At 60.2% G+C, this 57054-nt stretch carries 53 protein-coding genes, 2 tRNA genes and 1 riboswitch (2 of these 56 only partly in view); of the genes, 36 read left to right on the forward strand and 19 right to left on the reverse strand.

The window, feature by feature from the left end; translation table 11 throughout:
- Positions 1-943: the end of an ATP-dependent helicase gene (locus tag DV520_RS02190; RefSeq protein WP_117141635.1), read on the forward strand. Its footprint begins 1163 nt before the window's first position; only the last 943 of its 2106 coding nucleotides appear in the window; its start codon lies beyond the left edge, outside the window; its stop codon occupies positions 941-943.
- Positions 944-977: 34 nt separating this feature from the next.
- On the opposite strand, the gene yfcE is transcribed toward DV520_RS02190, so the two are convergent.
- A complete protein-coding gene (gene yfcE / locus DV520_RS02195) occupies positions 978-1550 on the reverse strand; it encodes a phosphodiesterase (protein WP_021919576.1) in 573 nt (190 codons plus the stop codon).
- 155 nt (positions 1551-1705) lie between these two features.
- On the opposite strand from yfcE, the gene DV520_RS02200 reads away from it, so the two are divergent.
- The 3 genes from DV520_RS02200 (at position 1706) to DV520_RS02210 (ending at position 2889) form a co-directional block, all read left to right on the forward strand.
- Positions 1706-2332: a hypothetical protein gene (locus DV520_RS02200; protein ID WP_021919577.1), complete on the forward strand. Its 627-nt coding sequence runs from the start codon at positions 1706-1708 to the stop codon at positions 2330-2332.
- A 106-nt stretch (positions 2333-2438) separates the two neighbouring features.
- Positions 2439-2642 (forward strand): hypothetical protein, encoded by a 204-nt coding sequence (locus tag DV520_RS02205; RefSeq protein ID WP_021919578.1) that lies wholly within the window; start codon positions 2439-2441, stop codon positions 2640-2642.
- A gap of 170 nt (positions 2643-2812) precedes the next feature.
- Positions 2813-2889 (forward strand) — tRNA-Arg (locus tag DV520_RS02210).
- Between the two features lie 94 nt (positions 2890-2983).
- Here DV520_RS02210 and DV520_RS02215 read toward each other — a convergent pair.
- Complete coding sequence (locus DV520_RS02215; RefSeq protein ID WP_021919579.1) at positions 2984-4045, reverse strand: exonuclease domain-containing protein; 1062 nt, start codon at positions 4043-4045, stop codon at positions 2984-2986.
- 252 nt (positions 4046-4297) lie between these two features.
- Here DV520_RS02215 and DV520_RS02220 point away from each other — a divergent pair, with 252 nt between their 5' ends.
- Positions 4298-6544 carry an S-layer homology domain-containing protein gene (locus DV520_RS02220; RefSeq protein ID WP_117141636.1) on the forward strand — a complete coding sequence of 749 codons (2247 nt, stop codon included), beginning with the start codon at positions 4298-4300 and terminating at the stop codon, positions 6542-6544.
- Between the two features lie 164 nt (positions 6545-6708).
- Positions 6709-6782 (forward strand) — tRNA-Gln (locus DV520_RS02225).
- Positions 6783-6999: 217 nt separating this feature from the next.
- Here the strand turns inward: DV520_RS02225 and DV520_RS02230 are convergent.
- A complete protein-coding gene (locus DV520_RS02230; protein WP_117141637.1) occupies positions 7000-7647 on the reverse strand; it encodes a pentapeptide repeat-containing protein in 648 nt (215 codons plus the stop codon).
- Between the two features lie 56 nt (positions 7648-7703).
- Positions 7704-7847 carry a DUF6378 domain-containing protein gene (locus tag DV520_RS12745; RefSeq protein ID WP_412246334.1) on the reverse strand — a complete coding sequence of 48 codons (144 nt, stop codon included), beginning with the start codon at positions 7845-7847 and terminating at the stop codon, positions 7704-7706.
- 182 nt (positions 7848-8029) lie between these two features.
- Here DV520_RS12745 and DV520_RS02235 point away from each other — a divergent pair, with 182 nt between their 5' ends.
- Positions 8030-8215: a hypothetical protein gene (locus DV520_RS02235; RefSeq protein WP_021919582.1), complete on the forward strand. Its 186-nt coding sequence runs from the start codon at positions 8030-8032 to the stop codon at positions 8213-8215.
- Positions 8216-8361: 146 nt separating this feature from the next.
- Here DV520_RS02235 and zupT read toward each other — a convergent pair whose 3' ends face one another.
- Positions 8362-9156 carry a zinc transporter ZupT gene (gene zupT, locus DV520_RS02240; RefSeq protein WP_117141638.1) on the reverse strand — a complete coding sequence of 265 codons (795 nt, stop codon included), beginning with the start codon at positions 9154-9156 and terminating at the stop codon, positions 8362-8364.
- A gap of 134 nt (positions 9157-9290) precedes the next feature.
- Positions 9291-10643 (reverse strand): MATE family efflux transporter, encoded by a 1353-nt coding sequence (locus DV520_RS02245; RefSeq protein WP_021919584.1) that lies wholly within the window; start codon positions 10641-10643, stop codon positions 9291-9293.
- 224 nt (positions 10644-10867) lie between these two features.
- Here DV520_RS02245 and DV520_RS02250 point away from each other — a divergent pair, with 224 nt between their 5' ends.
- Entirely contained in the window at positions 10868-11185 is a 318-nt protein-coding gene (locus DV520_RS02250; RefSeq protein WP_117141640.1) for a DMT family transporter, read from the forward strand.
- A gap of 17 nt (positions 11186-11202) precedes the next feature.
- Here DV520_RS02250 and DV520_RS02255 read toward each other — a convergent pair whose 3' ends face one another.
- From DV520_RS02255 to DV520_RS12105, 4 genes are all read right to left on the reverse strand, one after another.
- Positions 11203-11538, reverse strand: coding sequence for a winged helix-turn-helix transcriptional regulator (locus tag DV520_RS02255; protein WP_021919586.1), 336 nt, complete (start codon positions 11536-11538; stop codon positions 11203-11205).
- Between the two features lie 247 nt (positions 11539-11785).
- On the reverse strand, positions 11786-13180 hold the full coding sequence (locus tag DV520_RS02260) for an alanine/glycine:cation symporter family protein (RefSeq protein WP_021919587.1): 1395 nt from the start codon (positions 13178-13180) through the stop codon (positions 11786-11788).
- A 118-nt stretch (positions 13181-13298) separates the two neighbouring features.
- Positions 13299-13394: riboswitch (glycine riboswitch) on the reverse strand.
- 246 nt (positions 13395-13640) lie between these two features.
- Positions 13641-16025 carry a phosphoketolase family protein gene (locus DV520_RS02265; protein WP_242984630.1) on the reverse strand — a complete coding sequence of 795 codons (2385 nt, stop codon included), beginning with the start codon at positions 16023-16025 and terminating at the stop codon, positions 13641-13643.
- A 235-nt stretch (positions 16026-16260) separates the two neighbouring features.
- Positions 16261-16863, reverse strand: a complete 603-nt coding sequence (locus DV520_RS12105; RefSeq protein WP_133308821.1) for a hypothetical protein — start codon at positions 16861-16863, stop codon at positions 16261-16263.
- 172 nt (positions 16864-17035) lie between these two features.
- Here DV520_RS12105 and DV520_RS12110 point away from each other — a divergent pair, with 172 nt between their 5' ends.
- The 3 genes from DV520_RS12110 to DV520_RS02275 all read left to right on the forward strand — a co-directional run bounded on the left by DV520_RS12110 (position 17036) and on the right by DV520_RS02275 (position 19283).
- Positions 17036-18205 carry a hypothetical protein gene (locus tag DV520_RS12110; protein ID WP_133308822.1) on the forward strand — a complete coding sequence of 390 codons (1170 nt, stop codon included), beginning with the start codon at positions 17036-17038 and terminating at the stop codon, positions 18203-18205.
- Positions 18206-18330: 125 nt separating this feature from the next.
- Positions 18331-18627 carry a transposase gene (locus DV520_RS02270; RefSeq protein WP_117141642.1) on the forward strand — a complete coding sequence of 99 codons (297 nt, stop codon included), beginning with the start codon at positions 18331-18333 and terminating at the stop codon, positions 18625-18627.
- Positions 18628-18647: 20 nt separating this feature from the next.
- Positions 18648-19283, forward strand: coding sequence for an IS3 family transposase (locus DV520_RS02275; RefSeq protein ID WP_205727596.1), 636 nt, complete (start codon positions 18648-18650; stop codon positions 19281-19283).
- A 13-nt stretch (positions 19284-19296) separates the two neighbouring features.
- On the opposite strand, the gene DV520_RS02280 is transcribed toward DV520_RS02275, so the two are convergent.
- The 5 genes from DV520_RS02280 to DV520_RS12225 all read right to left on the reverse strand — a co-directional run bounded on the left by DV520_RS02280 (position 19297) and on the right by DV520_RS12225 (position 26927).
- Entirely contained in the window at positions 19297-19806 is a 510-nt protein-coding gene (locus DV520_RS02280; protein ID WP_117141643.1) for a GNAT family N-acetyltransferase, read from the reverse strand.
- 97 nt (positions 19807-19903) lie between these two features.
- Positions 19904-21226, reverse strand: a complete 1323-nt coding sequence (locus DV520_RS02285; protein WP_117141644.1) for a 2-hydroxyacyl-CoA dehydratase — start codon at positions 21224-21226, stop codon at positions 19904-19906.
- A gap of 4 nt (positions 21227-21230) precedes the next feature.
- The gene (locus DV520_RS02290; protein ID WP_117141645.1) at positions 21231-24182 is read right to left on the reverse strand and encodes an acyl-CoA dehydratase activase; all 2952 of its coding nucleotides are present in this window, start codon (positions 24180-24182) and stop codon (positions 21231-21233) included.
- Between the two features lie 160 nt (positions 24183-24342).
- Positions 24343-26775, reverse strand: coding sequence for an ATP-dependent Clp protease ATP-binding subunit (locus DV520_RS12640; protein ID WP_117141646.1), 2433 nt, complete (start codon positions 26773-26775; stop codon positions 24343-24345).
- Positions 26763-26927 (reverse strand): hypothetical protein, encoded by a 165-nt coding sequence (locus DV520_RS12225; RefSeq protein WP_021919478.1) that lies wholly within the window; start codon positions 26925-26927, stop codon positions 26763-26765. The genes DV520_RS12640 and DV520_RS12225 overlap by 13 nt, the downstream gene beginning before the upstream one ends.
- A 163-nt stretch (positions 26928-27090) precedes the next feature.
- Between DV520_RS12225 and DV520_RS02300 the strand changes: the two genes are divergently transcribed.
- From DV520_RS02300 to DV520_RS02310, 3 genes are all read left to right on the forward strand, one after another.
- Positions 27091-27279 (forward strand): 4Fe-4S binding protein, encoded by a 189-nt coding sequence (locus tag DV520_RS02300; RefSeq protein WP_021919477.1) that lies wholly within the window; start codon positions 27091-27093, stop codon positions 27277-27279.
- Between the two features lie 259 nt (positions 27280-27538).
- Entirely contained in the window at positions 27539-28588 is a 1050-nt protein-coding gene (locus tag DV520_RS02305; RefSeq protein ID WP_117141647.1) for a D-alanine--D-alanine ligase family protein, read from the forward strand.
- A 29-nt stretch (positions 28589-28617) separates the two neighbouring features.
- Positions 28618-30009, forward strand: coding sequence for a UDP-N-acetylmuramoyl-tripeptide--D-alanyl-D-alanine ligase (locus DV520_RS02310; protein WP_021919475.1), 1392 nt, complete (start codon positions 28618-28620; stop codon positions 30007-30009).
- Positions 30010-30088: 79 nt separating this feature from the next.
- Here DV520_RS02310 and DV520_RS02315 read toward each other — a convergent pair whose 3' ends face one another.
- Positions 30089-31141, reverse strand: a complete 1053-nt coding sequence (locus tag DV520_RS02315; RefSeq protein ID WP_021919474.1) for a translation initiation factor eIF-2B alpha/beta/delta subunit family protein — start codon at positions 31139-31141, stop codon at positions 30089-30091.
- A gap of 154 nt (positions 31142-31295) precedes the next feature.
- Between DV520_RS02315 and DV520_RS02320 the strand changes: the two genes are divergently transcribed.
- From DV520_RS02320 to DV520_RS02385, 14 genes are all read left to right on the forward strand, one after another.
- Positions 31296-33182: an ABC-F family ATP-binding cassette domain-containing protein gene (locus tag DV520_RS02320; protein ID WP_117141688.1), complete on the forward strand. Its 1887-nt coding sequence runs from the start codon at positions 31296-31298 to the stop codon at positions 33180-33182.
- Between the two features lie 40 nt (positions 33183-33222).
- Positions 33223-33522 (forward strand): hypothetical protein, encoded by a 300-nt coding sequence (locus DV520_RS02325; RefSeq protein ID WP_021919472.1) that lies wholly within the window; start codon positions 33223-33225, stop codon positions 33520-33522.
- Positions 33522-34586, forward strand: a complete 1065-nt coding sequence (gene prfA / locus DV520_RS02330; RefSeq protein ID WP_117141648.1) for a peptide chain release factor 1 — start codon at positions 33522-33524, stop codon at positions 34584-34586. Before DV520_RS02325 ends, prfA begins: the two co-directional genes overlap by 1 nt.
- Entirely contained in the window at positions 34583-35215 is a 633-nt protein-coding gene (locus DV520_RS02335) for an L-threonylcarbamoyladenylate synthase (RefSeq protein ID WP_021919470.1), read from the forward strand. Before prfA ends, DV520_RS02335 begins: the two co-directional genes overlap by 4 nt.
- Positions 35216-35218: 3 nt before the next feature.
- Positions 35219-35821: a dephospho-CoA kinase gene (coaE, locus tag DV520_RS02340; RefSeq protein ID WP_117141649.1), complete on the forward strand. Its 603-nt coding sequence runs from the start codon at positions 35219-35221 to the stop codon at positions 35819-35821.
- Positions 35821-37233, forward strand: a complete 1413-nt coding sequence (locus DV520_RS02345) for an aminopeptidase (RefSeq protein WP_117141650.1) — start codon at positions 35821-35823, stop codon at positions 37231-37233. The genes coaE and DV520_RS02345 overlap by 1 nt, the downstream gene beginning before the upstream one ends.
- A gap of 21 nt (positions 37234-37254) precedes the next feature.
- Complete coding sequence (locus tag DV520_RS02350) at positions 37255-38097, forward strand: undecaprenyl-diphosphate phosphatase (protein WP_117141651.1); 843 nt, start codon at positions 37255-37257, stop codon at positions 38095-38097.
- Positions 38098-38124: 27 nt separating this feature from the next.
- Complete coding sequence (locus DV520_RS02355; RefSeq protein ID WP_021919466.1) at positions 38125-40782, forward strand: DNA translocase FtsK; 2658 nt, start codon at positions 38125-38127, stop codon at positions 40780-40782.
- Between the two features lie 165 nt (positions 40783-40947).
- Entirely contained in the window at positions 40948-42198 is a 1251-nt protein-coding gene (locus DV520_RS02360) for a hypothetical protein (RefSeq protein ID WP_117141652.1), read from the forward strand.
- 26 nt (positions 42199-42224) lie between these two features.
- On the forward strand, positions 42225-43331 hold the full coding sequence (locus DV520_RS02365; RefSeq protein ID WP_165850020.1) for a carboxylate--amine ligase: 1107 nt from the start codon (positions 42225-42227) through the stop codon (positions 43329-43331).
- Position 43332: 1 nt separating this feature from the next.
- Positions 43333-44061, forward strand: a complete 729-nt coding sequence (locus tag DV520_RS02370) for a PHP-associated domain-containing protein (protein ID WP_117141654.1) — start codon at positions 43333-43335, stop codon at positions 44059-44061.
- A gap of 4 nt (positions 44062-44065) precedes the next feature.
- A complete protein-coding gene (locus DV520_RS02375; RefSeq protein WP_117141655.1) occupies positions 44066-45346 on the forward strand; it encodes a polysaccharide deacetylase family protein in 1281 nt (426 codons plus the stop codon).
- Positions 45347-45399: 53 nt separating this feature from the next.
- A complete protein-coding gene (locus DV520_RS02380; RefSeq protein WP_021919814.1) occupies positions 45400-46176 on the forward strand; it encodes an enoyl-CoA hydratase-related protein in 777 nt (258 codons plus the stop codon).
- 431 nt (positions 46177-46607) lie between these two features.
- On the forward strand, positions 46608-47270 hold the full coding sequence (locus DV520_RS02385; protein ID WP_021919813.1) for a cell wall hydrolase: 663 nt from the start codon (positions 46608-46610) through the stop codon (positions 47268-47270).
- A gap of 88 nt (positions 47271-47358) precedes the next feature.
- On the opposite strand, the gene DV520_RS02390 is transcribed toward DV520_RS02385, so the two are convergent.
- Positions 47359-47721, reverse strand: a complete 363-nt coding sequence (locus tag DV520_RS02390) for a VOC family protein (protein ID WP_117141657.1) — start codon at positions 47719-47721, stop codon at positions 47359-47361.
- Positions 47722-47918: 197 nt separating this feature from the next.
- Here DV520_RS02390 and DV520_RS02395 point away from each other — a divergent pair, with 197 nt between their 5' ends.
- A complete protein-coding gene (locus tag DV520_RS02395; RefSeq protein WP_117141658.1) occupies positions 47919-49526 on the forward strand; it encodes an MBL fold metallo-hydrolase RNA specificity domain-containing protein in 1608 nt (535 codons plus the stop codon).
- A gap of 115 nt (positions 49527-49641) precedes the next feature.
- The gene (locus DV520_RS02400; protein WP_117141659.1) at positions 49642-50643 is read left to right on the forward strand and encodes an asparaginase; all 1002 of its coding nucleotides are present in this window, start codon (positions 49642-49644) and stop codon (positions 50641-50643) included.
- A gap of 52 nt (positions 50644-50695) precedes the next feature.
- On the opposite strand, the gene DV520_RS02405 is transcribed toward DV520_RS02400, so the two are convergent.
- Together DV520_RS02405 and DV520_RS02410 are read right to left on the reverse strand one after the other, a co-directional pair.
- Entirely contained in the window at positions 50696-51442 is a 747-nt protein-coding gene (locus tag DV520_RS02405) for a M23 family metallopeptidase (protein WP_165850021.1), read from the reverse strand.
- Positions 51439-51957, reverse strand: coding sequence for a GNAT family N-acetyltransferase (locus DV520_RS02410; RefSeq protein ID WP_021919808.1), 519 nt, complete (start codon positions 51955-51957; stop codon positions 51439-51441). The genes DV520_RS02405 and DV520_RS02410 overlap by 4 nt, the downstream gene beginning before the upstream one ends.
- A gap of 170 nt (positions 51958-52127) precedes the next feature.
- Here DV520_RS02410 and DV520_RS02415 point away from each other — a divergent pair, with 170 nt between their 5' ends.
- The 6 genes from DV520_RS02415 to DV520_RS02440 all read left to right on the forward strand — a co-directional run.
- Positions 52128-52823, forward strand: a complete 696-nt coding sequence (locus tag DV520_RS02415; RefSeq protein WP_117141661.1) for a flavodoxin family protein — start codon at positions 52128-52130, stop codon at positions 52821-52823.
- Between the two features lie 132 nt (positions 52824-52955).
- The gene (locus DV520_RS02420; protein WP_117141662.1) at positions 52956-53684 is read left to right on the forward strand and encodes a WecB/TagA/CpsF family glycosyltransferase; all 729 of its coding nucleotides are present in this window, start codon (positions 52956-52958) and stop codon (positions 53682-53684) included.
- Entirely contained in the window at positions 53681-54367 is a 687-nt protein-coding gene (locus tag DV520_RS02425; protein ID WP_021919805.1) for a dTMP kinase, read from the forward strand. The genes DV520_RS02420 and DV520_RS02425 overlap by 4 nt, the downstream gene beginning before the upstream one ends.
- A 3-nt stretch (positions 54368-54370) precedes the next feature.
- Positions 54371-54961 (forward strand): 5-formyltetrahydrofolate cyclo-ligase, encoded by a 591-nt coding sequence (locus DV520_RS02430; protein ID WP_117141663.1) that lies wholly within the window; start codon positions 54371-54373, stop codon positions 54959-54961.
- A 51-nt stretch (positions 54962-55012) separates the two neighbouring features.
- Positions 55013-56116 (forward strand): endolytic transglycosylase MltG, encoded by a 1104-nt coding sequence (gene mltG / locus DV520_RS02435; RefSeq protein WP_117141664.1) that lies wholly within the window; start codon positions 55013-55015, stop codon positions 56114-56116.
- A gap of 5 nt (positions 56117-56121) precedes the next feature.
- Positions 56122-57054, forward strand: the 5' portion of a protein-coding gene (locus tag DV520_RS02440) for a peptidase U32 family protein (RefSeq protein ID WP_117141690.1). The gene runs 282 nt beyond the window's last position; 933 of the gene's 1215 nt are visible here — the first part of the coding sequence; it begins with the start codon at positions 56122-56124; the stop codon falls past the right edge of the window.

Consider the following 57054-nt stretch of genomic DNA (forward strand, 5'->3'; position numbering starts at 1 on the left):
CCGGGATATGGCGGACTTTTTTACCTTTGCGGTCAACCCGGCGGATGGAGCGTGCTTTCTGCGGATGTACTACAAGCTGCGGGCGGGGATCACCAAGGGCGCCGCGCAATGGGCGGTTCAGACGGTCGTGGCGGGGGAGAGCCTGCTGGATGTGCTGTCCCAGTGTCCCGGCCTGTCCCAGTGGAGCAGGGGCCAATGCCGGGCCCTCTCCGTCCACTTTGCCCGGCTGCGGGAGGAGCGGGGGGACTGGGCCGTGGACCGGCTCCGCCACGCCATGGGGTATGGGGAGTACCTGAAGGAGCGGGGCGGCGATCTGGGTAAGCTGGATATTTTAGAGGCACTGGGACGCCATGTGCCCAATTTGGGGGCCCTTCTGGACCGCCTGGAGGAACTGCGGACGCTGGTGCGGCAGGAGAGACAGGGGCCTGCACAGGGGCTGATCCTCTCCACCATTCACGCCAGCAAGGGGTTGGAATACCAACGGGTGATCCTGATGGATGTGGCGGACGGACTACTGCCCTTGGTGGAGGCGCCGGTGGGGAGGAACCCTGACCCGGCGGCGGTGGAGGCCTATGAGGAGGAGCGCCGGCTCTTCTATGTGGGGATGACCCGAGCCAAGGAGACACTGGCGGTGTTTCGCTTTCAAAAGCCCGGCCTGGCCAGCGCCTTTTCGGAGGCCCTCTTTCCCCCAAAAGCCAAGTCCCAGCCGGTCCGGGCCCGTCCGAAGCCGGCGGAGGACAGTCGGGCGGAAGGGGCACCCGACGGAACAGGGTATTTCCCCGGCGTTTCCGTGACCCACCGGACCTTTGGCAGCGGGAAAGTGGTCAGCCGGCAGGGGGACATTGCCACCATCCTGTTTGAGGGGGGACAGGAGAAGCGCATCGCCCTCTCCGTGGCGCTCCGGCGGCGGCAGCTGTGGAGGAGCCGGGAGAAAACCGGATAACCTGAGAACAAGCCCTGCAAAAGCAGGGCTTGTTTCAATCGGATAGAATGTTTTCCTTGGAGGGTGGCGGCAGAACCTCCCAGTGAAATGTTTCTCCCTCCAAGGTCAGCCAGCGGAAGAGCCCGTCCTCATAGAGCAGGCAGCTGTGAGGGGACCCGCCCCGGGGCAGAGAGACCGAGCCGGGATTGGCGCAGAACAGATCTCCCACCCACTGCCAGGAGGGAATGTGGGTGTGCCCGGACAAAAGGACCTGGGCGGCCCCGATGGGGGGCGGATTGTGGGGGCCATACCGATGGCCATGGGTCAAAAAGACGGACAGGCCCTCCCAGGAAACGGTGGCGGAACCGGCGTACATGGGAAACGCCGGCCCCAGGGCGCCCGCGCCGCGGTCACAGTTTCCCTCTACCCACAGAATCTCCCGGGCCAGGGGGCGGAGCAGCTGGATGACCTGATGGGGGTCGTATTCATACTGGGGAGCATAGGACCCGGAATAGACCAAGTCCCCCAGCAGGATAAGCTGCTGGGCGCCTTCCTGCTGATAGCGTTCCAACAGCTGCCGGCAGAACCGGGCGGAACCATGGAGATCGGACGCGATGAGTCGCTTCATGGGGAATCACCTCGCAGCTTAGTATACCGAATTTGCCGCCAAAGAGCAAGCAGAGGAAAAAGACCGGAAATCCAAGATTTTTCTCTGTTCCCTGGCGCAGGGACATGGTATAATGAACCCGTCCGCGAAAACCAAACACCACGGAGGTGGCTTTTATGATAGAAGACGCAAAACGATCCATTGCCTTTCTTTGTCCAGTCTGCCGGCAGCCGGTGATCTTGGAGAGGACGGTGTTTCAGCTGGCGGCATCCGGCAGCCGGCTGCCCTGTCCCTGCGGGAAATCCGCCCTTACCGTCTCCCTGATGGGGGACCAGGTCCGCCTGACGGTGCCCTGCCTGTTTTGTGAGCAGGAGCATACCGTGTCCTGCTCCACAGCGGCGTTCCTCCAGGAGAAGACGCTGGCCTTTTCCTGCGCCAATTCCGGGCTGGACTGCTGCTATGTGGGGGAAGAGGCGTCGGTCTTTGCCGCCATGCGGCGGCTGGAGGAGACGGTGGATGTGCTGGAGTCAGAGGCGGGCGCCCAGGGAACCTTTCTCAACGACCTGGTGATGGAGGAAATCCTGGGAGAACTGCGGGACATTGGCCGGCGGGGCGGCATCTCCTGTACCTGCGGATGCAGGGAGTGGAAGCTGAAGATCAATTACAGTTCGGTGGAGCTGTTCTGCGCCCAGTGCGGCGGTGCGCTGAAACTCCCTGCGGCGACCATGTCGGACATTGAGGACCTATGTTGTAAGCCGACGCTTACCATTCGGGGCGGGAAACCGCCGGAAGATGCCAAGTGAGAAAATAAAAAAACGCTCCCAACCTGGGCGCACATCCAGGCACCTGCGGCATAAGATGGACTGAGATCGCAAGACGGTCTCCATCTCTGACAGGAGGTAATTGTCTATGTGTTGTAACAACGGTTGGGGTGGTAACAGCTGCCTGTGGATCATTCTGATCCTGATCATCATCTTCTGCTGCGGCTGTGGTTCGAACAGCGGCTGTGGGAATAACTGCGGGTGTGGCTGCGGCTGTGGCTGCGGCAACAACTGTGGTTGCGGGAATAATTGCGGCTGCGACTGCGGCAACAACTGCGGCTGCGGCTGCTAAGACACGTACCATAGCCTGCGCACGTTCCTGCGTCACCGGCAGAGAGCAGCCCCGGGATATTCCGGGGCTGCTCTCCCTGGCCGGGGAAGGAAAAAATTTTGAAAAAATGAAAAATAAGACTTGCATTTTGTCTCTCCGTGTGCTATTATCTAAAAGCTGTCAGTTGACATGCGGCAGTAGCTCAGTTGGATAGAGTAACTGGCTACGAACCAGTAGGTCGGGGGTTCGAGTCCCTCCTGCCGTACCAAGCGCCTTCAATTTTTGGATTGAGGGCGCTTGTTGTTTTTATACGTTAAAAAGTACGCCGTGGACAACGGCACAGAGGTCCACGGCGTTTTTTATCAGGGTTTTGTTGCGGCGGCGCGGGGTTCTGCAGGCAAAGTATGGTGCAGAGAGCCCTGTAAAAGACGAAAGAATTCTGCTTCCGTGAGAAGGCAGAGGTTGGACTTCCCCTCAGCAAGAATGGCCCTGGCCTTTTCCTCCTTGTTGCTGACGGTGGCGGTTCCTCCTGGTCCATCGTATTGCCGTCCCACCACAAGAAAATCGGTTTTTCGGGAGACTGCGGTTTTGATGACCGCCCCCACGTTGACCGCCCGCTGCATGGCCTCCCGCCGGTCGATGGAGAGTTCCCCGGTGAAGACCACCGCCTTCTGATAGAGCGGGTGCTTCGGGTCGAAGAAGCTCACCTGGGGCCGGATTTCTTTGGGCCGGATGGGAGGACGGTACGCAGGCGAAACCCGTGGCTTACGCCGCTGGGACGGGGGCTGGGGGGCGACAGGAAGGGCCAGATCGGCCACCTCCTGAATGCGGATATGGGGCTGGGAGAAACAGAATTCCCCTAAGTTGAGACAGTGATTTGCCTGGATGCAGGCGATGGCGATCTGGGCGCAGGCCACAGCGTCGCATTCCGCGTTATGGTGGTGGGTGAGGGGAATGGCCAGGGCTTGGGCGCAGGCGGCCAGGTTCTTCCGGCCGGGGACCAAGTCCCGGGCCATGGCAATGCTGTCGATGTACTTAAAATCGGCGTATTGCCGGACGTAGGGGTCGCCGTAGGCCGCCAGAGAGGCCTTGATGACGGACATATCAAACCGGGCATTGTGCGCGATGAGGGCTTTGCCGGCCAGGAGGGGATGCAGCTCCTGCCAGACGGTGAGAAAATCCGGGGCGTGTTCCGTGTCCTCCGGGTAAATTCCGTGGACATGAATGTTGCCCTGGTCATATCTGTTGCCTGGCGGCTGGATCAGGTGGTGGGTGGTGGCGACCACCCTCAGCCCCACCACAAAGGCCAGGCCCACCGCGCAGGCACTGTTGGGGTCGCTGGTGGCTGTCTCAAAATCAATGGCGACAAAGTCCACATGTTGGTTGGCGGAAAGGGGGAGCGACTGTTTGTCGCGAACATCCATGGGGGATCACTCCGTTCGTCTTCTGTGCTGGGATTTGCAGGGGGAACCGGGAGGAACACAAGCCCCTCCGCAGATCCTTTCTTATTATAGTATCCTGGTTTGACTTGTCAAGCTGAGGGAGATTGGATTTAGGAGCACGGCGCGGAATGCTGACAGGATGACAGAAAAAGCGGTAGACTTCATGGCAAAAATTTGATATCATGACAAAAAAGGACCCGATTTGACCCAAAAATGCCAGAGGAGGGCGGAGCCATGCGAGAAAGAATCCGACGGAACGTGGGCCTTGGGATGGCGGTCATTTTGCTGGTTTCCTCTCTGGGGGTGCCGCCGGCGTCCGCGGGGACGGTGCGGGAGGGAAAGTCCCTGGCGGAGGCGGAGATGGACGTCCGCTCCGGGCCTGTGGAGTACAACGGGAGTGAGCAGAAGCCAAAGGTTTCGATTCATTTGGACGGTGTGCCTTTGCGGGAGGGGGTCGATTACCGGCTGTCCTATGCAGACAATCTGGATGCTGGGACCGCTGTGGTGATGGCAACAGGGACCGGCGCGTACCACGGCAGCCGGGAGGCAAAGTTTACCATTCTGCCCAGAACAGTATCTGCGCAGGCGCTTCAAATCGAAGCGGGCTGTCAGAAGGAATATGATGGAACAACGAAGGCTTCCCCAACGGTTTCCGTCCAGGTGCTGCCGGGGGACCAGGTGGAGGTGCGCTGTACAGCGGCCTATGACACCTGTTTCGTGGGCAGGGAAAAAACGGTCACGGTGTCTGGACTGCACTTTGGTGGCCCGGATGGGGACAATTACAGGCTGGAGACGTCGGACCTGGTACTAAAGACCACGGGACAAATCACCCCCCAACTGCCGGACTTCCAAAAGTCTGCTGCATTGGCCAAGGGGCATTCCCTGGACCTGCGAACCCTTTTCACGGACGCCTGGAAGGGGGAGGCACGGTTTCAGCTGACTGGCGAGGCCCTGGGCTGTACCTTGCAGGGGACAACCCTCACAGCGGGGCAGACACTTGGGACCGTCAAGCTGCAGGTGACGATGACTGGCTGGGATGAAAACGGAGACGGAATAGACGAGTACTCCGGGGACAGCGGCATTGACTACCTGACTGTGACGGTGGTGGATAAGGAAAGCCAGCCGCCTGGGAACGGCGGCGGGGTGGGGCAGCCTGGATTTTCCCTCCAGGGTCCCACTGCGGTGACCTACGGGCAGAGCATCTCCTTCCAAACCACTGGCGGGGCCGGCACCGGAAAGGTGACCTTCTGGGTGGAGCCCCGCAGCGGGCGGGGAGCGGCCACCATAGACAGCAACGGGGTTCTTCAAGGGACCCAGACGGGAAGCGTGCTGGTATACGCCAAGAAAGACGGAGACGACCGCTATGAAAGCATCCAGGCAGACCCCATAGAGGTGACCATTCGCCCGGCAAAGCTGACCATTCAGGTTCACAACAAAACCGCCGCTGTGGGCGATCCGGTTCCAGCCCTGACCCAGGCGGATTACACGGTCTCCGGTTTGGTGGGGCGGGACACCCTGGCCAAGGCCCCCACCCTCTCCTACGGTGCTGCCCCCAACCTCTCCCTGCCGGGGGTGGTCCCCATTCAGGCGGCCGGCGCAGTCGCCCCGGCGGGGGACAACTATGATCCCAACATCACCTATGTGCCAGGCACCCTGACCATCCGGGAGGTTCCGGTCTATCCCATCACCGTTGCCGCGATGGTGAACGGAGCGGTGGCCACGGACTGCCAGGCGGCGGAGCCGGGGACCACGGTGACCCTCACGGTGCGTCCTGCGGAGGGATTCCGGCTGGAAAAGCTGACCGCCGCCAGCGGGGGGCGCGCCCTTTCCCTGCGAAAAACAGCGGAGAGGGTGTATACCTTTTCCATGCCGGAGGGGGCGGTGACGGTGACCGCGCAGTTTGTCCAGGAGACACCGGAACAGGGCCCCTTCCCCTTTACGGACGTGCCAGAGACAGCCTGGTACTATGACAGTGTGGTCTATGTCTACACGCACGGTCTGATGAACGGCACAGGTCCCACAACCTTTCAGCCCAATGCACCCACCACCCGGGGCATGGTTGTGACCATTCTCTATCGCATGGAGGGAAGCCCCGAGGCGGCCAGCTGGTCCCCCTTTGGAGATGTAGACCCCAACGCCTACTATGCCGCGCCGGTGGCCTGGGCGGCGTGGAACGGCATTGTCAATGGGTATAGTGCCACTACCTTTGGTCCCCAGGACCGGGTAACCCGGGAACAGTTGGCAGCAATCCTGTACCGTTACGCCGAGTATAAAGGATGTGAGGTCTCTCAGCGGGGAGACCTGACGCAGTTTGTGGATGCCGGACAGATCCATACCTACGCCAGGGAAGCCCTCTCCTGGGCCAACCGGATGGAACTGATCCAGGGCAAGGGCAAAGGCATTCTGGATCCCAGAGGACTGGCAGCCCGAGCGCAGGTGGCCGCCATGCTCCAGCGGTTCCAGGAAAAAATTCTGGCTTGAGAAAGCGCTTTGCCGGACGGGGCCCCCGTCCGGCAAAGCGCCGAAGGGACAGGGGAGAAAAACTTTTTGCAAAAAATGAAAAATTCTCCTTGACAAATTCAAAAACGATGCTATAATAAATTTTGCTCGCGTGAGTTGCCCAAGTTAAAAACGCGACATGCCATAGCGGGATTGTGTAAGGGTAGCACGACAGACTCTGACTCTGTTTGTGAGGGTTCGAATCCTTCTCCCGCTGCCAAAGAAAGCGACCTAAAGATTGTTTTAGGTCGCTTTCTTTATTTTTGTGATTCAACTTACAGAGAGATGGGTAGAAAACTACTTCCGATTCAAATTGAGAGGACCGGGTGTCCGTGTCCCGCGTGAAACAAAACGCTGTGTCCGGATGGTCAAAAAATACTTGCAGTGTTTCCCGGAGGATCGATCCGTTGCGCTGATAGATATTCCTTTATGGATGCTCAATCTTTTTTCTCCAGGGGCTCCGGCTCTTCCGCCGCCCCCGGCTTGCGGGTATGATAGGCGAGACTTTCATCTGTTATCCTTTCAACATCCCCAGATTCTACCCTGTGAAACAAATTCGCTTGCGCTATGAGCTCTTTGGTAAATAAAGCTGCCTTCAGAGCGCAATCCATTTTTGCGTTTTGAGCCAGTCTCAGGGTGTGGTATATGAGTTGTCTCACAATTCTTTCATCTGCTTGCACACTAAGTGCCCCGCACCAGAGAGGGAAAACGCTAAAATCCAGATTTGCCTCGCTGAGTCTGGCCCCTCCCAGGTTTGTCCCTCTGAGGTTCGCCCCTCCCAGGTTTGCGCCTCTGAGGTCCGCCCCTCTGAGGTCTGCCTCACTGAGATTTGCCCAACCAAGGTTGGCCTTTCTGAGGTTTGCCCATCCGAGGGTTGTCTCTCTGAGGTCTGCTTCTCTGAGGTTTGCTCCTCTAAGGTCGGCCTCACCGAGGTTTGCGCCTCTGAAGTCTGCCTCTCTGAGGTTTGCCCCTTTAAGGTCCGCCTCGCCGAGGTCTGCCCCTCTGAGGTCTGCTCGTTTTCCCCCTTCGTTGTGCAACCAAAGCGTATGCTCTGTCAAAATCTTTTCGAGATCAGTTTTGTTCATCATGGATTCTCCTTTTTGACCCGATTCATCTGGTAAGACTGGCGCAAGCGTTAATTTTAATGCGTGCTGACCTCCCCGCCGCAGGCCAGACACCCTGCACCATCCATCCCGTTATCAATGTGTTCTGGGTTTCCAGATGCCCGGACAATCTTGAGCAAGGTCACTATGGCAGCCACGTCCTCCGGCTCTAACTTGCACATGGCCCCCAGAGGCAACACACTTCGTACTGAGGTAAGTATACCAGAATTCTGCAATCAAATAAAAATTGTTTTCGGGACTTCTATGGTCCTCTTCCGATGGGGGAACCTCCTTTCTAACTAAATTCCTCTCTTGCCCCCTCCTTCTGTCCGTGATAGAATCACAGGAGAAGGGAGGTGCAAACATGGATTTTTCTCTTATGGACGATCTCAACCATTTTTTCGATGTGTTTAATACCCGGACAGAAAATTCCCTGAAAAAGAATTTGCCTCCCGAGTCGGCCGATATTGCGTCCAAGGCTGTTTCGGAGGAAGTAAAATTACTTCGTGAGGTTGTTCTCTTCTGGATAGAAGAACATCTCAACCGTTGACAATCTTCATTTCATCAAAAAACTCTGTGGACAAACGGCTGGCGTCTATGGCTTCTTTGATTGTCACAGAGCTGGCTGCCACCAGCTCTGTGATTTTTTTGCAAGCTTTTTGGTCTTGTCATTTGGAGCGGTAAGCCGATGGGGATTTATAAAAATAAGAGCAGGCTGATCGCCATGACGGCCATGCCGCAGATCAGGCCGTAAATGGAGAGATGATGCTCCCCGTACTCCCGTGCCGAGGGGAGCAGCTCATCCAGAGAGATAAACACCATAATGCCCGCCACGCCGGCAAAGAGAATGCCGAAGACCAGATCGCTCATAATGGGCATGAGGAGCAGCCACCCAATGAGGGCGCCCACAGGCTCGGCCAGGCCGGAGAGGAAGGAGTACCGAAAGGCCTTGCCCTTGGAGCCTGTGGCGTGATAAATGGGAACCGAGACCGCGATGCCCTCTGGAATGTTGTGAATGGCGATGGCCACCACAATGGGGATGGCGATGCTGGGGTCCTGCAGGGCGGAGACAAAGGTGGCCAGTCCCTCGGGAAAGTTATGGATGGCGATGGCCAGGGCGGTCATCACCCCCATGCGCATCAGCTTGGTTGTGTGGCCGGTGTCCGCTTCCAAAGACTTGACCTCATGGGGATTTTCCTCGGAGGGAATGCACTTGTCAATGAGAGCGATCAGGAGCATCCCGCCGAAAAAGGCGATGACCGTGCTCCAGCTGCCCCATTTCTCCCCCAGTTCCGCCTGGAGCGCATCCTGGGCCTGGGAAAAAATCTCGATCATGGAGACATAAATCATGACGCCAGCGGAAAAGCCCAGGCTGACGGACAAGAATTTTTTGTTGGTATGGTGGGTCAAAAATGCGATGCAGCTTCCAATCCCAGTGCTCAGCCCGGCCAGGAGGGTGAGAAAAAAAGCGTGGAGAACCGCGTGATCCATAGGATACCTCCTTTGATGATTTAAGTTAGCGTTTGCTAACTTAAAATACGATACCACGTCTTGTGCCGTTTGTCAAAGGAAAAACCGCCCGCCCCGGGACGCTGCGGTCTGAGGCGGACGGCTTGAGGAGGTTTTTATAGCTTTTTGTACTGTCGGTAGAAGAGGGTGGCTGTGGTGCTGACGGCGATGAAATCGGCCACAGGTTCGGCCAAAAACACGGCAAACACCTTGTCGGCCAGGAAATATGGGAGAATGTAGATCAGGGGGATCAGCAGGATCACCTTGCGCAGGAGGGCCAGAAAGACAGAGGTTTTGGCGTTGCCCAAGGCGATGAAGGTCTGCTGGCAGGAGATCTGAATGCCATGGAGCAGAGAGACCGCCATGTAGATTCGGATGGCCCAGCGGGTAAAGTCCGCCAACTGCGGGTCACTGGTAAAGATGGAGATGAACAGCTGGGGGACAAACATGGACAAAAACCAGATGAGCCCGGCAAAGACCATACAGCAGGCCAACAGCAGACGAAAGGCCTCCTTGACCCGGTCCCGCTGGTTGGCCCCGAAGTTAAAGCCGATGATGGGCTGGGCCCCCTGGGTAAGCCCCTGAAGCGGAAGCATGCAGAATTGCATGACACTGGCCAGGATGGTCATGGCCCCCACGGCGATGTCTCCTCCATAGCGGAGCAGGCTGGTGTTAAAGCAGATGTTCAGGATGCTCTCGGTAAACTGCATGATAAAGGGAGCGATGCCCAAGGCGATGCAGGGGAGGATGACCGAGCCCCGCAGACGGGCGTACCGGAGCTGCAGCCGCAGTGTGGTTGTTTTCCCGGTGAGGAAGCGGAGAATCCAGGCGCAGGAAATCCCCTGGGAGAGAATGGTGGCCAGGGCGGCGCCCTGCACGCCCATTCCCAGGGCGAAGATGAAAATAGGGTCCAGAATAATGTTGCAGGCTGCGCCGATGGTCACGGTGAGCATTCCGGTTCTGGCAAAGCCCTGGGCGTTGATGAAAGCGTTGAGACCCAGAGCAAGCTGGACGAACAGGGTACCCAGGGAGTATATTTTCATGTAGTCCCAGGCGTAGGAGATGGTGTTGCTGCTGGCGCCGAAAATCATCAGAATGTCCTGGCCGAAACACTGGATCACCACTGTGAGAACCAGGGCGGTGATCACCAGCATGGAGGCGCAGTTGCCCAGAATGCGCTCGGCCTGCTGGGGCTCTCCCTTGCCCATCATGATGGAGGCACGGGGCGCGCCCCCCATGCTCACCAGGGCAGCAAAGGCGGAAATGCACATGATCAGCGGCAGGGTCACCCCCACGCCGGTCAGCGCGTTGGGGCCGACATCGGGAATGTGGCCGATGTACATCCGGTCCACCATATTGTAGAGCAGGTTGATGAGCTGGGCCAGAATGGCCGGCAGGGCCAGCTGGAAGAGAAGGCGGCTGATTTTGTCCTGGCCCAGATTGGCGCCTTGCGAATGTTGTAGCTGCAATGGAATCCCTCCGATGTGGTCAAATGCGATAACATCTATTATAACACAAAACATGTGGAGCTGACACCCTGGATTACACGCCCTTGACGAGACAGGAAATCTGTGATACACTGCCCTCGATCACTCGCCGCCGGGCGGGTGCTGCGTTTGTTTCTGTACCATTAGGCCGTAGAAGGTACAGAAAGAAACGCATTTTTTATTGATGGGAAAAGGAGGAAGGCGTGATGGCGTGGATTTGCCTGTTGGCGGCCGGATGCCTGGAGATGGTCTGGGTGACTGCGATGAAGCTGTCGGATGGTTTTACCAGGGTTGGATATTCCGTTCTGACTGTGGCGGCTATGGCTGCCAGCGTCTGGCTCTTGGCCCAGGCGGTGAAGACCTTGCCCATGGGGACAGCGTACGCCGTCTGGACAGGAATTGGCGCCCTGGGTGCGGTGGTGCTGGGAATTGTGATCTTCAAAGAGCCAGCCACCGCGGCCCGGATGTTTTTCGCGGCCCTGCTGCTCGTCGGCATCATTGGTCTGAAAGCAACGGCCCATTGAGAGAGAAAACGCCCGCATCAGCGGGCATTTTCTTGGTAGGCTTTTCCCCAGGCTTCCATGGCGTCCAGAACAGGCCGGAGGCTGCGCCCCAGGTCGGTGAGGGTGTACTCCACGCGGGGGGGAACCTCCGCGTAGACGGTGCGGGTGAGCAGTCCGCTGGCCTCCATCTGCCGCAGCTGGGCGGTGAGGACCTTCTGGGTGACGGTGCCGATGGACTTTTTCAGCTCCCCAAAGCGTTTGGTGCCCGGCATCAGGTCTCGCAGGATCAGAACCTTCCATTTGTCGCTGATCAGGGTCAAGGTGGTTTCCACCGGACAGGCTGGGCACGCGGCTGACAGAGCAGGGCTTTGCATACCAGATCCTCCTTGCTTTCATGGTATCTTTTTGGAAAGTACAGAAAAATATTACACTTACAATAGAAAAGATAGCTGCTTCCTTATTATAAAGGAAGCGCGGGGGGAATGCAAGCGCCCGGCAAGGGATTAGGTAGGATGGGGGGTACACAGCTGAATGGAATTGCGTTGTCAAAAGGGTGCCGCCCCCTGTCCGGGAGGGTCTCTCCCAGACAGGGGGCGGCGAAAAGAAAGAAAAAATATGGAATCAATGGTGAGAGGCTGGCGTTTTCGTGGTCCGCCGCCGGGCGGCTTTCACCACCAGGGAGGACAGAGCCAGCAGAGCCAGGGCGTTGGGAAGGACCATGAGCTGATTAAACAGGTCGGACAGGGACCACACCAGGTCATTGGACAGACACGAGCCCAAGAAGATGAACACCACCCCAAGCACCGAGTAGACGGCAGTGGCTCGCTTGCCGAAGAGATAGGCCACGTTGAGCTTGCCAAAGAAGTTCCAGCTGAGGATGGTGGAAAACGCGAAGAAAAGGAGGCACACAGCGACGAAAATACTGCCAAGCCCTTCCCCAAAGACGCTGGAAAAGGCCAGCTGCGCCATGTTGGATTGGTCAATGCCCTCTGCCGCCCCGCCGGCCAAGGGGCCGTTGCCGGCATACAGGGTGGAGATGACCACCAACGCGGTCATGGTAAGAACCAGGAAGGTGTCGATGAATACCCCGATCATGGCGACCACACCCTGCTCATGCGGGGTTTTGACCTTGGCCATGGCGTGGGCATGGGGGGTGGAGCCCATACCGGCCTCGTTGGAAAACAGCCCCCGCTTGACGCCCTGGCTGATGGCGGTCTTTAAGGCGTACCCCAAGCCGCCGCCCAGAATGGCGTTGGGGAAAAAGGCGTACTTGAAGATCATGCCGAAGGTCTCCGGCAGGTAGGGCAGCCGCAGAAGCAGAAGAACCAGCCCCCCAAGGAGGTAGAGCACCGCCATGATGGGCACCAGCTTCTCCGTCACAGAGGCCACCCGCTGCACCCCGCCCAGAAAGACAAAGGCAGAGGCCACGGCCACCACGGCGCCTATGATCCAAGGGGGGATGCCGAAAGCGTTGCCGCAGGTCTGACCGATGGAGTTGGACTGAACCATACAGCCGATAAAGCCCAGGGCCAAGGTGATGGCCACCGCAAAGAACCCCGCCAGGAAAGTGCCGAACTTGTTCTGAAAAGCCCGCTTAATGTAGTAAACAGGGCCGCCGGAGACGGTGCCGTCCGCATGGACCACCCGAGTCTCCTGGGCCAGAACGGCCTCGGCGTAAATGGTGGACATCCCGAAAAAAGCGATGATCCACATCCAGAAGATGGCACCGGGCCCCCCCACCAGGATGGCGCTGCAGGAGCCGATGATATTGCCTGTGCCCACCTGGGCGGCAATGGCGGTGGTCAGGGCCTGAAAGGAACTCAGGCCGCCCTTCTGCCGGCCCCCGCGCATGGAGAAGCCGCCGAAAACCCGGCGCATGCCCTCCCCAAAGCAGCGGACCTGGACAAAGCGGGTGCGAAGGGAGAAAAAGACCCCCGTCCCCACCAGAAGGACCACCAGGATGTAGTCGGAAAGGTAAAAGTTAATGGTTTGCACAATGTGCAGCAGTGTTTCCATGGGACTGCCTCCTCAAGACTTGAAATGAAAAGAGCCTGCCGGTCCAAAGGCCCAGCGGCTCTGAAGAAAAGACAGTCCGAATCCTTCTTCCGGCGGACAGACGACCTCCGCAGAGGGGATGCTCGGCTCTGTCCTTTTACCTGAGAGATTCGGCTTCCTGGGAAGCCTTGCACCTTCGGTACTCAAAATATTGAGATTCTCCAGAGATCCCTCCTCCTTCAGTCTCCTTTCCCTGGGGAAAGGATTCTCAAGGTCTCATCGGGCGATATGCGGTTGTACAGCACTGCGCTTTTTAGGATAGCATGGCGCAAGAAAAATTGCAACCCAAGGGGGTTACAAAATCCTTGTCTAAAAAATGAAGGATTACTATGCAAAATAGAGAAATTAAAGGAAAAAGCCCGCCTGTCAGAGGGATTCTGACGGGCGGGCTGCTGGTTTTCTTGCAAAAAAAGGAAGGAAATTATGCGTCGTAGTTGCCGTTTCCGTTGTTCCACTTCCAGTCCCTGATCTCCGGCAGGTCCTGTCCGTGTTCGGCAATATACTGCTTGTGCTCCACCAGCTTGTCCTGCAACTGCTGGATGAGGAAAGCGCCCCGGGTGCCCAGCTTCTCCGGCAGCAGATGGATGACATCCATGGTCAGGTGGAAACGGTCCAGGTTGTTGAGCACCCGCATGTCGAAGGGGGTGGTGATGGTACCCTCTTCGATATAGCCCCGGACGTGGAGATTCTTGTTCTTCCGGCGGTAGGTGAGCTCATGGATCAGAGAGGGGTAGCCGTGGAAGGTGAAGAGGATGGGCTTGTCCTGGGTAAAGAGCATGTCATACTGGGAGTCGGACAGGCCGTGGGGGTGCTGGGTGTTGGACTGGAGGCGCATCAGGTCCACCACGTTGATGACCCGAACCTTCAGATCGGGGAAATGGTGGCGGAGGATGGTGACCGTGGCCAGGGTCTCCAGCGTGGGGGTGTCACCACAGCAGGCCAGTACCACGTCAGGTTCCTGCCCCTGGTCATTGGAGGCCCACTGCCAGATGCCGATGCCCTGGGTGCAGTGCTTCACCGCCTGCTCCATGGTCAGCCATTGAGGGCGGGGATGCTTGGAGGTGACCAGCACATTCACATAGTTCCGGCTGGCAATGCAGTGGTTGAAGCAGGAGAGCAGGCAGTTGGCGTCCGGGGGCAGATACATCCGCACCACATCGGCCTTCTTGTTGGCCACATGATCCAGGAAGCCGGGGTCCTGGTGGGTGAAGCCGTTGTGATCCTGCTGCCAGACGTTGGAGGAGAGGATATAGTTCAAGGAGGCGATGTCCTGCCGCCAGGGCAGCTCGTTGCAGGTTTTCAGCCACTTGGCGTGCTGGGAAAACATGGAGTCCACAATCCGGATGAAGGCCTCATAGCTGTTGAAAAAGCCGTGGCGTCCGGTGAGCAGATAGCCCTCCAGCCAGCCCTCGCACATGTGCTCGGAGAGCATGGAGTCCATCACCCGGCCGCTGTGTCCCAGGTACTCGTCGCCCTCTGCCAGGTCGGCGTTCCAGACCCGGCTGGTCGTCTCAAACATGGGGGTCAGACGGTTGGATTTGCTCTCGTCAGGGCCAAAGACCCGGAAGTTTTTGGCGTCTGCGTTGTCCCGGATCACATCCCGGACAAAGGACCCTAAGACCAGCATGTCCTGGGCCTCCACACTGCCGGGGGAGGGGACATCAATGCCGTATGCCCGGAAGTCGGGGCGCTTAAGCTCCCGGAGGAGCTTGCCGCCGTTGGCGTGGGGGTTGGCCCCCATCCGGCGGTCCCCCTTGGGGGCCAGGGCCTGCAGCTCCGGCCGCAGCTTGCCTTCGTCGGTGAAGAGCTCCTCGGGCTTGTAGCTTCTCAGCCAGCTCTCCAGCAGCTGGAGGTGGTGGGGCTGGGACATGTCGATGGGCACCTGGTGGGCCCGGAAGGAGCCCTCGATGGTGGCGCCGTCCACCTCTTTGGGGCCGGTCCAGCCCTTGGGGGAGCGCAGGACGATCATGGGCCAGGTGGGGCGGCTGTCGTCCCCGGTGGTCCGGGCGTTGGCCTGGATGCGTTTGATCTCCCGGATGGCCCAGTCCAGGGCGGCGGCCATGGTCTGGTGCATGGTCTTGGGATCATCCCCCTCCACAAAGCGGGGCTCCCAGCCGCAGCCCCGGAAGAAGCTCTCCAGCTCCCCGTGGGAGATGCGGGAGAGAATGGTGGGATTGTGGATCTTAAACCCGTTCAGATGGAGGATGGGGAGCACCGCGCCGTCCCCGATGGGATTGAGGAATTTGTTCCCGTGCCAGGCGGTGGCCAGGGGACCGGTCTCTGCCTCACCGTCCCCCACTACGCAGGCGGCGATGAGGTCGGGGTTGTCCAGCACCGCACCGAAGGCGTGGGACAGGGAGTACCCAAGCTCTCCGCCCTCGTGGATGGAGCCCGGTGTCTCCGGGGCTACATGGCTGGGGATACCGCCGGGGAAGGAGAACTGCTTGAAGAGTTTTTGCATTCCCTCCAAATCCTGGCTGATGTTGGGATAGATTTCGCTGTAACTTCCCTCCAGATAGGTCTGGGCCACCATGGCGTTGCCGCCGTGGCCGGGGCCGGAGAGGTAGATCATGTCCAGGTCGTACTTGTTGATGATCCGGTTCAGGTGTGTATAGATGAAGTTCTGACCGGGGACGGTGCCCCAGTGGCCGACGATCTTTTTCTTGATATGAGCAGGCTCGAGGGGCTGCTTCAGCAGGGGGTTGTCCAGAAGGTACAGCTGGCAGGCGGACAGATAGTTGGAAGCCCGCCAGTAGGCGTCCAGCTTTTCCAGCTGGGCCGGGGTCAGGGCGGCTTTCCGAGACATCCGGGCAGCCGTTTTTGCGATGGGTTTGTTGAGTCCCTTCGGTTTTCTCGGCATAGAAAAAACCTCCTTTTCGTAGTCTACCCTTTATTATAAACGTTTTTGGGGAAGAATCAACAATAAAGTCCCCATGGTAAAAATAAAAATGGGTTCCAGTGAAAGGAAAAGAGGAGCACAACAAAAACGTTACAGCCTGTTTTAGACAGCTGTAGTGTTAATGGACAAAGAGAAGTTGTGATCACAAGATTCCCCAGTCTATTACAGTAACTTGAGGGGGAAAGAAAGTAGATAACTCGCGCACGTAAAAGACTTCTACCTGATCCCCAAGAGAAAGACGAACCTCATTTCCTGACTTTGCAGAGAGCAACTCTGTGCGGGAAAGCCAAACCTCATCCGTTTTTTTGCGAAGGGGATCGGATTCTGCGGGGGTCAGAACCACCCAATTGTCTTCTATGCGAAGTACGGTGCCTGTTAATCTTTGATCATCCAGTTCCCAGTTATAGATGTCGATTTCTACTCGAGTATCTGTTATTTGTTTGATGGGATGGGACATAGGATAGGAACCGGAGATGCGATCACCAACTTTGGGGGTTAGAGGTGAGAATTCTCCATCCAGATGAGGAAAAAACTGAATTTCAGAATAAGACTGGATCAACGTGGGTTCTATTGTGGAATCTGTTGTATCCAATTGTACTACAGCTTGTTCAGGAGTAAGGGAAAGGAGCGTCCCAGAAAAATATCCTTCATCACTGTCAATGCCAGGATTTGGTGGCGTGCAGGTGCAAGCGCAAAGTGGAAGGCATAGGAGGAAGAAGAAAACAAGCTTCAACCAATACATCATAAAAAACCTCCTATAATGATAGTGTTTTATATTGTATAACATAATAATAACATAGAATTTTAAAAAAACAACTACTTAAAAATATTGACATATAAAGAAAAGTATGATTATATACAAAATATGAGAAAAATCTCAAAGAGCAGAGTATCAGAGTGAAAAGTGAGGAGAACTTATGAAGAAACTATTATCATGTATTGTTGCGTGTGCTATGATGATAAGCATTTTAGGAATAAATGCTTATGCAGCGGAGCGAGAGATTCAATCAGAGGCACCGATGATTACAGAGGAAGTGGCACAGATTATTGCATCGTATTTTCTGAGAGACTATCAAGATGAAGCAGGATGTTGCTGGGACACTAACACTGCAATTGTTAACAGTGTGATAATGTACAATCTGGAGGAAGAAATTTCGGCTTATTCGTTTGAGTTAGCGACAAGTGGGGTAGAGAGTGGGTATATTGTAGTATCGGCTTATCCGGATGTTGAGAATGTGATACTTGAGTTTTCGGATACTGCTACGCCAGTATATGAGCCTTTTAACCTGAGTGTTGGTGAAAAGATTATATATACAGGAGGATTAAACTACTTTAAGGAGTCTGTAGATGGGACATTCTTTGCAGTGAATGGAAAAACTCTTCAAAAGAATCAAATAGAAACCCCCTTAGAAAGTATAAGAAGTGAAAAGTATCTGCCCGCTTCTTTTAGAGATTATGAATATCCTATTAAGGATCCTATCGCTTGGGCTAATAAATATTATGGGGGTCCATTCTATGCTAAATCCTGGAAGAACTCTTTCGAGGATTACTGCGAATTTTGGAGGACATCCGATTTTAAAACAGTCAATGGAACTACATATTCAAGTCACTGTGGTCCGACAGCGATTACAAATTTAATCAGGATGGTTGGAAAATATCGAAATCATTCAAAGGTAACTTCCACATCCGGCAAGGCTATATTTAAAACAGTTGCGGACTATGGAAAGTCAAAAGGATATTATACAAGCAAAGGAACACCACATGCAACAACAGCAACTTACATAAAGGATTCTTTCCAAAAATATGGGATTTCGACGAGTGTCAAAAAAAACGTTGCATATAGTGGGACAATCGTTAATGCAATAAATGCATATAAACCGATCTATTTAACAGTAACAGGGCACTCTTATTATGGTACACATGCTGTAGCTGCGTATGCTTATACTCAATTAGTAAGCGAAAAAACGGGAAGTGCTAAAATCTTTGTCAAGATTGCCGACGGGTTTGAAAAAACAGGAAGATATCTTTGTGCAGATATTTTGTCAAGCGAAAATATGTATGTCATTACCATTGGCAATTTAAGTTAACAACTCTGTTATCATAAGAACCAAAAAGCCCCCTGCCCGGGGTGGACTGCTCCATAAAAAACGTACAATAGACAAAAAGCCCCCTGATGTAGGAAAATAAAAGTACTACATCAGGGGGAATTGTTATGTCAGGCAAAAAAGGAATGATTCGGTATAGTGAAGAAATAAAAGAACAGGTACGCAAAGAAGTTCAGGCAGGCCAAAGTCAAAGAGAAATCAGCCGCAGATATGGAATCAGCGGTTATACGGTACAGAGCTGGTGCGGCCTCAGGCCCGAGACAAAGCTGAGGCAGGCGGCACCTTTACGCAAAGGCCGACCGGGCAAAATAAAGACAATAGAGGATTATGAAAAGGAAAATAAACGTCTGAAGATGGAGAACGAATTGCTGCGGGATTTTCTGCGATCCACAGAAAGGAAGTGAGCGCGAAGGCAAAGTACGCGGTGATTTACCGTCATCGAGAACAGTATCCAGTACTCGTCATGTGCCAATTCTTTGCAGTGTCCAGAAGCGGCTATTACAGCTTTGTAAAGCGGATGAAGCATCCTGAAAAGAATGCTTCCCTTGCCCAGACAATCCGGCAGCAACAAGTCAAATGCTTTCATACCTACGGCTACCGACGGATGTGGCAATGGCTGGAACGAAATGTGGGGATCCACCACAATCCGAAAACCATCCTCCATGTCATGAAGAAATATGGCTTGCTGGCTGAAATTCGCCGCCGCAGGAAGTGGCAGCAGATGGGCCAGCAGCTGCACAAATACCAGAATCTTCTCAACCGGAATTTTCACGCTGAGGCACCGAACCACAAATGGGTGACTGATATTTCCTATATTCAAACCAAACAGGGCGTATTATATCTGTCCATGGTCCGGGATCTTTATGACAACAGCATTGTGGCTTATAAGACCGCAACACAGCAGACGGTGCACCTGGTGCTGGATACCATCCGCCAGGCAATGCTTAAGGAGAAAAAGAGGGTCGCTGCAGAACTCCACCTCCACAGCGACCAAGGGTTCCAGTACACCTCCCAATTACACTGGTCATGGGTAGCTGGTTCTTTTGAGGAGGAGGCGTAGGTTCTAATAGATGTTACAGGCTAAATTCTTTCCCGTAGATCAGGGTTCCGTGAATGGGACCTGGGTTTTCCCACAAGCAGATTGCCATGAGATGGTCGGAAGGGACCCCCTTGGGGGCTTCGATGTGAAACCGCGCCGCTGGGGCGTATCCGAACCTTGTATAATAAGCCCGGCTTCCCAGGACCAGTACATACGAAAAGCCCAGGCGCTTGGCGACGGCATGCCCGTCCAGGATGAGGGCCCTTCCAATGCCCTGCCGCTGGAATTGGGGTTTGACGGACAGCGGGGCCAGGGCAAGCACCGTGGTGCTGCCCACATGGGCTTTTGTCAATAAAATATGGCCTACGATCTCGCCCTGAACCTCGGCGACACGGGACAAGGCGGGAACAAAGGAAGGCCCCGTTCTTAAAGCGGCGACTAAATCTGCCTCATTTCCGTCAGAGTGCTCCGCTGTCGCGAAGGAGTCCGCAATAAGGTGATGGACCGTCTCATAGTCCTTTGGAAGTTCTTGTCTAAGAATCATTTTTGTATTCCCTCTTTTCCGTTCTGCAGGGGGGACAGCGAAGGGCTGTGATGGAAAAAGGCGGCCAATCCCAAGGATTGACCGCCTCTGTCCTGTTTCAGTTGTGCACCACATGGGTGGATGATGAGAGGACGGCGGCCGACTGGCCCGCCTTTTTCTCCTCCGCCGCCCGCCGCTTGGCGTTGGCCAGCATGAGCTTGATGCGGTTTTCCTGGTTGATCTTGGTGGCGCCGGGGTCGTAATCCACGGCGACAATGTTGGAGTCAGGGTAGTCGTCTTTCAGGACCCGGATCATGCCCTTGCCCACAATGTGGTTGGGCAGGCAGCCGAAGGGCTGGGCACAGACGATGTTGGGGGTGCCGGAGTGGATGAGCTCCAGCATCTCGGCGGTGAGGAGCCACCCCTCGCCCATTTTGCACCCGTCGTTGAGGTAGCCGTAAATCAACTGATGGAGCTCAGCAAAGGTGCCGGGGGCCCGGAAGCCGGAGTTTTTCAGGGCGCCGATCATGTCCAGCTGGCATTTCTCCACATATCCCATGAAGAATTTGCACAGGGCCTGCTTGGCCCGGCTGCCGCCAAACATCTCCACGTCGGAGACCCGGTTGTAAATCTTGAAGATCAGAAAGTCTGTCAGACCGGGGACCACCGGTTCAGCCCCTTCGTCCAGGAGAAACTGCTCCAGCTGGTTGTTGCCCAGGGAGGAGAACTTGATGTAGATTTCCCCCACCACGCCCACCCGGACCTTCTCCTCGCCGGTCACGGGAATGGACTTGAAATCCGCGCAGATCTCCTCAAAGATGCCCCGCATCTTTTTCCGGGACATACCCTCTCCCCGGTCGAAGCGGTTGAGCAGCTCGCTGGTCCAGAATTCCACCTTGGCGGTGGTGTCCCCGGCGCTGACCTCATAGGGCCGCACCTGGTTGGCCACGTTCATGATGAGGTCCCCGTACATCATGCCGTAGATCAGCCGGCGGATGAGCCCCACGGTCCAGTGAAAGCCGGGGTTCTTCTCCAGGCCAAAGGAGAGGGAGAGGACGGGGATATAGTCCAGCCCCGCCTTTTCCAGGGCCTTGCGGAGCATGTGGATGTAGTTGGAGGCCCGGCAGCCCCCGCCGGTCTGGGTGATGAGCAGGGCCACTTTATGGGGGTCATAGCCTCCGTTCTGAATGGCGTCGATCATCTGGCCGATGACCAGCAGTGCGGGATAGCAGGCGTCGTTGTGTACGTATTTTAAGCCGCTGTCCACCACGGACCGGCCGTCGTTGTTGAGAATGGCCACGTGGTAGCCGGTGCGTTCCAGGAGCTTGGCGAAGAAGCCAAAGTGTACTGGCAGCATCTGGGGGATGAGGATGGTGTACTCCTTGCGCATCTCCTGGGTAAACAGCAGGCGGCCAGTCTCGTCGTATTCCAATTTTGCCATGGGATCATTGGCCTCCTTTCTGGTTCCGGGCGTCCCGGGCATCCAGGGCGGCCATTAGGCTGCGGATGCGGATTTTCACGGCGCCCAGGTTGGAAATGTCGTCGATTTTCAGCTGGGTATACAGCTCTCCGGCCTCCTCCAGAATGGAGCGGAGTTCATCGGTGGTGATGGCGTCCACCCCGCAGCCGAAGGAGACCAGTTGGATGAAGGCCATGTCGGGCTGGGTGCAGACATACCGGGCCGCGTTGTACATCCGGGCGTGGTAGGTCCACTGGTTGAGCACCCGGCGGGGCTGTTTGTCCATGTGCTGGAACACCGCGTCCTCAGTGATGAGGACAAAGCCGAAGGAGGTGATCAGGTCGTTGATGCCGTGGTTGATCTCCGGGTCCATGTGGTAGGGCCGCCCGGCCACCACCAAAATTTTCCGGCCGGTCTCCCGGGCAAAGGAGATGTATTCCTCACCCTTCTTCTGCACCAGCCGGCGGAAGTCCTCGTAGGCGGCGTAGGCCTTGCGGATGGCCTTGACAGAGGCCCGCTTGGGAATCCCAAACTCGGTCTCCAGCAGCTGGGCGCCCTTCTTCTCAAAATCCTTGGGCCGGTGCAGGCCCAGGTTGGGATGGAGGTATTTGATGTCCTCCAGGGCGGGGATGTTTACCCCCAGCAGGTCGGGATAGTAGGCCACCACGGGACAGTTATAGTGGTTGTCCGACAAATGCTCGTCGAAGTTATAGGACATACAGGGGTAGAAAATGGTGTCGATGCCCTCCTCCAGCAGGGCCATGATGTGGCCGTGAAGGAGCTTGGCAGGGTAACAGACCGTATCAGAGGGGATGGTCTGCTGCCCCTTGAGGTACAGGCTCCGGGTGGACTCCGGGGAGAGGACCACCTCAAAGTTCAAAGTGGTGAACAGGGTGAACCAGAAGGGGAGGTTCTCATACATGTTCAGCCCAAAGGGAATGCCGATTTTTCCCCGGGAGCCGTCCCCCTCGCCCTTGCCCTGGAGGGAGCGAAGATACTGGTACTTGAATTTCAGCAGGTCGGGAATGTCCACTTTCTCCTGGCCCAGGGGCCGGGAACAGCGGTTGCCAGAGATGAATTTCCGACCGCCGTCAAAGCGGTTGATGGTCAGGGAACAGTGGTTGGTGCAGAGCTTACAGGTGGCGGGCCGGGCCTCATGGGTGAAGGAGGCCAGGGCCTCGGCGGACAGCAGGGTGGACTGGGTCAGACCGGCGTCCTTGGCGGCCAGGGCCGCGCCATAGGCCCCCATCATGCCGGAGATGGTGGGGCGGGTGACCTCCCGGCCAATCTCCAGCTCGAAGGAGCGCAGCACCGCGTCGTTGAGAAAGGTGCCGCCCTGGACCACAATGTGCTGGCCCAGATCATCGGCGCTGGCGGCCCGAATGACCTTGTAGATGGCGTTCTTTACCACGGAGATGGACAGCCCCGCGGAGATGTCCTCCACAGAGGCCCCGTCCTTCTGGGCCTGCTTGACAGAGGAGTTCATAAAGACCGTGCACCGGGACCCCAAGTTCACCGGATGCCGGGCGAACAGCCCCATCTTGGAGAAGTCGGCAATGGTGTAGCCCAGGGCCTTGGCGAAGGTTTCAATGAAAGAACCACAGCCGGAGGAGCAGGCCTCGTTGAGGAGGATGGAGTCCACCGCGCCGTTGCGGATCTTGAAGCATTTCATATCCTGGCCGCCGATGTCGATGATAAAGTCCACATCAGGGGTAAAGTGCCGGGCGGCGTTGAGATGGGCCACGGTTTCCACCAGGCCCAGGTCGCAGGAGAAGGCGTTTTTGATGAGGTCTTCTCCGTAGCCGGTGACCGCGGCGCCCTGGATGGTCACCCGGCCGCCGCACTGGGCATAAATTTCCCGCAGCTGGGGCAGAACGATGCTGACGGGGTTTCCTTGGTTGGAGTGATAAAAAGAGTAGAGAAGATTGCAGTCCGGGTCAATGAGCACCATTTTGGTGGTGGTGGACCCGGCGTCAATGCCTAAGTAAGCCGGCCCGGTGTAGGTGGCCAGGTCCACCGTGGGGACGGCCATGGCCTGGTGCCGGGCGGAAAACGCCTCGTAGTCGGCCTGGGAGGTAAACAGCGGGTCCATGGTGTCCACCGGGGTAGAGACCGTGGCCGCGTGCTCCAGCAGGTCCAGGAGTTCCTCGAAGGGCCGGGGCTGGCTGTCCTCGGTGCACAGGGCGGCGCCGATGGCGGCGAAGCAGTCGCCGTCTTCCGGGAAGATGGCGTGGTCCTGGTCTAAATGCAGGGTCTCCACAAACCGTTGGCGCAGGCCGGCCAGGAAGTGAAGGGGACCGCCCAGAAAGACAATGGTGCCCTTGAGCTCCCGGCCCTGGGTCAGGCCGGCCACCGTTTGGTCCACCACCGCCTGAAAGATGGAGGCGGCCACGTCCTCCTTGCGCCCGCCCTGGTTGAGGATGGGCTGGATGTCGCTTTTGGCAAAGACCCCGCACCGGGAGGCGATGGGGTAAATTTTTTCATGCCGCAGGGACAGTTCGTCCAGCTCATCCACGGATACGTTCAGCAGAGTGGCCATCTGGTCGATGAAGGCTCCGGTGCCCCCGGCGCAGGAGCCGTTCATCCGCTCCTCCAGGGTATTGCCGAAGAAAATGATTTTGGCGTCCTCTCCCCCCAGCTCAATCACGGCGTCGGTACCGGGAATGAACTCCCGTACCGCGGCGGCGGTGGCGTAAACCTCCTGGACAAAATCCAGGCCCGCGGCCTTGGCCACGCCAAGTCCCGCGGAGCCGGTAATGAGCAGTTGAACCTGTTGTCCCCCCAGAAGGCCCCGGAGTCCCCGCAGGGTCTCACAGGTGCGCTCCCGGGTTTTGGAATAGTGACGCTCATAGGAGCGGAAGAGCAGTTTATTTTGTGCATCCAGCACCACGACCTTAACGGTGGTGGAGCCGATGTCGATTCCGATACGCAATGCCATGATCTCACCTCGAAATGGAACGTGCGTTTGCAGCCTCTTTTTATATATATTTAATGTGCGTTCCCTATTATAACGTACACTTTGTCGAAAAACAACAGAAAACTTGTGCCAGAGGTGAGAGAGAATCACAAGGAAAAATTAGAAAAATGCCCCAAGGGACTCAGGAAAGGGGGGAGAGGACCAGCTGACCGCCCTTTTCCTCCAGGTACAGGGTTTCTCCCGGGGCGATGTCCTCCCGGAGCAGCAGCTCCGCCGCGGGGTTTTCCACCTGGTTCCGAATCAGCCGGCGGAGGGGACGGGCGCCGTACCGGGGGTCCAGCCCCTTTTGGGCCAGCAGCCGGATGGCCTGGTCCGAGGGGAGAAAGTCCACCCCAGTGGCGGCCAGGCGCTGGGCGAAGCCGGACAGGAGTTTCCGGGCAATGGTGTCCATCTCTCCCGCGCCCAGGGGGCGGAAGCGGACGATCTCATCCAGCCGGTTGAGAAACTCCGGCCGGAAGACCTGGCGAAGTTCCCGCTGGAGAGCGGCGGTCTCTGCCGCGTCGGAGGCCTCTCCCGTGGAAAAGCCCAAGGGCGTGCCGGCGGAGAGCCGTTCCCCGCCCACGTTGGAGGTCATCACAATGACGGTGTTGCGGAAGTCCGCCCGCTTGCCGTGGGCGTCGGTGAGCACCCCGTCCTCCATGATCTGGAGCAGAAGGCTCCACACGTCGGGGTGGGCTTTCTCCAGCTCGTCGAACAGGAGAACCGAGTAGGGATGCCGCCGGACCGATTCGGTGAGCTGGCCGCCATCCTCATGTCCCACATAACCAGGGGGAGAGCCGGTGAGGCGGCTCATGGTGTGCTTTTCGGAGAACTCCGTCATGTCGAACCGGAGCAGGGCCTCCTCCGTGCCGAAGAGCACCTGGGCCAAGGCCTTGCACAGCTCGGTCTTTCCCACGCCGGTGGGGCCCAGGAAGAGGAAGGCGCCCACCGGGCGGTCAGGCTCCTTGAGCCCTGCCCGGCCCCGGCGGATGGCCCGGGCCACGGCGGCCACCGCCTCCTCCTGGCCGGTGACCCGGCGGCGCAGGTCGTTCTCCAGGTCCAAAAGACGCTGCTTTTCCGACTTGGTCAGGCAGGTGAGGGGAATCCCGGTCCACTGGGAGACCGTCTGGGCCACGTCCTGGGCGGTGACCACGGGATCTTTCTGCCCGGCCTGCCAGCGGAAGCGTTCCAGTTCCAACTCCCGGCGGAAGTCGGACTCGGCGTCTCGGTACTGGGCGGCTTTCTCGTAGTCCTGGCCGGCAATGGCGTCGTCCCGTTCCCGGGCGGCGGACTGTACCCGCCGCTCCAGGGCCTTGAGCTCCGCCGGGGGCTCCAGGGCCTGCAGCCGGGCCTGGGAGGCCGCCTCGTCCAGCAGGTCGATGGCCTTGTCGGGCAGGCGCCGGTCCGGGAGATACCGCACCGAGAGAGAGACGGCGGCCTCCAAGGCGGCAGGTTCAAAGGTCAGGCCATGGTGGTGGCAGTAGCGGGGGGTGAGGGTGTGCAGAATCTCCAGGGTGGTCTCCTGGCTGGGCTCCTCCACCCGAACCGGCTGGAACCGCCGCTCCAGGGCGGCGTCTTTTTCGATGAACCGGCGGTACTCCTCCGTGGTGGTGGCGCCGATGAGCTGAATGCCGCCCCGGGCCAGGGCGGGTTTGATGATGTTGGCCGCGTCAATGGCCCCCTCGGCGCTGCCGGCGCCGATGATGGTGTGCAGCTCATCCAGGAAGAGGATGACGTTCCCCGCCCGGGCGACCTCGCCCAGAATGTTTTTCATGCGCTCCTCAAATTCCCCCCGGTACTTGGTTCCGGCGATGACGGAGGGCAGGTCCAGGGCCAGCAGCCGTTTCTGGCGGAGGGCGTCGGGGACCTGCCCCAGCGCCATTTTCTGGGCCAGACCCTCGGCCACGGCGGTTTTGCCCACCCCGGGCTCCCCCAGGAGGACGGGGTTGTTTTTCCCCCGGCGGATGAGGATTTGGATGACCCGGCGAATCTCCTCCTCCCGGCCGGTGACGGGGTCATAGCCGCCGCGGCCGGCGGTCTGGACCATGTCCCGGGCGTGCTGGTCCAGCAGCCGGGTGGCGGGGGAGGAGGCGGGCGGCGCGTAGTCCGCCTCTCCCCGGGCGCGGGGATAGTAGGACCCGCTCCCGCCCAGGGAGAGGGCGGTCTGCCGGTAGAGCTGGTTGGGGTGGAGGCCGGCCTGAACCAACAGCTTGATCCCGCCTCCGGTCCCCTGCCGGAGCAGGCCCAGCAGCAGATGGCGGCTGCCCACCTGGTCGTGGCTCAGGCGCTGGGCCTCGGCCACGGCGGCCTCCACAATGCGTTCCAGGCGGGGGGTCAGGGGCCGGCGGCAGGCCAGGGGCGTGCCGGTGCCCAGGGCGGTGACCAACAGGTTTTGCAGATTCCGCCGGGTGAGACCCTGGGCGGAGAGAATGCGGGCGGCGGTGCTCCGGGATTCCTGGAGCAGACCCAGCAGCAGGTGTTCGCTGCCTACGTAATCATGTCCCAGGCGCTGGGACAGGGCCCCGGCGGCTCCTAAGCTGCCCTGGGCGTGGGCGGTGAAGGTTACGGTTTTGATGGGGAACCCTCCTCTCTGGGCCCTGGGGTGTTCTCCCCCTGGGGCGGCGAAATGACGGGGATGCTTCGGTTTTCGTGGCTGGCGGAGCAGGGGGCTCCTTCCAGGGCCGGGGTCAGGGTGCCGGCGGCCGGGGGATTCGAGATGTTTTGCATAGAGAAAATCCTTCCAAGGTGTTTTTTAGGGCCAAAGTCCATAAAAATCATGCCCGAAATCTATAAAAATAACCAAAAAATTTCTATGATTTTAGAATTGCATTTTTTAGAAAATGTGATACAATGTAGCCTGCCAAGAAAAAATTATTGGAGGTACCTAACTATGTACGCTATCAATCCCGAACTGTGCACCTTCTGCAAGAAATGTATGGAAGAATGTCCCAGCGGCGCCATCACTGAGGGCTCCGTGGATGGCAAGGAAGTTTGCGTTGTGAACGCGGATTGCATCGACTGCGGCGGCTGCGAGGACGCTTGCGAGACCGAGCCCAAGGCAATCGGCTACAAGGAGTAATTTTTATCCCCCAACCGAAAGAAAAGACGAGCGTACCGGAGGCAGATTCGGCACGCTCGTTTTTTATAGGGAAAAGGTGGAACCATGTTTTTTTCCACAGGAAGCCTTGGAATCTGGCGCTTTCTGGGGGAGGGAGAGGGCCGGTTTTGGTTGAGATTTTCTCCCGGTTATGTTATAATCTATAAAATATACCAGAATGTCTCCGCTGGAAGAGGAAGGAGTCCCTTCCAGCGTGTTTTTGTTGGGGAAAGGAGCGCCTATGAAAATTGTTGTGCTGGCCGGAGGACTGAGCCCGGAGAGAAATGTCTCGCTGTCCTCGGGCACCATGATCGCCCATGCCCTGCGGGGGCTGGGGCACCAGGCGGCCCTGGTGGATATGTACTTCGGCCTGGAGGCATACACGGGCCCTGTGGCGGACTATTTTGACGCCCCCCTCACCGACCAGTGGAAGCAGGTGGACCCCAAAGCACCGGACCTGGCGGAGATTCGGGCCGCCCGGAAGTGGCAGAGCCCCAGCCAGTTTGGCCAGGGCGTGCTGGAGCTCTGCCAGATGGCGGACATCGTCTTTCTGGCTCTCCACGGGACCTGCGGGGAGGACGGACGGGTACAGGCCGCCTTTGATCTCATGGGCATTCCCTACACGGGGGCGGGTTATCTGGGTTCCGGCCTGGCCATGGACAAGGACCTGACCAAGCGTCTGATTGCCCACTTAGGGGTGCATACCCCCCAGTGGCAGCGGGTGAGCTACACCGAACAGGAGGTGGAGGACCTGGCCGCGGCCACCCAGGTGCCCTGCGTGGTGAAGCCGGTGGCCAGCGGTTCTTCCATCGGCGTGTCCATCGCCCACACCAGGCAGGAGCTCCACGGGGCCCTGATGGAGGGACTCCGCTTCGGCGGCCAGTGCGTGCTGGAGCAGTATGTGGCCGGCCGGGAGATTCAGGTGGCCATTCTGGCCGGACAGGCGCTGCCCTCCATTGAGATTATCCCCAAAGAGGGATTTTATGATTATGAAAACAAGTATCAGCCCGGCGCGGCAGAGGAGGTCTGCCCCGCCCCCATCCCCCCCGCGTGGGAACAGCGGGTGGGGCAGGCGGCCCTGACGGTTTACCACGCCCTGGGGCTGTCGGTCTATTCCCGGGCTGACTTCATTGTGGACCAGGAGGGGACCCCCTGGTTCCTGGAGATCAACACCCTGCCGGGGATGACCCCCACCAGCCTGGTGCCCCAGGAGGCCGCGGCGGTGGGCATTGACTATGCCAGCCTGTGCCAGCGGATCATTGAGGAGTCTCTCCGGGTGCGGAAGGGCTGAGAGACCAACAGAAAAAAGGAGAACGCGCAATGGAACCTATGACAGTCAGGGAGCTTTTGACCGCCACCGGCGGAAGGCTCTTGGGAGAGGAAGCTGTGGCGGAGAGGACCATCACAGGCGTGGAGACAGACAGCCGGGCCGTCCACGAGGGAGACCTTTTCGTGGCCCTGCGGGGAGAGCGGACAGACGGGCACCGGTATATTGCCAGTGCGCTGGAGACCGGCGCCGCCGGCTGCCTGACCGAGGAGGTCCCCCAAGTGCTGCTGCCTGGAAAGTTCTATATCCAGGTGGAGGACACCATGCTGGCCATTGGCCAGGTGGCCAGGGCGTATAGAGAGAAGTTTCCCATCCCCGTCATCGGCATCACTGGCAGCGTAGGCAAAACCACCACCAAGGACATGGTGGCCTCGGTATTGGGGCAGAAGTTCCGGGTTTTGAAAACGGAGGGAAACTTCAACAACGAGCTGGGTCTTCCCCTGACCCTGTTCCGTCTGACGGCCCAGCACCAGATCTGTGTGCTGGAGATGGGGATGAATCACTTCGGGGAGATCGACTATCTGACCCAGATTGCCCCCCCTGATGTGGCGGTGATCACCAACATCGGCGACGCCCACATTGAAAACCTGGGCAGCCGGGCGGGCATTTTGCAGGCGAAGAAGGAAATTTTCCACCGGATGACGCCGGAGGGGATGGCAGTCCTCAACGGGGACGACGCCATGCTCCGCCCTCTGGAGGGAGAACTCTCTCCCCAGGTGGTGTTCTGCGGGGCGGACCGACCGGCCCCCTATGCGGCGAAGGAAATCCGACAGCTGGGGTCCAAGGGGCTGCGCTGCCGGGTGATTACCCCGAAGAACGACTTTTCGGTGACCGTGCCCGCGTTGGGCGGCCACATGATCTACCCGGTGCTCATGGCCTGCGCCATTGGGGAGCGGTTCGGCATGACCGGGGAGGAGATGAAGGCGGGGATTGAGGCCTTTGTCCCCACCAAGATGCGGATGAATGTGATTCACCAGGGGGATATCACCATTCTGGACGACGCTTACAACGCCAACCCCCAGTCCATGCGGGCGGCCCTGGAAATCCTCTCCCAGACCGAGGGCGCCTATCGGGCGGCGGTATTGGGGGATATGTTTGAGCTGGGGGACCTGGGCCCGGAACTCCACCGGAGCATGGGGGAGTGCGCCGGCGCGCTGGGCAACATTGACGGCCTGCTGGCCGTGGGGGAGCTGGCCTGGAATATCTATGACGCGGCTCACCAGTCCGGTATCACCCAGGCGCTGTATGCCAGGGACCGGACGGCGGCCAAAGAGCTTCTGCCCAACCTGGTCCGGCCGGGGGCGGTGATCCTGGTTAAAGCCTCCCGGGGCATGGCCTTTGAGGAGCTCACTCGGGAAATCCAGCGCCTGGCCCCCAAGGCATAAAAAGGCCGGGTCCGAAGACCCGGCCAAACTCAGGAAGGTTCTGCTCTTTCCCAAGAAGTTTGGGAAAGAATTTAAGCCATTAAGCATCAAAGTGGACGATCATCTTTCGGGGGGCATGCTTTACCTGTTCTTCCAAGGTCTCCTCATAAGGAGCACAGGCGATGCCCCGGTCGGTGATCATGCCGGTGATGAGAAAGGCGGGGACCACGTCATAGGCGGGGGTCCATCCCTGGGCCTGTCCGCAGTCCAGACCCTCTGTCACGGCGGCGGGATCGCCTTCCTCCTGCCCGAAAACAGAGCCGTTTTCCGCGGTCAGGTCAATGTCGTCGGCATGGAGCACGGCGTAGAAGGGAACCGAGTGGAAGTAGCAGGCGATGGCCAGTTCATAGGTTCCCACCGGAGCTTTCAGATCCCCGTTTTTCGCAGCCAGAATTCCGTCGGCCAGCACCAAATGGGCCCCTTGGCGGGCCAGGAAGGTGGCGGCGGCGTGGTCGGGGATGAGGGTGCAGGGGACGTTTTCCTTGGACAGCTCCTGGGCCAGCAGCGTGCCGGCGGCCAGGGAGGGGCGGCCCTCGCAGAGGGTGACCTGCTCCAGCACATCCCGCTTCCAGCCCCGGCGGGCGATGCCCAGGGCCCCGCAGGGAGAGGCGGAGTGGAAGGCTCCCCGGTCGGTTCGGAGGAGAAGGCGGGTCCCCTCCCCCATGAGGTCGGTGCCGTTGCGGCAGATGTTCCGGTCGGCGATGACCTGCTGCCGGTCATAGGTGACAGCGGTGGCCAGCAGAGTGGTCAGTTGGTCCACGTTTTTGGTATAGGCTTCTGGCGGGTGCTCCATAAAATCCAGGGCGGCGGCCAGCTCCCGGGAGCCGGGGCGGCTGGCCAGGAGCAGGGCCTTGGCCTGGTCCAGTTTCTCCTGAAACTGGGGGGTCTGCTGGAGTTCCTGGTGGGCCATGGCGGCCAGACAGTAGCCGTAGACCCCAGCCACCGCAGCGATCTTCTCCTCCAAAATGGCGCCGGAGGAGAGGGCTTGGGCGGTCTCCTCCACGGTGGAGCAGGTGATCCAGTGCTCCTGCTGCGGGTAGGCCGCCTGGTCCAAAAGGGACAGGACGCCGTCCTGCCACTGAAGTGAAATCATACGTAATGCCTCCTATTCTGGGTGTTCCCCGCCAGAGCGGGAAACACCGGCTGCTTGGCGTTATCATATCATACTTCCGGGCACAGCGCCACTCCCAATGGAAAAAACTTGGGGGATGGGGCTGATTGGGCCCGAAAACAGAGGAACAGGATTCATGATTGACATTGCGGTACGAGACCTAAAGAAAGAATATGAGGTGGGCCAGCCGGTGCTGGATGGGCTCACCTTTCAGGTGGACACCGGCGAGCGGGTGGGCATCCTGGGCAGAAACGGGGCGGGAAAGACCACCCTTTTCCGTATCCTCACCGGCCAGGAGGAAGCCGACAGCGGCGAGGTGATCCTCTCCCCGGGCAAACGCCTGGGGCTGATCTCCCAGATTCCCGTCTATCCCGCCGGGTATACGGTGGAGGATGTGCTGCGCACAGCCTTTGATGACCTGAAGGCCATGGAGGCCGAGCTCCATCAGATTTCAGACCAGCTGGGCAGCGGGGACAAGGACCTGCTGGCCCGGTATGACCGGCTGCAGGCGGCCTATGAGGCGGGGGGCGGCTATGAGATCGAGACCCGGCTGGAGAAAATCTGCGCCGGTCTGGGCATTGAGCGGGCCTTCCGGGACAAAAACTTTGCCGATCTCTCCGGGGGAGAGAAAACCCGGATCAACCTGGCCCGTTTGATCCTGGTGGACACGGAGATCCTGCTGCTGGACGAGCCCACCAACCACCTGGACCTGAATGCCACGGTTTGGCTGGAGGACTACATCAGCCATTATAAGGGGACCGTTTTGGTGATCTCCCACGACCGGTATTTTTTGGACAGAACCATCTCCCGGGTGGTGGAGCTGAAGAACGGCCGGGCGGAGTTTTACGCCGGCAACTACTCCTTCTACGCGGTGGAGAAGGAACGGCGGTACTTAGAGCAGCTGCGCCAGTACAAAAAAGAGCAGGCAGAGATCCAACGCCTGTCGGAGACGGCGCGGATCATGCACGAGCACAACACCGAGCACTTGAACAAGCGGGCCTTTTCCATTGAAAAACGGATTGCCCGGCTGAACCAGACCGCCCGTCCAGAGGAGCGGAAGAAATTAAAGGCCAAGTTTGGCCAGGCGGAGTTTCACGCCGACGATCTTCTTTCCCTGCGGGAGGTGAATAAGGCCTTCGGCAGCCAGGTTCTCTTTGACCATGTGACCCTCCGGGTGGAGGATGGGGACCGCATCGCCCTGCTGGGGGACAATGGGGCGGGAAAGTCCACCCTGCTGAAGATCATCCTGGGGGAGGAGCCCCAGGACGGTGGCACGGTGAAGCAGGGGCTCACCGTAAAGGTGGGTTACCTGCCCCAGCAGATTCGATTTTCCCACCCGGAGCGCAGCCTCTACGACACCATGCTCTACGAGGCGGGGTGCAATGCCCAGCAGGCCCGGGACCGTCTGGGGAAATTCCTGTTCCAGGGGGAGGATGTGTTTAAGCCCGTCTCCGTGCTCTCCGGCGGGGAGCAGAGCCGTCTGCGGCTGTGCATGCTCATGGATGAGAAGGTGAACTTCCTGATTTTGGACGAGCCCACCAACCATCTGGACCTGGACTCCCGGGAGTGGATCGAGGAGGCGGTGGAGGAATTCTCCGGGACCCTTCTCTTTGTCTCCCACGACCGGTACTTCATTGACCGGTTTGCCAACCGGATTTGGACCCTGGAAGGGGGGAAAATCCAGGATTTCCGGGGGGATTACACGGCCTATCAGGCCTATCGGGAGCGGCAAAAGGCGCTGACTCCGTCCCCCAAGAAAGAGGAGAAAGCAAAAAAGGAGAAACCCAAACGGTCCGGGGGCACCAAACAGCTGAAAAAGGAGCTGGCCGCCGCGGAGAAGCGGATGGAAAAGCTGGATCAGTTGCTGGAGGCCCTCAATGTCCAAAAGGAGGCTGCGGCCTCCGACTACCAAAAGCTCCAGGAGCTGCTCCAGCAGGAGGCGGCGTACAACGCGGAGTACGATGCCCTGATGGAGACCTGGGAAACCCTGTCCGAGGCCATTGCGGCAGAGGAAGGGACATGACCCCTGCACCCGATGAACGATAGAAAGGAGAAAACACAGTATGTCTGAGAAAGAAACCAACCGCCGTCCCGAGGCGTCCACCGAGGACAAGATGCAGGAGCTCTTCCGCCTGATGGACGAGAAAGCGGCCCAGGGAACCCTGGTGGAGACCGAGGAGGATGTCTCTGCCCAGAAGGAGAAGGTGGATACCACCCCGCTGTCTGAGAGTGAGACCGCGGCCTTTGAGTACAACATGATGATGATGCAGTATGAGGCCATGCTCCTGGATTATCAGCGCCGGGAGGCAGAGGAACAGGCCCAGAAAAAGGCGGAGCAGGAAGCGCGGGAGCAGGGGTCGTAATGTGGGAACAGCTGAACCAGGCCGCCCTTCGGCTGGAGGAGCTGGAGACCCAGCTGGCCCAGCCGGAGACCTATGAGAACCCGGACCTGGTGGCGGCCCTGAACCGGGAGCAAAAGGAGCTGACCCCTCTGGTGGAGACCTTCCATCATTACCAAGGGGCCCAGCGGGAGCTGGCGGGGCTTACAGACCTGCTCTCCGACCCGGAGTGCCGCCAGCTGGCCCGGGCGGAGTACGACCAGGTGAAGGCGCAGCTGGACCAGCTGGAGCAGACCCTCCGCCAGATGCTTCTGCCCAAGGACCCTATGGACGGAAAGAACGTCTTTCTGGAGATCCGTGCGGGGGTGGGGGGAGAGGAGGCGGCCCTTTTTGCGGCGGACCTCTACCGAATGTACGCCATGTACGGGGAGAAGCAGGGCTGGAAGCTGGAGCTGGACAACGTCAGCCAAACGGAACTGGGGGGCATCAAGGAACTGTCCTGCCTGGTGGAGGGGGAGAGCGCCTATGCCAAGCTCAAGCATGAGAGCGGCGTCCACCGGGTCCAGCGGGTGCCGGAAACCGAGTCCGGGGGACGCATCCACACCTCCACCTGCACTGTGGCGGTCCTTCCTCAGGTGGACGAGGTGGAGTTTCAGCTGAACCCGGCGGACCTGCGGATTGACACCTTCCGGGCCTCCGGGGCCGGGGGGCAGCACATCAACAAGACGGAGTCCGCCATCCGGGTGACCCACCTGCCCACCGGAACCGTGGTGGAGTGCCAGGACCAGCGGAGCCAGTATAAGAACAAGGACCGGGCCCTGTCCATCCTCCGGGCCCGCCTGTATGAGCAGGCGATCCAGGAGCAGGCCCAGGCTGTGGCTGGCCAGCGCCGGAGCCAGGTGGGGTCCGGCATGCGGAATGAGCGGATTCGGACCTACAATTTCCCCCAGGGCCGGGTGACAGACCATCGAATCGGCCTGACCCTCTATAAGCTGGACGCGGTGATGAATGGCGAGCTGGAGGAGCTGGTGGAGGGCCTGAGCCTGGCCGAGCAGAGGGAGAGACTGAAAAGGAGTGAAGACGGATGAACAGCCGGAAAACCATACGTTACACCATGGAGGATGTGGCCCCAGCGGTGGCCATGCTGCAGAAGGGCGGGCTGGTGGCCCTGCCCACGGAGACGGTGTACGGCCTGGCCGTGAACGCGGAGAACAGCGCCGCGGTGTGGGTTCTCTATGAGGTCAAGCAGCGGGAGCGGGAAAAGGCCCTCTCGGTCCTGGTGACGGGTATGGAGATGGTGGAGAATTACTGCCAGAACATCCCGCCCCAGGCTTATGCCCTGGCGGAGCACTACTGGCCGGGGCCCCTGACCATGATTTTAGAGGACAAAGGGGTGGTCTCTGCCCTGGTCAATGACGGGTCGGGGACCCTGGGGGTCCGCTGCCCGGACCACCCGCTGACCCAGGCCATTCTCCGCCAGGCCGGCGTGGCCCTGGCGGCCCCCTCCGCCAACCCCTCGGACCAGCCCAGCCCCAAAACCGCCCAGGAGGTGCTGGACTATTTTGACGGGCACATTGAGGGGATCGTGGACGGCGGCCCCTGCCGGGTGGGGGTGGAGTCTACCATCGTGGACCTCACCGGGCCGGCGCCCCAGATCCTCCGGGAGGGGGGCATCCCCGGTCAGGAACTCCTGGACTTTTTGAAAGGACTGGGGTAAGCCATGAAAGTCATTGGAATCACAGGCCCCACCGGCGCGGGAAAGACCACCGCGCTGAACGCCCTGCGAAGCTTAGGAGGGCAGATCATTGACGCCGATGCCGTGTACCACGATCTGACCCGGTCCTCTCCCGCCCTGCGGGCGGAGCTGGAGGCCCGGTTTGGCCCGGTGTACAACGGGGAAACCCTGGACCGGAAGAAGCTGGGCGCGGTGGTCTTTCAGGACCAGAAGGCCCTGGCGGACCTGAACGCCATCACCCATAAATATGTGGCCCAGGAAACCGCCCGCCGCATTGCGGCGGCCCGTCAGGCGGGGGTTCCCGCAGTGGGCATTGACGCCATCGCCCTGCTGGAGAGCCCTCTGGCGGCCTACTGTGACCGTACCCTGGCCATCACCGCGCCGGAGGAACTCCGGGTGAAGCGGATCATGGCCCGGGAGGGAATTTCCGAGGACTATGCCCGGATGCGGGTGGCGGCCCAGAAGCCCAGTGCCTGGTTCCAGGCGCACTGTGATGATACCTTGGAGAGCACCGAGACCGACACGGTGGAGACCTTTGCCCAGCGGGCTCGGGCACTTTTCCAACAGATGTTAGAGGAGAGCAAATAATGGACGAGAAAAAAGAACCGACGCTGCTCCAGCAGCGGAAAAAAGACCTCTTCTTCGCTCCCACCAACGGTTATGACCGTCTGGCCCCGGGGGAGGAGGAGGACATCCAGGCCTATTGCGCCGGCTATAAGACCTTTTTGGATGAGGGCAAGACCGAGCGGGAGTGCGTGGACTATGCCATCGGCCTGGCGGAAGCCGCCGGGTTCCGCCCCCTGGTCCGGGGGGAGAAACTCCGGCCCGGGGACAAGGTGTACCGGAACAACCGGGGCAAGTCCCTCCTGCTGGCGGTGATCGGCCAGGAGAGCCTGAACCAGGGGGCGGTGATCGGGGCGGCCCACATCGACTCCCCCCGCCTGGACCTGAAGCAGAATCCTCTGTATGAGGAGAAGGAGATGGCCTACTGCAAAACCCACTATTATGGGGGGATCAAGAAGTATCAGTGGACCACCATTCCCCTGGCCCTCCACGGAGTGGTGGTGCGCCGGGACGGCACCGTGGTGCCGGTGCGCATTGGAGAGGCGCCGGGAGACCCCCAGTTCACCGTGGGAGACCTGCTGCCCCATCTGGCCGGCGACCAGGCAAAGAAGACCATGGGGTCCATCGTCTCCGCCGAGCAGCTGAACCTCTTTGTGGGCAGCCGCCCCTTTGGCACCGAAGAGGGGAGTGACCGGGTGAAGCTGGCCATGCTGGAGATTCTCCAGGAGAAATACGGCATGGTGGAGGAGGACTTCCTGTCCGCCGAGCTCATGGCGGTGCCGGCGGCCAAGGCAGTGGACATCGGCCTGGACCGTTCGGTGATCGGCGCCTATGGACAGGATGACCGGGTGTGTGCCTACGCCTGCCTCCAGGCCCTGCTGGAGCTGGAGGGAGCGCCCCGGCTGACTGGCGTATGTGTGCTGGCGGACAAGGAGGAGATCGGCTCCCTGGGGGTCACCGGTATGCAGTCAGCGGCCTTTGATATCTTTATGAGCGATCTGTGCGACAGCCAGGGGGCCGCCCTGAAGGCCTGCTACGAGAATGCCTTCTGCCTCTCCGCAGACGTGACAGCGGCCTATGATCCCAACTTTGCAGAGGCCTATGAGGTGCGCAACAGCGCGTTTCTCAACTACGGTGTCTGCCTCAGTAAGTACACGGGGGCCCGGGGCAAGTCCGGGGCCTCTGACGCCTCCGCGGAGGTGGTGGGAAAGGTCCGGCGGATTTTTGAAGAGAACCAGGTGATCTGGCAGCTGGCGGAACTGGGCAAGACGGACCAGGGCGGCGGCGGCACCGTGGCCTGCTACATGGCCAACCGAAACATTGACACCATCGACGCCGGGGTGCCCGTGCTCTCCATGCACGCGCCCTTTGAGACCACGGCCAAGCTGGACTGCTACATGACCTACAAGGCCATGAAGGCCCTGTACACCCACTGAGAGAGAAAGAGGTAGATCCATTTGAGTGTCCTTTCATCCATTTTCCTGGGGCTGGTTCAGGGCGTGGCGGAGTTTTTGCCCATCTCCAGTTCCGGCCACCTGTCTCTGTTCCAGAACTTCTTCGGGCTGGTGTCCGCGGAGGGGAGCCTGTTTTTTGACGTGCTCCTCCATTTGGGCACCCTGATTGCTGTCTTTGTCTACTACTGGAAGGACATTGTGGCGTTGGTGAAGGAGTTTTTCCATCTCATCGCCTGCGTGTTCTCCCGGGAGAAACGGAGGCAGATGAAGCGACTGCCCCCCAACGGGCGGCTGATCCTGATGATCATTGTGGCTACCCTTCCCCTGTTTGTCATCCTGCCCATCAAGGATAAGGTGGAAGGGCTGTACGGCAACACCATTTTTGTGGGCTGCGCCCTGGCGGTGACCGGCTGCATCCTCTTCTTCTCAGACCGGATGGCCCGGGGCAAGAAGGGGCCCAAGTCTGCCACCATGCTGGATGCTCTGCTGGTGGGCGTGGGCCAGGCGGTGGCGGTGGTGCCCGGCCTCTCCCGGTCGGGGACCACCATCTCGGCGGGGATGATGCGGGGGTTTCACCGGCGGTTCGCGGTGCGGTTTTCCTTCCTGCTGTCCATCCCAGCGGTGCTGGGGGCCAATATTCTGAGCATTGGAGAGGCTGTGCGGGAGGGGATTGACGTGTCCCTGCTGCCGGCCTACATTGTGGGCACCCTGGTGGCGGCCGTGTCCGGCTATTTTGCCATTCGTTTGGTGAATCTGCTGGCTGACAAAGGCAAGTTTGGCAACTTCGCTTACTACTGCTGGGGCATCGGCGCCGCAGCGGTGGTGGCCAGCCTGATCTTTCGCTGATCCATAACCCAAAGCAAGGAGGGAAGTATGGCTTCCACGCAAAAGAAAACGGCAAACACGAAAAAACAGACCACGGGGAAAAAGCCCAACGGCACCCGGAAAAAGCCCCCGGCCTATGTTCCGGACCTGATGGCCCGGGGGATTGGCGCGGCGGTGTGCCTCTTCCTGGCCCTTATGGTGGTGCTGGGAATGGTTGGCATACACGCGGTGGTCCCCGATCTGCTGTGCCGCGGCATCCGCGGCCTCGTTGGCTATGGCTTTTGGCTGACCGCCCTGGCGCTGTTCTGGGCGGCGGGCCTGCTGCTGCTTCGGCGGGAAAGGCGGGCTACCCTGCGGCTCTGGTGCCTGGGCCTGCTGCCGGTGGTGGGCGGTGCGTTCCTCCATGTGCTGCTCTCGCCCCGGCAGCCTTCCCTGGGGATTGATCTGGCAAGCCGGCTCTGGAACGATGGGGTCTATGGCTTTGGCGGCGGTGTGATCAGCGGCGGGCTGGCGGTGTTTGGCACCATGGGCTTCAGCCGGGTGGGGGCAGGGGTGATCTTTGCCCTGGCCTTTCTGGCACTGCTGGCGGGCGCGGGCCATCTGACCCCGCCGAAGGTTTTGCGGGCACTGAGCCGTCTGCGGGAGCACCGGGCACAGCGGCGCTATGAGGACGAGGCCTACTATGAGGAGGAGGACTACGAGGACTACGGCGATCCAAGGGAGGAAGCGCAGAGGGAAGCCCCCCTCTCTCAGGGCGGTTTTTGGCCCATCAACCGGCGGAAACGGGCGCCTGACCTGCCCTTGGATGACCTGCCCGCCGCCAAGCAGCGAACCGGCACCCCGCCCCAGGAGAAGGGGAAAAAGCCGGCCCCGGCGGCGCCCGCCGCGGCGCAGGTGCTGCGGGAAGAGGAGGAAAAGCCCCCCCTTTTCCAGCCGGAAAGCCATGTAAAGCGGCCGGATGAGGTTTTGGAAGAGCTGACCCAGGAGGCGGAAGCGCCGGCCTGGAAGCTGGCGGAGGACGCGCCGGTATGGCAGCCCCCCGGGGAGCCAAAGCCCCCGACACGGGCCCAACGCCAGGCGGCCATTGAGAAGGAGGCCCAGGAGGTCACCCAGACCATTGCCCGGAGCCTGGAGGAGGACGCCCCCAGAGCTTATGTCTATCCCTCTCTGGACCTGCTGACCCAGCCCAGCGGCGACAGTGCCCGGGCGGCCCATGAGGAACTGGAGGGGACCCTGGACCGGCTGTCCAGCGTGCTCAACTCCTTCGGCATTGACGGCCATGTGACCGGGGCGGTGCAGGGGCCCTCAGTGACCCGGTATGAGGTGGCGCTGGAACAGGGGGTACGGCTGAATAAGCTCACCAACCTCTCTGACGATGTGGCCCTGGCGCTGGGGGTCTCCAGCGTGCGGATTGCCCCAGTGCCGGGGAAAATCTCTGTGGTGGGCATTGAGGTGCCCAACAAAGTTGTCATCCCGGTACCCATTCGGGAGGTGCTGGATTCCCCGGCTTTCCGCCGGCACAAGTCCAGTGTGGCCTTCTCCGTGGGCAAGGACATCGGCGGCAACTATATCGTGGGGGACTGCTCCAAGCTGCCCCACATGCTCATTGCCGGCACCACAGGGTCTGGTAAGTCGGTGTGCATTAACTCCCTGCTCATCAGTATGCTCTATAAATCCACCCCGGAGGAACTCCGCCTGATTATGGTGGACCCCAAGATGGTGGAGCTGGGGGGATACAACGGCATCCCCCATCTGCTGATCCCTGTGGTGACCGACCCCAAGAAGGCCGCCGGCGCCCTCCAATGGGCGGTGACGGAGATGATGAAGCGGTACCGCCTGTTTGCGGAGGCCGGGGTGCGGGAGCTCTCCTCCTACAACCAGTGGGCCAAGGGACAGGAGGGGGTGGACACCATGCCCAAGGTGGTCATCGTCATTGACGAGCTGGCCGACCTGATGCTGGTGGCGGCCAAGGAGGTGGAGGAGTCCATCTGCCGGGTGGCTCAGATGGGCCGTGCCGCCGGCATGCACCTGGTCATTGCCACCCAGCGCCCCTCGGCGGACGTCATCACCGGCCTGATGAAGGCCAACATCCCCTCCCGGATCGCCTTCGCGGTGGCCTCCTCCCTGGAGTCTCGGATCATCCTGGACAACACCGGGGCGGAAAAGCTGGTGGGCAAGGGGGATATGCTCTGGTTTCCCCTGGGTTCCGGCAAGCCTCTGCGGGTCCAGGGCTGCTTCATCTCTGATGAGGAGGTGGCGGCGGTGGTGGACAGCGTCAAGCAGAATGCCGCTGCCGAGTATGACGATGAGGTGATGGCGCAGATCGAGCAGCACGTCACCGAATCGGAGAAAAAAGGCAAGTCCGCCGGCGGCGCCTTCCCCGCCGGCGAGGCGGGGGAGGAGGAGCAGGATGAGCTCTTCCCCGCCGGTGTGGATGTGATTTTGGACCTGGGACAGGCTTCGGTCTCCCTGCTCCAGCGCCGGCTGAAGCTGGGCTATGCCCGGGCGGCCCGTCTGATGGACCAGATGGAGGAGAAGGGGATCGTGGGACCCTCTGAGGGCTCCAAGCCCCGGCAGATTCTCATCACCAAGGACCAGTGGGTCCAGATGCAGAGCGGCGGAGACCCCACGCCCCCGGAGGCGGCTCCCCCTGTGGAGGAGGAAATCCTAACCTTTGATCCCGTCCCGCCCCACTATGAGGAATGACCAAGCGCCGTGAACCAGGCAGGTTCACGGCGCTTTTGGCGGAATGCCTGGGGAAAAAGTTGATTTTTTGGAAGAAAAGCATGCCCTACCGATTGAAAAAAAAGGGATAACTGCTATAATGTTCTATATACTCTGTTTAGTACTTGCAAAGATGAGGTCTGTACCATGTGCTTTGACGATCCGATCTATCTGGACCGGGGCTCCTTTGAGGACCTTATGGTTGATACCGATCAGCACAGGATCTGTTGGATGTACCACGACATACTGTCCCACCCCAGGATCGCCTGGCTGTTTGACAAATATGCCGGAAAAGGAACACCCATCCGCGAAGCATGGACAACTATGGCCTGGGTGGCTGCGGGGTACCAGGAGGACAGCTTTTACCTTTTATTTAAGTGGTATGAGGATTTCTACGACCCGCCCCAGCGCAGTGATCTCTATTTTGTGGAACGGGAAGGACCCGATGGTGAGATTCGGGTCCGTTTTTTGAACCGGGATTTTCAGAACAAGCTGGAACGGAGAGAGCTGGCCTGGTGCGAGAGCTTCCCCGTCCGCGTCAGCCAGAACGCCAGCTATTTTTTTGGCGACAGCAAGTTTGACGCCAATCCGGTGGGACGGATTCTCCAGCTGCTGGGCCGAAACGCCGGACGGGAGCTGGAGTGTTTTGACTGGTATTTTGGCCGGCGCAGCGACGGGGAGAAGTCCCGGCTGTGTGCCACCATTGCGGCCTATTTCCGCAGTGTGCAGGCCATTCGGGAGATCCTTTTCAGCCTGGTGGCCAGCGACGGCAAGACGCCGGAGGGAAGCCGCCACATGCGCGCCGATGATCTGCTGGAAATCTTGAAGCCGGTCTCCGCCCAGATTGATGAGGAACGCCTACCCGCCCTGGGGAGGCTGTTCCAGGACCTGGCGGATGGCTTTTTTGACGAACCCAGCCGCGCCCCCTACCTCAGCCGGGGGGCGGGCCGGGCCTTGACCGACCGCACGGAGACCGGGGAACTTCGCTGGCTGCGGCTGGGCAGACAGAGCGGCCGCCGGCTCCTCCGGGAGCTGTACAGCCGCTGCGCCCCCCGGAGTGTGTGGGATGTGTTCCACCGGTGGCAGGGGGAGGTTTACTACACCGTTCTCCGCCGCCCGCTGTCCCAGGATTTGCCCCGGGGGGTCTACCTTCTCTCCCGGTTTGAGGACCAGACCGGCCTGGATGTCACCGGCCTGTTCTGGCTGGAGAATGTCACTGTGGGGGTGGCGCATCTGTGCAAGGGGGAGTTTTTTGAGGAACTGCTGGACCTCCTCCTCTCCCGGCCCACCCGGGAGGCCGCGCTGCCTGCCGCCCGGCCCAGGGAGGAGACCATGGTCAGCGGATACAGCTACCTGCTTCAGGAGGCCTTTGAACAATACGGCCGGGGCATGGGCTGAGGCCGCCGGAAAAAGGAGGAGAGCCTTTGAAAACCGCAGTCGTTACAGACGGAAAATACCGCGCCTCCCTGGCCGCGGTCCGGGCGCTGGGAGAGGCGGGCTTTCGGGTGGTTGTGACCCAGACCCGGGCAGAGGCCACTGTCACGCCGGCCTCCTTTGTCTCCCGCTTTGCCGCGGAGACCCGGTGGATTCCCGGCTCCTGCCGGGAGGCGGACTACGGCACCCGCCTGCGGGAGCTGCTGGAGGCCTATGACCACCCTGTTCTCTTCTGTACCGGGGCGGACACCCTCAACCTGGTCAGCAGCCGGCGGGAGGAGCTGGCCCGGGCGGCGGACTTTCTGGTGGCGCCGCAGCCGGTGCTGGATGCCCTGAACGACAAGGAGACCGTCCACCGGCGGGCGGTGGAACTGGGGCTTCCAGTCCCCCGGGAATATGACGAAATGCCCGACCGGTTTCCCGTGGTCATCAAGCCCCACTGCGGGGAGAAGGCGGGCCTTAAGGCCAGGGACCGGTATCAGATCGCCCGGGACCCAGGCGAGTATGCCCGGCAGTACGCGGCCATGCGCCGCTATGACCCGTCCCCCATTGTGCAGGAAAAGGTAGAGGGGCCGGGAGAGGGGGTCAACCTGCTTCTGGATCAAAGCAGCCGGCTGGTGTGCGCCTTCTGCCACCGGCGGCTGCGGGAGTATCCGGTTACGGGGGGACCGTCCACCTGCTGCGTCAGCTTTTATGAGGAGACCATGATCCGTCAGGCCTACCAGCTGCTGGCCTCCTTTGGCTTTGTGGGCATGGCCATGGTGGAGTTCAAGGGGGGACGGGTGCTGGAGGTGAACCCACGGGTGTGGGGGAGCTTTCCCATGAGCACCTGCTGCGGCAGCCCCTTTACCGCCCTGTATGCCCGGGCGGCCCAGGGGGAGACCCTCTCCTACATGCCGGAGGACTACCAAGTGGGGGTGAAGATGCGCTACCTTTTCCATGATGGCGCGGCCACCCTGGGCTATCTCCGGCAGGGGGACTGGCGGCGGGCCCTGGCTGGGGTGGCGGACTTCTTCCGCACCCCGGAGGCCCTGTACCGCAAGGACGACAAGGGGGCCTATCGGGCCTACCTCCGCAACAGCCTGAAAGGCAGATGATATGAGACTGACACTGGATTTGCACCTCCACTCCCAGGCCTCCCCGGACGGACGGATGACGGTGGAGGAGATTGCCGCCGCCGCCCGGGCCAGAGGGCTGCACGGGGTGGCGGTCTGTGACCACGACGTGGTCTACACAGGGCCCACGGAGGTGGACGGCGTTCTGCTGATTCCGGGGGTGGAGTTCTCCACGGAACACGGCCACCTTCTGGGCCTGTTTGTCCGCCAGCCCATGGTCTATACCACCTGGGAGGAGACCACCCAGGCCGTCCGCCGGCTGGGGGGACTGACGGTGCTGGCCCATCCCTTTCAGCACCGGAAGGAGGAGGGGAAACTGGTGCCTCTGGTTCCCTATCTGGATGGGATGGAGACCTGGAATGGCCGGGCCAACCGGAAGAATCCCCAGGCCAACGCCCAGGCCGCGGCCTTTGCCAAGGACTATGGGCTGATCCCCACAGCGGGAAGCGATGCCCATCTGGCCCAGGAGATTGGCAACGGGACCATCACCGTGGAGGCTGCGGACAGGACCCTCCCCGCCATTCGGACGGCGCTCCTGGACGGAAAGGGCTGGATTACCGGGGAGGAAGGCTCCTCCCTCTGCGTTGCCCGGAGCCAATATACCAAGTTGAAAAAGACCCATGCCCCCCCTCTGCGCTATGGAAGGTGGGCGGCGTTCGCCCTGAAATGTGCCTGGGAGGATCTCAGAAGAACGCGGAGGAAAGGAGAATAATGGCATGTCCTTAATCGTAAAAGTGGGAAAGGCGGGCAAGCGCGTTGTCAAGAAGTTCTTGCCTGAGGAGAAGCACCATGTGAGCTACACCCGGCGGATAGAACGGGTGAAGACCAGGGAGCGGGTGGTGGCCATGACCTTCGACGATGGTCCCATGGACCTGCCCTCCAGCCCCGATAAATTTGACGGAAAGGCCCTGACCGACATCCTCCTGGACACGCTGGGGGAGTATGGAGCCCAGGGCACCTTCGACGTGGTGGGGGACACCAGTGAAAACTATCCTGACACAGCTGGCAAAAGCGGCCAGGCGGACTGGGGCGGCGTGCGGTATGACCACTACCCGGACATCAACCAGGACGAGCGGGGCGGCGCGGTGCACAACCAGCGGCTGCTCCGCCGGATGCTGGACGAGGGGCACCAGGTGACCAACCACGGGTACCGCCACGTCCTGTTTGGGAAAAAGCCCTTTGTCTACGGCAAACGGGACCATTTCCACGGCTTGGACCAGGTGGTGTCCGACCTGACCCGTCTGCACACCCTGCTGAAGGAGACCTACGGTTATGAGATGACCATGGCCCGCCCGCCCCACTATGTGGATAAGATCGAGGGGGGCTTTACCAGCTACGATGCCTATGACCAGATGGGATACCTCTATCTGGCCGCTGCCTTTGACGGGGCGGGTTGGCTGCCGCTGCACCACGGCTCGGCCCAGGAGAGCCTGCGGGCGGAGGTGGAGGCCATGGTGGACCCCATGCGGAAGGTGCTGGAGGCGGACCCCGACGGATTGGCCGGTCAAATCATTTTCCAGAAAGACGGCTACAACATGTGCCGCCGGACCCCGGTGGCCTTTGGCTTAAAAAAGCAGCTGGAGCTGCTGAAGAAGTATGGTTATCAGGTGGTCACCGTCCAGCGGCTCATGGAGTACAGCCCCTTTGCCGATGTGGGCCGGGAAGACCCCGGCTTTGAAAAGCTGGTCCGCCTCCAGAAGACCCGGGGGATTGTCTACTCAGACAACCGGCTGCGGCTGGACGCCCCTATGACCTGGGGGGAACTGGCGATGCTGCTGGCCCCCCGGGGGGAGGCCATTGACCGCCGGATTCAGAAAATCCGGGAGACCGGCACAGCCCAGCACGCCAACTGGGGCGCCATGGACTGGTGCGCCGAGCAGGGGATTCTGAAGTACGCCATGGACCCGGATGGGGCGGTGAGCAGCCTGCCCAGCGCATATTTTGCCCCGGCCAAGGGCTTTACCCGCCGGCAGGTCTACGAGGCCTTTCGGGAGTGAGCCGCAGGGCCGGGGCGGAGACAGAAAGACGGAACGTGACAGGAGGGATCGCAATGGAGTTTATCAAGCTGAGCCTGGAGGAAGAACTGGCGGTGGTCACCATTGACCGCCCCAAAAGCCTGAACGCCCTGAACAGTCAGGTCTATCGGGAGATCATTGCCACCCTGCGGCAGGTGGAGGCCATGGACCAGGTTAAGGTGGTTATCCTCACCGGGGCAGGGGAGAAGGCCTTTGCCGCGGGGGCAGACATTGCCCAGATGGTCCACGAGGACGCCGTGGCGGGCCGCCGCCTGTCGGGGCTGTGCCATGAGGCGGCAAACCTGCTGGAGTCCATGCGGCAGGTGACCATTGCTGCGGTCAACGGGTTTGCCCTGGGGGGCGGCTGTGAGCTGACCCTGGCCTGTGACCTTCGCATTGCTGCCGACCACGCCCGGTTCGCCCTGCCCGAGGTCACCTTGGGCATCATTCCCGGCGGCGGCGGCACCCAGCGTCTGGCGCGGATCATCGGAGTGGGACGGGCCAAGGAGCTGATCTTCACCGGGGACCAGATTGACGCCCAGGAGGCCTACCGCCTGGGGCTGGCCAACCATGTGGTGCCCCGGGACGAATTGATGGAGACCTGCCGGGCCCTGGGAAAGAAGATTGCCTCCCGGGCCAGCTATGCCGTTTTTCTGGCCAAGACCGCCATCAATTCCAGCCAGGAAATTGACCTGAAAAACGGCGCGGAGCGGGAGAAGGATTTGCTGGGCCTGGCCTTCGCCACCCGGGATAAACAGGAGGGAATGGAGGCGTTTTTGGCCCGCCGGCCCCCGCGTTTTCAGGATTTTTAAGGGCAGAAAAAAAGTTGCCCAATTTGGAACCCCTTGAGAATCAAGGACTTTTTGAAAAATTTTGGACCGATCCCCCAGGGATCGGTCCTTATTTTTGTGAATGGTAACGAAATCGTGTCTTAAAATTAACAAATTGGTTACAAAAATAAACGAAGCAGTGACAAAGAGTATAAAAATGGGTAACAATTAGAAACAAAAATTTGGACAATCCTGCTAAAGCGGCGGCGGATTTTTACCGGTTTCCTCCGATTCCGGGAATTTGCCAAGGGGGGCGGCCTTCGTGTATAATGCCCCCTGCAAGCGCCGCCGGGGCCGAGAGAGAGAAGGACCCGGCAGCACGAAGAAGCCAGGAGAGCACGCCGGAGCGCCGCCGGACACGGGCGCTTGAAGAGCGGCGGCGGGGGTGCTTTCCGTGACGACAGGAGTTTATGATGAAAAAGTTTTTGATTGCAACCCTACTGTGTATGGCGCTGACCGTGACCATGGTCCCTATGGCCTTTGCTGCGGACAGCAACTATACCGAATGCATGGCTGCGATTCAGGAGCAGCGCACCATCCAGGACCAGGCCCATCAGACGGCCGAGTCCCTGCGCAAGAAGGGGTATTCCGACAGCAGCGCCTATGTGCAGGCGGCCAAAAGCACCTGGAACGAGGCGCAGAAGGCCATTGCGGGCTATCAGAAGCTGGCCCAGTACAGCGACGAAGATATCCGCATCCTGACCACCACCGTCTTCCATGAGGCGGGCCACACCACGGAGCAGCTGCGGCAGTATGTGGCCCAGGTGGTGCTCAACCGGGTGGAGGACAGCCGGTTCCCCGACACGGTGAAGGGGGTCATCACCCAGCCCGGCCAGTATTCCACCAAGTATGCCACAGTGGAGGCGGCCAACGCCATCCAGGCCACGGACAGTAAGAATGGTACCTACTATTATGGCATCTGTGAGGATTCTGTGAAGGCGGCCATGATGGGCCAGGTGGAGATGCCCAGCAACGTGCTCTACCAGGCCAACTTCTCCCAGGGTAAGGGCGTGTGGAAGTCCGTCTACTTCAACAGCGGATGGTATGCCAGCACCAGCTATTTCTGCTACGGCTAAAAGTTACAAGAAATGACAAATTCATAACGACAAGATACAAGCCCCCTGGATTCCTCCAGGGGGCTTGTATCTTGGAACAGCGGGGGGATCAGTCTGGAGGAAGAATCTCCAGGATGTGGCCGTCGGGGTCTTGGATGAAGTAGATGCCGTTGGCCAGTTCATCAAAGATCAGCCCCATGGCTTGGTGCTTGGCCTTCAGGCCCTGGAAGTCCTGGGACACGAGGGCCACATGGGGGGTGTCATCCCCCAGGCGGTAGGGCTCGGTCCGCTGGAGCTCCCGGCAGAGCTCCAGCTGGAACGGGGTGACGCCGTCGCCCAGGAAGACCAGGTGCCAGCCCCGGTCCTCCATGGTCAGCTCCCGCTGGGGCGTGAGTCCCAGGGTCTCCCGGTAAAAGGCGACGCTGCGCGCCAAGTCCAGAACCCGGACGCAGGCATGGCTCAGTGTGGGCATGGGAAGGTCCCTCCTTGCGTAAGATAGATTCTTTTTCATTGTAGCACAGGCTCGCGCCCAGGGCAAATTTTTTGAAAAAGGGGAAATTCCCCTATGCAAAAGGGGGAAAATGGGGTATGATAAGGGCAACTATGAAGGAGATTCCCCCTTCGGCGGAAGGGGAGCCATAGAATCACGATCCAAAGGGAGGGTAACCCATGAAACTGACCTTTTTCGGCGCGGCCAAAGCCGTCACCGGCAGCTGCCACTGTGTAGAGGTGCGGGGGAAGAAGATTCTCATTGACTGCGGCCTGCAGCAGGGCCGGGATGAGCGGGACAATGCCGTGTTTGATTTTTCCCCCAACTATATCGACTATGTGATTGTCACCCATGCCCACATTGACCACTCGGGGCGGATTCCGTTGCTGATCAAAGAGGGGTTTCAAGGGCAGATTTTTACCACACGTCTCACCGGCCAGCTGCTGTCGGTGATGCTTCAGGACTCGGCCCACATTCAGGAGCAGGATGCCCAGTGGAAAAACCAAAAGGGAAAGCGGGCGGGCCGGCCCCCGGTGGAGCCCCTTTATACTGTGGCCGATGCGGCCCAAGTGGCCGAGCATTTGGTCACCGCGGAGTATGGACAGATCATAGAACTCTTTGAAGGGGTCAAGATCCGCTTTGTGGATGCGGGACACCTGCTGGGCTCTGCCAGCGTGGAGATGTGGATGGAGGAGGGCGGCGTGGAGAAGAAGATCGTCTTCTCCGGGGACATTGGCAACGTCAACCAGCCGATCATCCGGGACCCTTCCTGGGTCCATGGAGCTGACTATGTGGTCATGGAGAGCACCTACGGCGACCGGAATCATGCACCGGTGGCGTCCTATACAGCGGAGCTGGCCAAGATCATCGACGACACGTTTTCCAAGGGGGGCAATGTGATCATTCCCTCCTTCGCTGTGGGGCGCACCCAGGAGCTGCTGTATTTCATGCGGGAGATGAAGAAGGAGGGGCTGGTAAAGAGCAACCCGGACTTCACCGTCTGCGTGGACTCCCCCCTGGCCAACGAGGCCACGAAGATCTTCTCCGGGGACCTGCGGGGCTACCTGGACGAGGAGGCCCTGGAGGTGGTGAAGGAAGGGGAGCGCCTGTTCACCTTCCCCGGCCTCATGATGACCGAGAGCAGCGAGGAGTCCAAGCTGCTCAACCTGGATAAGAGCTCGAAGGTCATCATCTCCGCCTCCGGCATGTGCGACGCCGGGCGGATTCGTCACCACTTGAAGCACAACCTGTGGCGGGAGGAGTGTGCCATTGTCTTTGTGGGCTACCAGGGAGAGGGGACTTTGGGCCGCCACCTGCTGGAGGGGGCCAAGCAGGTCCGCCTCTTTGGGGAGGAGATTGCGGTCAACGCCTCCATCTATAATTTCCAGGGTCTTTCCTCTCATGCCGACCGGGACCACCTGCTCCAGTGGATTGACCAGGTGAAGGACCCGGCGCCCCAGCAGATTTTTGTGGTCCACGGGGATGCCCAGGTGACAGAGATTTTTGCCAACACCTTGCGGGAGAAGGGCCTGCCGGCTCACGCGCCTTTGTATGAGGAGGTCTTTGACCTGGCCAGAAACGTGATGCTGGCCGCCGGGGTGGAGATCGCCCCCAAGAAGACCAGCTTTGCCTCCACCGGCCGGCCCTCCACGGCGTACCACGAGCTGGAGCTGGCCGCCATGGATCTGCTGTCCATCATCCGGGCCAGCAAGGGCGGCGCCAACAAGGACCTGAAGAAGATGGCAGCACAGCTCAGGGCAGTTACAGAGAAATGGAAGGACGCCTGAGCGGGCGCAGTGTTTGGACAGACGGGCCGTTCCCTTTGGGTGGACGGTCCGTCTGTGTATCCCGGCGGGTTTGCCGGGCAGAGGACGGGGAGGTCCCCAAGAGAAAGGAAGAGAGATGAAACAGATTCTAATGATTGGCACCGGTGGAACCATCGCTTCGGAGATGACCGAGGCGGGGCTGGTCCCCGGGATGTCAGGGGCGGAGTTTTTGCAGTATATTCCCTCCGTGGAAAAGCTTTGCCAGGTGGACTGCCTCCAGGTGTGCAACATTGACTCCACCAATATGACCCCCAGCCACTGGCTGGCCATTGCCCAGGCGGTGGAGACCCATTATGAGACCTATGACGGCTTTGTGATCTGCCATGGGACGGATACCTTGGCCTATACTGCCGCAGCCCTGAGCTACCTCATTCAGGACAGCCCCAAGCCCATTGTCCTCACAGGCAGCCAGAAGCCCATTCACATGGACATCACCGACTCCAAGACCAACCTGCTGGACAGTTTTACTGTGGCCTGTGACGGGCGGCTACCCGGGGTGACAGTGGTGTTCGGCGGGGCGGTGATCCTGGGAACCCGGGCCCGGAAGACCTATTCCAAGAGCTTTGGCGCCTTCTCCAGCATCAACTACCCTGTCCTGGGGGTGGTGCAGGAGGGGCGTCTGGTGCCGTACATCCTGCCCCCGGCCGGCCCGGCCCCCCGGTTTTTCCACGCCTTGAACCAGCGGGTTTCCCTGGTGAAGCTGATCCCCGGCCTGTCGCCGGCCTATCTGGCCTTTGCCCTGGCGGAGAGCGATGGGGTTTTGGTGGAGAGTTTCGGCGTGGGCGGCGTCCCGGCGGGGGACCAGGGGCAGTTTTATGACCTGATCCGCCAGGCGGTGGACCAGGGAAAGATCGTGGTGGTGACCACCCAGGTGCAGAACGAGGGCAGCGACCTGGCGGTGTACAATGTGGGTCACCGCCTCAAGCGGGACCTGGGGGTGCTGGAGTCCTATGACATGACCATTGAGGCCGCTGTGGCCAAGCTCATGTGGGCCCTGGCCCAGACCCGGGACAGCAGAGCGGTGGCGGCCCTCTTTTACACCCCTGTGGCACAGGACATCCTCAGCCGGCCAGAATAGCAACGTCCCCGGTCAGAAAGACCGGGGACATTTTCTTTGCCTGTGCTGGGGTCTATGGCGGCGGGAGGGGGGACACCTGCTGCCCCCGGGTAAGATAGGGAGGCGGCGTGGTCTCCGCCCCATGGGGGCGGGGGTCCAGGCGGTGGTAGTTGGGGGCGGGAGCGGTCCGGAGGGAGGAAAAGGGGATGGGCAGCCCGGCAGAAGTGTAGAAATCGGGGGTGTCCTGGAGCTGGAAATGGAGATGGGGCTCTGAACTGTTGCCCGAGTTTCCGCAGGCGGCGACAGGCTGTCCCTGGCGGACCGATTCCCCCTGCCGGACCAAGAGGCTGCCGGGTTTCAGATGGGCCAGGAGGGAATACTCCCGGGGACTGTGCTGGAGAAGCAGATAGTTGCCCCGGAGGTCTTTGGCGGCGCATACTGCCTTTCGCGGGGAACAGACCGGGCTGTCCGGGGCGCCATCCACTGCGGCGATTACGATCCCGTGGGCGGGGGAGAGGATGGGCTGTCCATAGCAGTAGAAGGAGGAGAGGCGCTCCTCCGGCCCCTGAAAGGAGTTCCCCTGGGCGTCTGCGATGAGAAAGTCGTAGGCATACCGCTGGCTGGGAAGCTCCCAGGTGTGGGAGGTAGCCTGGGTGATCCCGCCGTTGAGGACGGTCCAGCTGCCCTGGAAAGGGAGCCGGTAGGACACCGTCGTATGGAATGTCTCCGGGGCAGGAAGGGTCCCGTGATACCGGTTGGTGGCCGCGACAATGCCGTGGAGCTGACGGAAGAAGACGGCCCACCGCTGAAAGAGGGTCACAGGGTCTTTTCCAGGCAGACCAGCTGGACCCCGGGAATGCCGTTGAAGGCGCAGGGGACGATGGAAACCTCCCGATAGCCCAAATTGCGATAGAGGGCCCGGGCGCTGGCGTTGCGCTCGTTGGTGTCCATGCGGAGGTAGCGGCAGCCGTGTTCCAGGGCATAGGACTCATAAAAGTCCACGAAGCGGGAGCCGTAGCCCCGCCCCTTGGCCTGGGGGTCCACCACCAGGGTGTGGAGTACCATGACCTGTTCCGGGGGGGCGTCCTGGGTCCAGGCGGCCTCGGCGTACTCGGGGACCTGCTCCTGGTTGATCTTGGCGGTGGCCACCAGGCGGCCGTTTTCCTCGGCCACGAACATATCCCCCGCCTGGATGGCGTCCAGGGCGGTCTGCCGGGTGGGATAGACCCCCCGGACCCAGCCCACGGTGGCCCGTCCGGCCTCCTCTTCGGTGTGGATGTGGTCGTAAATGGCGGCAATTTGCTCCAGATCGCTTAGGGTAGCTTGTCGAAACATGGGGTCCATCCTTTCTCTCGGTTTGATTGTTGTTCATTGTAGCATCCCGGAGGACCTTTTTCAATGGCGGGGTGGTTGGTTTTCAGAGGGGAAGGTGAGACTTTGACTTGATGCTCCGGCGGGGATGTGCTACACTGAGGCAATCAATCCAGCAGGGAGGTCAGCAGAATATGCGAATTGTCGTGCTCCATGGACAGAGCCATAAGGGCTCCACCTATCATCTGGCAAAGCTCTTTTGCGACAAACTGGGGGGAGAGGTGACGGAGTTTTTCCTCCCCCGGGATTTTGGCGCTTTCTGCGTGGGGTGCAGCCAGTGCTTTTCCAAGTCGGAACAGCTGTGCCCCCACGCTGACCAGCTCCGGCCGATTACAGAGGCGTTGGATGCTGCGGATGTCATCGTCCTGGCCAGCCCGGTCTATGTTTACCACGTCACCGGCCCGATGAAGGCGCTGCTGGACCACTACGGTTACCGGTGGATGGTCCACCGCCCCCAGGAGGGGATGTTTTTCAAGCAGGCGGTGTGCCTGTCCACTGCGGCGGGGGCCGGAACGCGGCGCACCAACCAGGACCTGGCAGACAGCGCCTTCTTCTGGGGGATTGCCAAGATTCACCGGTATGGCAGAAATGTCCGGGCAGTCTCCTGGGAGCAGGTCAGCCAGGCGCGGAAAGACCGGATGGCGCGGGAGCTGTCTACCCTGGCCAAACGGGTGGAGCGTGGGGTGGGAAAGGTGCGGCCCGGCCTGCGGACAAAGGCGTTTTTTACCCTAATTCGGTGGATGCAGAAGCGGGGCTGGAACGAAGCAGACCAGGTATACTGGCGGGAAAAAGGCTGGACAGGGCGCGCCCGTCCCTGGAGGAAAGCCTGACTCTGCCGGGGGCGAGAGGGGAGGTCCTTGCGCCTAATGATGGACAAATGGATGGATTCGTGTTACAATAACACGGATTATATGCAATTCTCGCCCTCTGGCGGGGAAGTATGACAATGGAGATGCGAAACGGTGCGAAAAGAAATTATGGGGGTGACCTTTGACGATGTCACCCTGGAAGAGGCGGTGGCCGCCGGGGAGGCACTGGCGGCAGGGCCGGGCTTTTCCTATGTGGTAACCCCCAACCCGGAAATTGTAGCGATGGCCCGTCAGACGGAGACGTATCGGGAGATTCTCAACGGGGCCGGCTTGGTTCTGCCTGACGGGATCGGCGTGGTCCACGCGGCGAAGATTCTGGGTACCCCCCTGAAGGGGCGGGTGCCAGGGATCGACTTCGCCTCCGCCCTGGTGGAGAGACTGGCCCGGAGCGGGCTGCGCCTGTTTCTGCTGGGGGCCAAGCCCGGCGTGGCGGAGCAGGCGGGGGAAAACCTGAAAAAGCGGTACCCGGACCTTCTCCTCTGCGGCACCCATGACGGATACTTCCAGACGGACGGCCCGGTGGTGGACCAGATTCGGGCCGCCCGGGCGGACGTGGTCTTTGTCTGCCTGGGGGCGCCCAAGCAGGAGCGGTGGATGGCCCAGTACGGCCCGGAGACGGGGGCCCACCTGATGGTGGGGCTGGGCGGTGTGCTGGATGTGTATGCCGGCCATGTGAAACGGGCGCCGGAAATCTGGCAGAAGCTGGGGCTGGAGTGGTGTTACCGCCTGCTCCATCAGCCCAGCCGGCTGGGCCGGATGGCCAAGCTCCCCCTGTTTCTGCTGGAGGCCGCCCGGGAAAAGGGAAAGCGGGGAAAGCCATGAAGCGGGGGCGCTTGATTGTCATTGAGGGCACCGATGGCTCGGGCAAGTCCACCCAGTTTGCCCGGCTGTGCCGCCGGGCAGAGCACGAGGGCATTGCCTTTCAGCGGCTGGTGTTTCCCCAGTATCAGGAGGAGTCCTCCGCCCTGCTGCGGATGTATCTCAACGGAGAGTTTGGGCGAAAGCCCGGCGATGTGAACGCCTACGCGGCCTCCAGCTTCTACGCGGTGGACCGGTATGCCTCCTGGAAGAAGGTATGGCAGGGGTACTACGAGGCAGGGGGGCTGGTGCTGGCGGACCGGTACACCACCTCCAACGCGGTCCATCAGTCCAGCAAGGTCCCCCCGGAGGAGCGGCCGGCGTTCTTCCAGTGGCTGTTTGACTTTGAATATGGCCGGCTGGGCCTGCCGGAACCGGACCTGGTGCTCTACCTGGACATGCCCACGGAGCGGGCGGTGGACATGCTCCGCCAGCGGGAGAGGGACACCCACACACAGGGGGACATCCATGAGACCGACAGCGCCTATCTGGCCACCTGCCGGCAGGCCGCCCTGGAGGCGGCCGAGCGATATGGCTGGACCAAGATTCCCTGCCTGGATCAGGAGGGACGGCTCCGGCGGATTGACGAGATTCACCAGGATATCTGGCAGGCGGTGCGCCCCCTGCTGGAGACAAAGGAGAGATAAACGATGGGAACAGAAGTTTCTAAGGTGAAACAGATTCTTCGGGGACAGATGCGGCAGGCGCTGGCGGAGCTCAGCGACCAGGAGAGAGCCTGGTCGGACGGAGAGCTCATCCAGCGGTTTTTGGACCACCCCAAGCTGGCCCAGGCCCAGACGGTGATGCTCTACTACGGTGTGGGGCACGAAATTCGGACCGAGGGGCTCATCCAGACCCTGCTGGACCAGGGCAAGACCGTTTGCCTGCCCAAGTGCCTGCCGGAAAACCAGATGGAGGCCCGGGCCATCACCAGCCTGGAGGACCTGGCCCCCGACCGGTATGCCATCCCCGCCCCCAAGGACACCTGCCCGGTGGTGGAGCGGGAGAAGCTGGACCTGATTTTAGTGCCCGGCCTGTGCTTTGACAGCCGGGGCAGCCGCCTGGGGCAGGGCGGGGGCTACTATGATCGCTATCTGGAAGACTATGACGGGGTGACCATCGGCTTGTGCCGGGAGGACTTTTTCCAGGTCAACCTGCCCCGGGAGCCCCTGGACGCCTGGGTGCGCTTTGTTCTCACCGAGGAGGGCCAGGTCTGGCCCATGGGAACATCCGCTAAATAAACAAAGAAACCCGCGGGGCTGGCCCATGGCCCCGCCCTGAGGAGGTAGCATATGGAACGAGATACCAGAAGACGACGCCCGGAAGAGCCGGAACGACGACCCGCGCCCCAGCGGAGACGGCGGAATAAGCGGTCCCCTCTGTCCAACTCCATGCTCTATATTGTGATGGTCTGCGCGGTTTCCATTGTTTTGGCTGCGGTGGGCTGGTCTCTGGCCAACGACATGCTGGCGCTGAACAAAGACAAGGTCACCGCCACCATCGTGGTGGACGACGAGAATGACTTTGGCAGTGTGGTGGACCAGCTGAAGGACAATGATATCATCAAATATAAGGGCCTCTTCCGCCTCTTCTCCGCCCTGTCGGGGGGAAGCGACAAGATTGCCCAGGGCAGCTACTTGGTGGACACGGACATGGACTACCGGGCCATTTTGAACAGCTTGGGGTCTGGCTCCTCCAGCCGGGTAGAGGTGTCGGTTACCATTCAGGAGGGTCTCACCGTCCGGCAGATCTTTGAGCTGCTGGAGAAGGAGGGGGTCTCCACCGTGGAGAAGCTCAACGACATGGCGGCCAACCACGACTATGCCTTCTCCTTCCTGGAGGACATCCCCCTGGGAGACCCCAACCGTCTGGAAGGCTATCTCTTCCCGGACACCTACAACTTCTACATGGGGGAGGACCCCAAGTATGTTATCAATAAGATGCTGGTGAACTTTGACAGCAAGGTGGATGACAGCATGCGGCAGAAGATTGCGGACAAGGGGTACACCATCCAGGAGCTCCTCACGGTGGCCTCCATGATCGAAAAGGAGACCGACGGCACGGACCGGACCACCATCGCCTCGGTCATCTACAACCGTCTGAACAACCCCGGCGCGGGGACAACGGGACACCTGAACATTGATGCCACCATCCAGTACGTGCTGCCGGAGGGGGAAATTGTCTCGGAAGAAGACTATTACACGGTGGAAAGCCCCTATAACACCTACCTGAACAAGGGACTTCCCCCCGGCCCCATTGCCAACCCCGGCCTGGAGTCCATTATGGCGGCGCTGAACCCCGAGAGCACCAATTATTACTATTACGCCCTGGGAGATGATGGGGTCCACCACTTCTTCACCTCGTACAGTGAGCACCAGGCCTTCCTGAACAGCTGATGGCCATGGAGAGAAAGCTGGAATTGCTGTCCCCCGCGGGGGACTGGGAGCGGCTGGAGATGGCCGTGGCCTATGGGGCGGACGCAGTCTATCTGGCGGGGGACACCTTCGGCATGCGCTCCTTCGCGGGAAACTTTTCCCCGGAGGAGCTCCGCCGGGCGGCGGACCTGTGCCGCCGCCGGGGGGTGGCCCTCCACGTGACCTGCAACACCATGCCCCGAAACCAGGAGGTGGACCGGCTGCCCCAGTGGCTGGCGTGGCTGGAGGACTGCGGCGTCACCGCCGTGATCCTGGCTGATGTGGGGGTGCTGGCCCTGGCCAAGCGGTATGCCCCGTCGGTTAAGATTCACATCAGCACCCAGGCCAGCATTGTGAGCTATCAGGCGGCCCGGGCCTGGCACGATTTGGGGGCCGACCGGGTGATCCTGGCCCGGGAGCTGACCTTGGAGGAGATCGCGGAAATCCGGGCCAAGACCCCGGCGTCCCTGGAGATCGAGACCTTTGCCCATGGCGCCATGTGCGTGTCCTACTCGGGCCGGTGCCTGCTGTCCAACTACATGACGGGGCGGGACGCCAACCGGGGGGCCTGCGCCCAGCCCTGCCGGTACCAGTATGCCCTGGTGGAGGAGAAGCGTCCGGGGGAGTACTTTCCCGTCTATGAGGATGAAAAGGGCACCTACATTATGAACTCCCGGGACATGTGCATGATTGACCACCTGCCTGACCTGATCGCGGCGGGGGTGGACTCGGTGAAGATTGAGGGCCGAGCCAAGTCGGCCTATTACGCGGCCATTGTCACCGGGGCCTACCGGCACTGCATTGACGACGTGCTGGCAGGGCGCCCCCTGGACCCCGTCTGGCGGGCGGAGGTGGAGAAGGTCAGCCACCGGCACTACTCCACGGGCTTTTTCTACGGCCAGCCCGGCCAATTCACCCAG

It is taken from the genome of Evtepia gabavorous (assembly GCF_003425665.1).
GTDB classification, from domain to species: domain Bacteria; phylum Bacillota; class Clostridia; order Oscillospirales; family Oscillospiraceae; genus Evtepia; species Evtepia gabavorous.

Bases quoted from the DNA above. Each gene is read 5' to 3' on its own strand.
- mltG (WP_117141664.1), top strand. From the start codon at position 55,013: ATGGAACGAGATACCAGAAGACGACGCCCGGAAGAGCCGGAACGACGA.
- DV520_RS02320 (WP_117141688.1), top strand. From the start codon at position 31,296: ATGATTGACATTGCGGTACGAGACCTAAAGAAAGAATATGAGGTGGGC.
- DV520_RS02390 (WP_117141657.1), bottom strand. From the start codon at position 47,721: ATGCCCACACTGAGCCATGCCTGCGTCCGGGTTCTGGACTTGGCGCGC.
- DV520_RS02415 (WP_117141661.1), top strand. From the start codon at position 52,128: ATGCGAATTGTCGTGCTCCATGGACAGAGCCATAAGGGCTCCACCTAT.
- DV520_RS12225 (WP_021919478.1), bottom strand. From the start codon at position 26,927: ATGCAAAACATCTCGAATCCCCCGGCCGCCGGCACCCTGACCCCGGCC.
- prfA (WP_117141648.1), top strand. From the start codon at position 33,522: ATGTGGGAACAGCTGAACCAGGCCGCCCTTCGGCTGGAGGAGCTGGAG.
- DV520_RS02380 (WP_021919814.1), top strand. From the start codon at position 45,400: ATGGAGTTTATCAAGCTGAGCCTGGAGGAAGAACTGGCGGTGGTCACC.
- DV520_RS02205 (WP_021919578.1), top strand. From the start codon at position 2,439: ATGTGTTGTAACAACGGTTGGGGTGGTAACAGCTGCCTGTGGATCATT.
- DV520_RS02395 (WP_117141658.1), top strand. From the start codon at position 47,919: ATGAAACTGACCTTTTTCGGCGCGGCCAAAGCCGTCACCGGCAGCTGC.
- DV520_RS02200 (WP_021919577.1), top strand. From the start codon at position 1,706: ATGATAGAAGACGCAAAACGATCCATTGCCTTTCTTTGTCCAGTCTGC.
- DV520_RS02260 (WP_021919587.1), bottom strand. From the start codon at position 13,180: ATGGAAACACTGCTGCACATTGTGCAAACCATTAACTTTTACCTTTCC.
- DV520_RS02355 (WP_021919466.1), top strand. From the start codon at position 38,125: ATGGCTTCCACGCAAAAGAAAACGGCAAACACGAAAAAACAGACCACG.
- DV520_RS02335 (WP_021919470.1), top strand. From the start codon at position 34,583: ATGAACAGCCGGAAAACCATACGTTACACCATGGAGGATGTGGCCCCA.
- DV520_RS02270 (WP_117141642.1), top strand. From the start codon at position 18,331: ATGTCAGGCAAAAAAGGAATGATTCGGTATAGTGAAGAAATAAAAGAA.
- DV520_RS02345 (WP_117141650.1), top strand. From the start codon at position 35,821: ATGGACGAGAAAAAAGAACCGACGCTGCTCCAGCAGCGGAAAAAAGAC.
- DV520_RS02280 (WP_117141643.1), bottom strand. From the start codon at position 19,806: ATGATTCTTAGACAAGAACTTCCAAAGGACTATGAGACGGTCCATCAC.
- DV520_RS12745 (WP_412246334.1), bottom strand. From the start codon at position 7,847: ATGTGCAAGTTAGAGCCGGAGGACGTGGCTGCCATAGTGACCTTGCTC.
- zupT (WP_117141638.1), bottom strand. From the start codon at position 9,156: ATGGATCACGCGGTTCTCCACGCTTTTTTTCTCACCCTCCTGGCCGGG.
- DV520_RS02360 (WP_117141652.1), top strand. From the start codon at position 40,948: ATGTGCTTTGACGATCCGATCTATCTGGACCGGGGCTCCTTTGAGGAC.
- DV520_RS02220 (WP_117141636.1), top strand. From the start codon at position 4,298: ATGCGAGAAAGAATCCGACGGAACGTGGGCCTTGGGATGGCGGTCATT.
- DV520_RS02410 (WP_021919808.1), bottom strand. From the start codon at position 51,957: ATGTTTCGACAAGCTACCCTAAGCGATCTGGAGCAAATTGCCGCCATT.
- DV520_RS02290 (WP_117141645.1), bottom strand. From the start codon at position 24,182: ATGGCATTGCGTATCGGAATCGACATCGGCTCCACCACCGTTAAGGTC.
- DV520_RS02370 (WP_117141654.1), top strand. From the start codon at position 43,333: ATGAGACTGACACTGGATTTGCACCTCCACTCCCAGGCCTCCCCGGAC.
- DV520_RS02235 (WP_021919582.1), top strand. From the start codon at position 8,030: ATGGATTTTTCTCTTATGGACGATCTCAACCATTTTTTCGATGTGTTT.
- DV520_RS02310 (WP_021919475.1), top strand. From the start codon at position 28,618: ATGGAACCTATGACAGTCAGGGAGCTTTTGACCGCCACCGGCGGAAGG.
- DV520_RS02305 (WP_117141647.1), top strand. From the start codon at position 27,539: ATGAAAATTGTTGTGCTGGCCGGAGGACTGAGCCCGGAGAGAAATGTC.
- coaE (WP_117141649.1), top strand. From the start codon at position 35,219: ATGAAAGTCATTGGAATCACAGGCCCCACCGGCGCGGGAAAGACCACC.
- DV520_RS02215 (WP_021919579.1), bottom strand. From the start codon at position 4,045: ATGGATGTTCGCGACAAACAGTCGCTCCCCCTTTCCGCCAACCAACAT.
- DV520_RS02375 (WP_117141655.1), top strand. From the start codon at position 44,066: ATGTCCTTAATCGTAAAAGTGGGAAAGGCGGGCAAGCGCGTTGTCAAG.
- yfcE (WP_021919576.1), bottom strand. From the start codon at position 1,550: ATGAAGCGACTCATCGCGTCCGATCTCCATGGTTCCGCCCGGTTCTGC.
- DV520_RS02250 (WP_117141640.1), top strand. From the start codon at position 10,868: ATGGCGTGGATTTGCCTGTTGGCGGCCGGATGCCTGGAGATGGTCTGG.
- DV520_RS02400 (WP_117141659.1), top strand. From the start codon at position 49,642: ATGAAACAGATTCTAATGATTGGCACCGGTGGAACCATCGCTTCGGAG.
- DV520_RS02315 (WP_021919474.1), bottom strand. From the start codon at position 31,141: ATGATTTCACTTCAGTGGCAGGACGGCGTCCTGTCCCTTTTGGACCAG.
- DV520_RS02255 (WP_021919586.1), bottom strand. From the start codon at position 11,538: ATGCAAAGCCCTGCTCTGTCAGCCGCGTGCCCAGCCTGTCCGGTGGAA.
- DV520_RS02230 (WP_117141637.1), bottom strand. From the start codon at position 7,647: ATGAACAAAACTGATCTCGAAAAGATTTTGACAGAGCATACGCTTTGG.
- DV520_RS02385 (WP_021919813.1), top strand. From the start codon at position 46,608: ATGAAAAAGTTTTTGATTGCAACCCTACTGTGTATGGCGCTGACCGTG.
- DV520_RS02325 (WP_021919472.1), top strand. From the start codon at position 33,223: ATGTCTGAGAAAGAAACCAACCGCCGTCCCGAGGCGTCCACCGAGGAC.
- DV520_RS02285 (WP_117141644.1), bottom strand. From the start codon at position 21,226: ATGGCAAAATTGGAATACGACGAGACTGGCCGCCTGCTGTTTACCCAG.
- DV520_RS12105 (WP_133308821.1), bottom strand. From the start codon at position 16,863: ATGATGTATTGGTTGAAGCTTGTTTTCTTCTTCCTCCTATGCCTTCCA.
- DV520_RS02425 (WP_021919805.1), top strand. From the start codon at position 53,681: ATGAAGCGGGGGCGCTTGATTGTCATTGAGGGCACCGATGGCTCGGGC.
- DV520_RS12110 (WP_133308822.1), top strand. From the start codon at position 17,036: ATGAAGAAACTATTATCATGTATTGTTGCGTGTGCTATGATGATAAGC.
- DV520_RS02300 (WP_021919477.1), top strand. From the start codon at position 27,091: ATGTACGCTATCAATCCCGAACTGTGCACCTTCTGCAAGAAATGTATG.
- DV520_RS02265 (WP_242984630.1), bottom strand. From the start codon at position 16,025: ATGTCTCGGAAAGCCGCCCTGACCCCGGCCCAGCTGGAAAAGCTGGAC.
- DV520_RS02430 (WP_117141663.1), top strand. From the start codon at position 54,371: ATGGGAACAGAAGTTTCTAAGGTGAAACAGATTCTTCGGGGACAGATG.